This is a genomic window from Massilia sp. R2A-15 (genome assembly GCF_030704305.1).
In the GTDB taxonomy this organism is placed as follows: Bacteria; Pseudomonadota; Gammaproteobacteria; order Burkholderiales; family Burkholderiaceae_D; genus JAFCUW01.
Genome location: NZ_CP131935.1, coordinates 4484902 through 4540947, shown reverse-complemented (window position 1 = coordinate 4540947; position 56046 = coordinate 4484902). Strand labels below are relative to the sequence as shown.

The following is a 56046-nucleotide window of genomic DNA, read 5'->3' as shown; positions in this document are numbered from 1 at the left end:
GGTGTTGGAAAACGGTTCCGGCCTGTCGCGCCTGGAGCGCATCAGCCCGGCGCAGATGGGCGGCCTGCTGAAGGCCGGGCTGCGCAGCGACTGGGCGCCGGAGTTCCAGGCCAGCATGCCGATCGTCGCGGTGGACGGGACCATGCGCAAGCGCTTGAAGGACAGTCCCGCGGCGGGCCACGCGCGCATGAAGACCGGCACCTTGTCGAACGTGACGGCGGTGGCCGGCTACGTGCGCGACGCGCTGGGCCAGCAGTGCGTGGTGGTGGCGATGATCAACAGCGACCAGGTCAGCAATGGCAAGGGCCGCGCGGTGCTCGATACGCTGGTGGACTGGGTGGCGCGGCTGGGCGCGCAATGATCTCGCGGCGTGGCTTCCTGCTGACTGCGGCGGCGGCGCCGCTGGTTGGCTGCGCGTTCGCCGCGCCACGCGAAAATGGTTTCGCGTCCGCGATCCAGCAGATTGAAAAGGCCTCCGGCGGCCGGCTTGGCGTCGCCACGTTCGACACCGGACGCAAGATTCGCCTGAACTATCGCGGCGCCGAACGCTTCCCAATGTGCAGCACCTTCAAAGTACTTGCGTCGTCAAGTATATTGGCGCGCGGGCCGGAATGGCTGGGCAAGCGCATCCACTACAGCAAGGACGACCTCGTCACGTATTCGCCGGTGACGGAGAAGCACGTCGCCGACGGCATGACCAACGCCGAACTGTGCGCGGCGACACTGCAGCTGAGCGACAACACTGCTGCCAACCTGCTGATGAAGCAGATCGGCGGACCGGCCGCGGTGACGGCGTTTGCGCGTTCGCTGGGCGACACCGAGTTCCGCCTCGACCGCTGGGAAACCGAATTGAACAGCGCCATTCCGGGCGACGTGCGCGACACCACGACGCCGGTGGCGATGATGGAAACGCTGGAGAAAATCGCGCTGGGCGACGCCTTGCCGCCGGCCCAGCGCGCGCAATTAGTCGACTGGATGGCGACCAGCACCACCGGCTTTGAACGCATCCGCGCGGGCGTGCCGGCCGGCTGGAAAGTGGCCGACAAGACCGGATCGGGCAGCTACGGCACCACCAATACGATCGCCGTCGTGTGGCCGCCGAACGCGGCGCCGATCGTCATCGTCGTCTTCTTCACGCAGCCGGAAAAGCACGCCGACAACCGCAGCGATGTGGTGGCGGCGGCAACGCGCGCTGTGGTCGCCGCACTGGCCGCGGCATGAATCGAAGTACTGGTTTCACCGCCTACTTGAGATGGCGCTCGAAGAATTCGGCGGTGCGGCCGTTGGCCAGGGCGGCGGCGTCAGCGTCGTAGTGCGTGCCGCGATGGCGCGCGAACGCGTGGTTAGCGCCCGGATAGGTGAACACATGGGCCAGCGGATTGTCCGCGAGCGCCGCGGTAATCGCCTCCTGCGCAGGTTTCGGAATGTACTCGTCGTCCTCGCCAAGGTGCACCATCAGCGGCGTCGTGATGTCGTCCGCCTCATCGAGATACTTGTCCATCCGTCCGCCGTAATACACCACCGCGGCATCGGCGCCAACCCGCGCGGCGGTGAGAAAGGTCATCAGGCCGCCCATGCAAAAACCCATCACACCGATTTTTCCGCTGGCGCCCGGCAGCGCGCGCGCGGCTGCCATGGTCGCCGCGATGTCGCCAACGCCGGCATCGCGGTCGAAGGCGCTTAACAGTGCAAAGGCTTTCTTCCTTTCATCCGGGCTATGGTCGGACAATTCCACGCCCGGTTCCTGGCGCCAGAACAGATCGGGGCTCACCGCCAGATAACCTTGCGCGGCGAGCGCGTCGCAGGTGTCGCGCAGGTCGAGGTTGACGCCAAAAATCTCCTGGATGACGACGACGGAAGGCGCCGGCAGCGACTCCGGACGCGCCAGGTATGCCTGGAAACTGCCGTCGGGGGTGTCGATGGTGATGTATTCGCTCATTCGGTTTTTCCCTTAAAGTTTTCCATAAACTACTGCGTTCCCCACCCTGGAATGGCCAGATAGTACCGGGTTGAACGGCCACTTCCGGCGCGCAGCAAGATTCCCTTGTCTTCGAGTTCGGTCAGGTCGCGCGACGACGTCGCCCGGGAAGCGCCCGTCAGGCTCTCGTACTTCCTTGTGCTCATGCCTCCTTCGAAACCATCGGGGCCGGCATCCAGCAATACATTGAGCATCTTGCGTTGGCGGGGCGATAGTTCCTTTTCCCGATGCGCCTGCCAGAATCGCGCTTTCTCCAACGATTCGTCGATAGCCACCGATGCCTCCTCGCACGCGATGCGCACTTGTGTGACAAACCACACGACCCACTGCGTCACATCGAGCGCTCCGTGCTGGGCGCGTTCCAGCTCGCTATAGTAATCGTCTCGCCGCTCCAGCAGGCGTTGAGAAATGCGCATCAAGCGACTTGTTTCGCCGCTGTCCCGCGCGAGAATCAGGTCGATAATGGCGCGGCCAACCCGCCCATTCCCGTCTTCAAATGGATGGATAGTCTCAAACCACAGGTGGGCGATTGCTGCTTGCACCAGGGTGTCCGGTTCGGTTCGGGCATTGAACCAGGCAAGCAGTGCATCCATTTCGGCCGCCATATGAGAAGACGGAGGGGCTTCGAAGTGCACTTTCTCGCCGCCTATCCGGCCACTGACAATCTGCATTGGCTCTGCATGCTCGCGATAGGCGCCCACAACGATCCTGGACATGCCTGAAAAACCTGTGGGAAACATAGCGGCCTGCCAGCCTTGCAGCCGCGCATGGCTTAGCGCGTCAGTTGCATTCCGGACAGCGTCGTCCATGATGTCGAGCAAGCCATCGATGTGCCGGGGCACATTGGAACCCTTTTCGCTGCCGACACCAAGGCGCCGGGCCACCGAAGACCGCACTGCCAACAAGTCGAGCCGCTCGCCTTCGATGGCCGCCGTCGCGACCGCTTCCTGGCTCCAGGCTTCGGCGGCGAGTGTCGTTCGTTGGGCGAAACCGAGCGCGGCAAGCTTTCCTTCAACCACGCCCTGAGCGCGCCGGGCGCGTGCAATCTCGGCAGCGACCAGTGTGGCGTCGTAGCGAAATTCCGGCCAATCCGGTTCTTGCCAGATGAGGGGGCGGTTATCCATAGCAGTGGAAAAAACAGGCGATGAGCCGAATATAGCACGCAATCGACTCATTTTTTGAGTCGATTACGAGAGATTATCGACTCACCCCCCCAAGGTTGGCGAAATCACCTACAGCACGCGGCGGAACGTATGGCGCACCGCCAGCAAATCGACGCGGTGAAGTATTTAGATGAGTCCGATTTGTTGGCGCTTTTTTGAGTGCGCGAGACAATTGGTGAGACTTTTCATCAAACACGATGTCAGACTACTCATTCGATTCACTTATGGGAAGTTGTGATGATGCCATTCTTGCGCATATCCTCGCATGCCGCCGTCGCCTTGCTTGCCGCGTGCGCAGTCTTTCCTGCCGCGGCGGGACAGTTCTTCATTGATAACCGGCCTGTCGAGATCTCGGAACTGTCCAAGAATGATGTCCGCCAGTTCCTGGCCGAAGACTGGGCAAAATTCGATAAGTACGTCAAGGATGCTCGGCACTTCATGACAGGAAAGATGGAGCGCATCGAGTGGGATCTTCAGCTGACCCCTCCTTTTCCCACGACCTGGCCGCCGCAGCAGCATCGCAGCGTCACGTACTATGCGTACGCGGAATATCAGGAGGCCACCATGCACGGAATAGTGGCGAGCCGCTCCGCGCCATGGGCCAAAGTCCAGTTGAATGAAGGAATGCCTGCAACCAAAACGATGCTTGCAACCGCAATCGGCCCGGTAGTGCACGGCGAAGGGGGCTTTCTGGGGATAAGTATCGAGTCGGCTGCCCGCATCAAGCAGATTGACACGGATGGGGCGGCGCTCCTGCCTGACTTTGTGAGCTGGCAGGCGATCCCGGACAACAAGGATCAGGTGCAAGCGATCCGGGAATACTACTGCCAATGGGCGCTGAGAAATCTCACGGCAAAATTAATCAAGGATAATCACCGCGCCTTCTTCGATTGGCTGTCGTGCCCGGCACGCACCATCGCGCCGGGTCTTCTCTACCCGCTCAAATAGCGCATTGCAGTTGGATCTTAGAGCACGCGGCGGAAGGTCTCGCGCACCACGGCGCGGTCGCCGCAGTCGAAATGCCACCACTCGGTATTGATGCCGTGGAAGCCGGCCTGGAACATGGCGTCGCGCAGCAGCTGGCGGTTGGCGATGTGCTGCTCGGTGATCTCGCCGCGCGCGAGCAACTCCGGCTCGAGCTTCGGATGCGAGCGCTCGGTCAGGTCGTCGAAGCCTGTGCCCATGTCGAGCTCGCGCCCTTCTTCATCGAGGATCGTGATGTCGAGCGCCATGCCGAACGAGTGGATCGAGCCGCGCTCCGGATTGGCCAAATACATCTGCAAGTCGGTGCCGTCGAGCGCGTCCCACAGCTGCTGCTGCACCCGCTGCGGCCGCAACGCATCCAACACCAGCGCCTTCGCGCCCGGCCGGCGTTCGGCCAGGTAAGCCACCACTTTCTCCAACGCCAGCGCCGCGTCGCGGTGCAACCACGCGCAGTCGAACGGGGAGTACAGGTCGCGCCCGACGAAGTTGTCGGCGGTCGCGTAACGCAAATCGACCGCGATGCCTTCGATGGTCGACAGATGACGGAATTCTTCGCTGCCGGCGATCTCTTCGCTGGCCACTGTGTACTTCATTGATTTATACCTTTTGAATACAGGCGCGCGCGGTCGCGCCGATGCTGTTGGCCAGTTCGCGCGCGCCGTGCGACAGCGGCGAATGGCTCGCGGTAAGCAGGAACAACTGCACGGGAATGGCGGGCGCCCACGGACGCCGCTGCACTTTGTCGCCGCCCGACGCCGCCGTGAACGGATCGACCACCGCCATGCCGGCGCCGGCCTCGACCAGCGAACGGGCGATCTGGTAGGTCTGCACCACCGTGTGGAACACCGGCGACACGTCCACGTCCTCGCAGGCGGCCACCACCTGCTCACCCAGCGGGTCGTTCTCGGCGTGGCCGATCAGTTCGCCGGACAGGCCCGCGGGCGTGATCGGCAATTTCAGGTCGGCGTCGCTCCAGGTGCCCGCCGGCGCGATCACGGTCATCACGCCTTGCGCCAGCGGCTCGGCGACGATGCCGGGATGGCGCGGGTCCTGCAGCGACAAGGCGAGGTCGGCTTCGCCCAGGCGCAGCGCGTTGACGATTTCGCTGGTGTGGAAGGTGGCCAGTTCGCAGCGCGTCTGCGGGAAGTCGCGGCGCCAGGCCGACATCGCCGCCGGCAGCACGCTGATCGCAATGGTCGGCGTGGACACCAGGCGGATGGTCTCGACCGCGCGGCCCTTGAGGCTGGCGGCGAGGCGGCGGATGCCCTGCAGGTCGCGGTTGAGCTTTTCGGTCTCGACGAACAGGCGGTGCGCTTCCGGCTTCGGATACAGCTTGCCGCGCACGCGCTCGAACAGCGGCATGCCCAGCTGCAGCTCGGCGTGCTGCAGCACCTTGGTCACCGCCGGCTGCGAGATGTGCAGCACCTGGGCGGCGCCGCTGATGGTGCCAACCTGCATGATGGCGTGGAATACTTCGATGTGGCGGAGGCGCATGTCCTATCCTTCCTTTTTTCGCAGCATATAGGAAAAATTCCTCCGCCGCGTTCAATCAGGGCGCTTTCGGCGCCGGGGTTGTCAGCACGTCAAGCAGCGCCGCGGTCTCGGCGTCCGGCGTGCCGTCGATGATGGCCGGACGGTATTTCATCTGGAACGAGGTCAGCACGTTGCGCGTCGCCTGGTCGAGCTCGCCGGTCTGCGGCGTCGCGTAGCCCCACTGCGCCAGGCGCTTCTGGAACCATGCCACATCCGGCAGCGCGGCGTCGAACTGCGGCCGCACCGCCGTCACGCGCGCCGCGTCGGGCCACACGATCAGGCCGGCCTGCGCCAGCTGGAACCACGGGAACATCGGTCCCGGATCCTGCTTGCGGCCCGGCGCGATGTCGCTGTGGCCGAGGATGTTCTCGGGCGGCACGTGGTGCTTGGCGACGAGGTCCTTGAGCAGCAGGATCAGCTGGTCCATCTGCGCCTGCGGGAACGGGTACCAGGTGCGCACGCCGTTGGCGTCGGTGGTGAAGCCGGGATTGACGATCTCGATGCCGATCGAGCTGCTGTTGAGCAGCGTGTAGTTCTTCCAGTTCGACACGCCGGCGTGGTTCGCCTGGCGCGTCTCGTCCACCAGCGCGTACGCGCGCGGCGCGGCCTCGTCGGTCAGCAGGTAGTGGGCGCTGACGCCTTCCTGGGTGAGGGTCCGGATCGATCCCGGCAGGTTGCTCACCGTGTAGTGCACGATGATGAACTTGACACGGCTGCTCTGCGCCTTGGCGGTCAGCGAGTGGTCGATGCGCGGCCCCGGCGCGGCGCAGCCGGCGAGCAGAGCGATCATGAGCGTGGCGAGCAGTGTTTTTTTCATCGGCTTCAGTCAGGTTGGTGTGGAAGGTTTTCTTTCGCGGCGATGCGCGCCGCCGCATAGTGCGCTTGTCCCACGGCTTGCGTGAGATCGGTATCGGCCGGCATCGCGGCGCGCATCGTCTGCAGGATGATCGGATGCAGCGCAGACGCGCGCCCCGCCAGCACCACCGGCCGCGGACCAAAGCGCGAGATCAGCGCCTTGCCCAGCCGCGCCAGCTCTTCACCGGCGCTGTGCAGGATGGCCGCGGCGGCCGGATCGGTGTCGGCGGTCGCGGCGACGGCCAGCGCCAGCTTGCCCACTTCGCCGCGTTCCTGGCCGTAGATGAACTGGCGCGATTGCGACCAGTCTTCGCCGCCAATGTGCGCGAACACGGCGCGCGCCATCGGCGAGTCCTGCCAGGCGCCGGGGCGCTCGTCCTCGTTGCGCCAGATCAGGCGCAAGGCTTCGCGCGCGATCCAGAAACCGCCGCCACCGTCGTCGAGCATGACGCCGCGCCCGCCCGCGCGATGGAACACGTGGTGCTCATCGATCCAGGCGCCGATCGAGCCGGTGCCGGCGTACACCAGGTAGCCTTCGCCCGGCGCAAAGCTGCCGAGGTAAGCGATTTCGATATCGTTGGACAGCGTGATGGCGCGCGTGCGGATCTGCAGCAGTTCCGACAGCCAGCGCTGCAATTGCTCGCCGTCGCCGCCGAAGCCGGTCAGGCCGGCGCGCACCCGGCTGGGGCGGCCGTGCTGCAGCACCGCCTGCGCCAGCATGGCGAAGTTGGCGTACACGGCCTGGCGTCCCGAGCCGCTGCTCATCTGCAGTGCCGACAGGCCGGCGACCTGGCCTTCCGCGACGATGCGGCCGTCCGGCTCGGCCAGCGCCCAGCGCGTCTGCGTGCCGCCGGCGTCGATGCCGAGGCCAAGCGTGCTATCGGGTTCCAGTTCCAGATTCCACATGACTTCTTACTTCCCCAGCACCGCGACCGGCGCGCTTTCGTTACCCAAGCGGTCGACCGCGTTGACGAACACCGCGGCCGGCTCGCCCGCCAGGCGCACTTCCGCCTGCGAGGCCGGCGCCACGGTAAAGCGCCACTCGCTGCCGTAGCGCGACCAGATAGCGTACTGCGCATCGCCCTTGCCCGGCGCGAGTTTCAGGCTGACCGCGCCCGCTTCGCGTTTCGCGGTAACGACTGGCGCACCCGGCTTCGCGCCGGCCAGCCACGGCGTCGCAGGCACCAGCGCCGGCGAGGCGTAGTGCGCGGCCTTCAGCTGGTCGCTGATGCCCTTGCGGTTTTCCATCAGCGCGGCCATGCTGAAATGCACGTGGCCGGTCGCGCCAGGACGCGCGTGGGTCACCTTGATCTGATCGATGATCTCCGCCGGCGGATAATCCTTGCTCGGCGCGCCGATCCGGCTGGTGAACAGGCCCGGCCAGATGTGGCGGCCCTTGCGGTTCTGCGCGATCCAGTAATCGAGCAGCACGTCATAGGCCTGCGGCTTCTGGTCGATCGCCCAGTACAGCTGCGGCGACAGGTAGTCGAGCCAGCCCGATTCGAGCCACAGCTCGGCGTCGGCGTACAGCTTGTCGTACTGGGAAAAGCCCATGATGCCGGCCGGACGGCGATCCGGCTTGCCCAGGCCAAACGGGCTGATGCCGAACAGCACCCAGTTCTTCTCCTTGTGGATACCGGTGTACAGCGCCTCGATCAAGTGGTTGACGTTCTGGCGCCGCCACGATGCGCGGTCGAGCTTGCCGCCGGAAGCGAGGTAACGCTGCCAGGCCGGCTGGTCGGGAAAGTCCAGTTCGGCCTTCGCCGCGCCGTTGCCGTCCAGCGCGGCCGCGCCGCCCTCGGCGTTCGGCGCCTCGATCGGGTACGGGTAGAAATAGTCGTCGATGTGCACGCCGTCGATGTCGTAGCGGCGCACCACGTCGAGCACCACGTCCAGGGTCTGCTTCGACGCCGAATCCTCGGCCGGGTCCATCCACAAGTGCTTGCCGTAGGTTTTCACCGCGGCCGGATTGGTCTTCGCGATGTGATTGGCGGCCAGCGGCGACTTCGCGCCAGGGTGGCGCGCGCGGTAGGGATTGAACCAGGCGTGCAGCTGCAGCCCGCGCGCATGCGCCTGCGCGACCCAGAACGCCAGCGGATCGTACATCGGCTGCGGCGGCGTGCCTTGCGCGCCGGTCAGGTACTCGGTCCACGGCTCCAGCTTCGACGGATAGATCGCGTCGGCGGAAGGGCGCACCTGCAGCACCACCGCGTTCATGTTCAGCGCCTTGGCGCGATCCAGGATCGCGATCGCTTCGGCCTGCTGCTGCGCGGCGTTCAGGTTCTGCTTTGTCGGCCAGTCGATGTTGGCGACGGTCGAGACCCAGGCGGCGCGGAATTCATGCGGCGACGCCGGCGGCAATTCGGTTGGCGCGGACACCACCGGCGCGGATGGCTTCTTGATGGTGGTGCAGCTGGCCAGCAGGGCGGCCATGGCGGCCAGCACGAGTGCGCGTTTTTTCAAATGAGGCAAATCGACTCCCGGGAATCTAGACTTTGACGAACCATTTCTTGCGCCACATGAGCCAGGCGATGCTGAACATGAAGGCGTTGAACAGCAGGGCGTACAGCAGCGAGGTGTTGACCGGCGCGATCGGCAGCGCCTTGACCGGCGCGTACAGCAGCTTGCCGAGCGAGACCTTGCTGCCGTCCGGCTGGGCGAATTCGATAAAGCCGAGCATCTTGGCGATCAGGCCCGACAGCGCGAAAATGAACAGCGCGTTCATGCCGTAGATGACGAAGGGCTTGCTCCAGCGGCCGGCCGCTTCGCGCACCGCGGCGCTCGGGTTCACATCCAGCAGCCAGTAGAACGCCGAAAACGCCACCAGCGCCCAGCCGCTCATGAACAGGCAGAACGACGGCGTCCACAGGCTCTTGTTGATCGGCATGAGGATCGCGTCGAGGATGGAGCCCAGCGCCAGCAGCAAGAGGCCGATCAGGAGCATCCAGACGGTCTGCTCGGTGCGCGGCGCACTGCTCAACAGCCAGCGGCCCGCCAGCACGCCGATCAGCTGGCTGCCCAATGCCGGCAGGGTGGAGACGAAGCCTTCCGGGTCCCACGTCTTCGACTGGATCCACAGGTGCTTGCCGAGCAGCAGGCGGTCGAGATAAGCGCCGATGTCCTTGCCCGGCTCGAGCACGCCGGCGCCGAACTCCGGCACCGGCACGTAAAGCATCAACACCGAGTACGCGGCCAGGAGGCCCACAATCCACGCCAGCTGCTGGCGCCAGCTGCAATACACCACGATCGGCGCGGCCAGCAGCGTGCAGATCGCGATGCGCTGCAGCACGCCGGGAATGCGCACGATCGGCCAGTTGAAATACGGGACTACGTTCAGCGCGAAGCCGATCGCGAAGATCAGCAGGGCGCGCAGGGCCAGCTTGCGCAGCAGGCGCGGCTTGTCGGCGCCGGCGGCCGCCAGGCGCCCCAGCGACAGTGCCATCGACACGCCGCCGATGAACAGGAAGAACGGGAAGATGGTGTCGGTGAAGGTCCAGCCGTTCCACTTCGCGTGTTCCAGCTGGGGATACAGGTTGTTCCAGTCGCCCGGGTTGTTCACCAGCAGCATGGCGGCGATGGTGAAGCCGCGGAAGGCGTCGAGCGAGTTCAGCCGTCCGAAGTTCATTTCTTGCCGAATTCCGGGTCGATCTTCACCAGCGCGGCCATGATGAAGGCCGGGATCGTCATCAGGCAGACGTAGATGAAGAAGTGCTGGTAGCCGAGGATTTCCTGGATCTTGCCGCTGACCATGCCGGGCACCATCATGCCGAGCGCCATCAGGCCGGTGCAGATCGCGTAGTGCGCGGTCTTGTGCTCGCCTTCCGCGACCATGATCATGTACATCATCATGGCGGTGAAGCCGAAGCCGTAGCCGAACTGCTCCAGCGCCAGCGAGGTGCAGATCAGGTAGAAATTCTGCGGCTGCGCGCTGGCCAGGTACACGAACACGAGGTCGGGGATGTGCACGGCCAGCACCATCAGCCACAGGCAGCGCTTCAGGCCCAGGCGCGAAATCACGTAGCCGCCGAGCAGGCCGCCCAGGGTCAGCGCGATCACGCCGACGGTGCTGTAGGCCACGCCCACCTGCGAAGTAGTCAGGCCCAGGCCGCCCTTGGCGACCGGGTCCATCAGGAAGGGCGCGGCCAGTTTCAGCAGCTGCGACTCGCCCAGGCGGAAGGTCAGGATGAAACCAAGGATCAGCCAGATTTCGCGTTTCCTGAAGAAGGCGCCGAAGGTGGCGAAGAATTCGCCCAGCGGGTTGCCGCCCTTCGTTACCGCGTGGTCCTCCGCCGGGCGCGGCAGCATGAAGTGGTGATAGACGCACAGCGCCAGGAACATCGCGGCCAGCACGAAGAACACCACCGACCAGGCGAAGCGCACGTCGCCGGTGCGTTCGGTCAGCTGGCCGGCGAGGAAGACCAGCGCACCCTGGCCGGCCAGCATGCCAAGCCGGTAAAAGGTGCTGCGCACGCCGACGAACGCGGCCTGGTGCTGCTGGCGCAGGCCCAGCATGTAGAAGCCGTCGGCGGCGATGTCATGGGTGGCCGAGCTGAACGCCATCAGCCACAGCACGGCCAGGCTCATCTGGAAGAAGGTGGGCAGGTGCATGGTCAGCGCGACCAGGCCGAGCGCGGCGCCGATCAGCAGCTGCAGGCCGACGATCCAGAAGCGCTTGGTGCGGAACATGTCGACGAAGGGCGACCACAGCGGCTTGATCACCCACGGCAGGTACAGCCAGCTGGTGTACAGCGCGATGTCGGTGTTGGAAATGCCGTTGGCCTTGTACATGATCACAGACAGCATCATGACGACCACGTACGGAATGGCCTGGCCGAAATACAGCGACGGCACCCACAGCCACGGACTCTTCACTTGCGATGTTTGCATAAAACTTTCGTGATCGCGCGGCACAGGGCGCCGGGCGCCGCCCGGTTACGCGGCGAGCGCCTGGCGCACGCTGCCGCGCGCCGCCTCGAGCAATGCCCGGGCCTGATCGATACTGGTTTGTTTGGACAGGGCCACGATGGCGACCTTGACGTGGAAATCGCACTGCTCCAGCGCGGCGCGGGCTGCGGGCTCGTCGGCGCCCGTCGCAATCATCGTCAGGGTCACTGCGCGCTTCACCAGCTTGGCGTTGGTCGGCTTCAAGTCTACCATCAGGTTGCCATAAACCTTGTTCAAACGCACCATTAATGCGCTGGAGAACGTATTCAGGGCGATTTTCTGCGAGGTGCCTGCCTTCAGGCGCGTGCTGCCCGAGATCAGCTCGGATCCGGTGTCCAGGGTGACGCCGATCTCGGCTTCGTTGGCGACTGGCGCATCGACGTTGTTGGCGAAGCCCACCGTCAGCGCGCCGATTTCACGCGCGGCGCGCAGCGCGCCCAGCACGTACGGGGTGCCGCCGGATGCGGCCAGCAGCAGCACCACGTCGTTCGGGGTCGGGTTGGTGGCGCGCAGATCGGCCGCGCCTTGCTCGAGGTCATCCTCGGCGCCTTCGACGGCGACGTACAGCGCCTTGCTGCCGCCGGCCAGCAGCGCCAGCGCGCGCTCTTGCGGCCACGAGAAGGTCGGATACAGTTCCACGCTGTCGAGCAGGCCCAGGCGGCCCGAGGTGCCGGCGCCGACGTAGATCAGGCGACCGCCCGCTTCGATGCGCGGCACGGCGGCGGTGACGGCGGCGGCGATGCGCGGCGACGCGGCGCGCACGGCGCGCACGGCGTTCTGCTGGTCGTCCACCAGCGCGTTGATCAGCTCCGTGGTCGGATACTGGTCCAGCTGCGCGTGGTCCTGGGAAGGGGTTTCAGTTTTTAACATCGCCGTCTGACATTGGGTTCGATGCTACCAGTGTAATACCAACCTCCCGGGCAATCCCATGAAAGGATCGGGTCAAGGCATTCCGCAGGGTTATGAAGCGCGTCGCATTTCCGCCACAAAGTCATAATGGTCGCTGCGGCAATACGAATGCGTCAGCTCCACCGCCTGGCCCGATTCGAGGTAGCCGATGCGGGTGATGAACAGCACCGCCTGGCCTTCCGGGATGCCGAGCTGAGACGCCAGCAGCGCCGGTGCGTTCATCGCGCGGATGTGCTGCAGCGCGCGCACCGGCAGGTGGCCGGACCGGCCCAGGTGCTCGTACAGCGAACCGCCGACCATTTCCGGGCGCGGCAGCACGGCGGCCGGGATCACGCTGATTTCGTAGGCCATTACCACGTCGTCGGCCAGGCGCAGGCGCTCGAGGCGCGCGACGCGGGTGTGCGGCGACAGGCCCAGGCTGAGCTGCTCGTCGGCGGCGGCCACCACGATGGCGCGCTTCAGCCACTGCGAGCTGGGGCGGTAGCCGCGCTGCATCAGCTGCTCGGAAAAGCTCGACAGGTTCGACAGCGGCTGCTCGATGCGCGGCGCGATGTAATTGCCGGAGCCGCGGCGGCGCACCACCAGTCCCTGGCCGACCAGCTGGTCGATCGCCTTGCGCGCGGTCACGCGCGAGACGTCGAGCTGCTCGGACAGCAGGCGCTCGGACGGCAGCGCCTGGTCCACCTGGTAGCGGCCTTCGCGCACATCGGCGATGAGCTTGCGCGCCACCTGCATGTACAGCGGCGAATTGTCGTTCGAATCGGCGCGGAAATCGGTACTGGTATTACTCATTGAATGTCTTTCGATCGGTCGGCGTCATTGGCAGGCGCGCATTTTGCCGCATATTTTAGCCGCATTGGTCTGATCGGGCGGCAAGCATTGCAAGCATATCAAAAGGTTATGCTGCATTTACTTCAATTCATTGGATCGGAGCGAATCGAGCCCGTATCCTGCAAGAAAAAACCTCGTCTGTTGCAGACGGGATACAGGGACAAGCCAGAATGAAACACACCAGGCGCACTTTGCTGGGACTCGCCCTGATGGGCGGGATGAGCCACCTCCTGCGCGCCGCGCCGCTCGCCGGCAATCCGATCGCCGGCAATCCGTTCGGCGCGCTCGACCGCGAGTTATCGGACATCGCCGGCGACCCGGCCTGCCAGATGGCCAGCCTGTCGGTGCTGGCGATCCGCGCCGGCAAGCCGGTCTACCAGCGCCAGTTCGGCCATCGCTTCCTCGCCACCGCCGCCGCGCCAAGCCGCCCGGCCGACGAGCGCACCATGTACCGCATCGCTTCGATCTCGAAGATGATGACCACGCTCGGCCTGATGCGGCTGGTCGAAGACGGCAAGGTCGCGCTGGACGCCGATGTGAGCGCTCACTTAGGCTTCACCCTCCGCAATCCGAACTTCCCGGACCAGCCGGTGACCCTGCGCACGCTGCTGACCCACACCTCCTCGCTGCGCGACGAGGCCGGCTATTTCTGGCCGCTGGACACCGCGCTGTCGTCCGCCATTACGCCGGGCGCGTGGGCGAAAAATGCCGGACCGGGACAGTACTTCAACTACTGCAACCTGAACTGGGGCGTAATCGGCACCCTGATGGAGCGCGTCACAGGCGAGCGTTTCGACCGCCTGATGAAGCGCCTGCTGCTCGATCCGATGGGCCTGCACGGCGGCTACAACCCGTCGGAATTTTCGCCGGAAGACCTGGCCAACGTCGCCACTATCTACCGCAAGCGCACTACCGACACCGAAGTGTGGGACAGCGCCGGTCCATGGATCGCCCAGGTGGACGACTACAGCACCCGCGCGCCCACGCCGCCGGCCGGCATCGAGCGCTACGTCCCGGGCACCAACGCGACGTCGTTCAGCCCCACCGGCGGCTTGCGCATCTCGGCCCGCGACATGGGCCGCGTGATGCAGATGATGATGAACGGCGGCGCCATCGACGGCCGCCGGATCCTCAAGCCGGCCACGCTGTCAGCCATGTTCGAGCGCCAGTGGACCTTCGACGGCAAGAACGGCGACACCTACCGCGGCCTGTTCAACTGCTGGGGCCTGGGCAACCAGCAGTTCCCCGACCAGGCCGGCATCGCGCTGGTGGACGGCGGCGGCTTTGCCGGACTCGGCCACCATGGCGACGCCTACGGCCTGGTATCGACCTTCGTGTTCGATCCGGCCACCAAAAACGGCATGGTGGTTCTGGTCGGCGGCACCTCGGCCGACCCGGAAACCCGGCGCGGCGCCCACTCGTCGATGGCGCGCTTCGAGGAACGCGTCCTCACCGCACTTTACCGTGGTGCAATATTGGGTTTAAGCAACTAGAATTGATGATCCCGACATTACATAAATGTTAGTTATAACCGGGCGATGCACATTCATTAGCCCGATGGTTGACCAGCACCTAAGCTGGCCAGCTATCTCCCAATAAGAATCGTGAAACGGCATGCAGGAAGTAATCGTAATTGGCGGCGGCGTAATTGGACTGACATCGGCCTGGTGGCTGCTGGAGGCCGGCTATGGCGTGACCCTGCTCGAACGCGAAGCTGACGTCGGCAGCGGCGCGAGCTACCGCAATGGCGGGCAGCTCAGCTACCGCTACGTCTCGCCGCTGGCCGACCAGGGCGTGCCGCTCAAGGCGCTCGAATGGATGATCCAGGGCGACGGGCCGCTGCGCTTCAAGCCCGAGGCCGACCTGCGCCAGTGGTGCTGGCTGGCCAAGTTCCTCGCCAACTGCAACGCCGCCGACAACCGCAAGACCACCTCCAAGCTGCTCGAGCTGGGCGAACTGTCGCGCCGCGCGATGGGCGAACTCGAGCTGGCCGTGCCGCTCGACCAGTTCGCGTGGCGCAACGCCGGCAAGCTGGTGGTGTACCGCTCGAAGAAAGCCTTTGACGCCGCCGTCGCCAAGACCAGCGGCGCCGGCGAGGTGCTGTCGGCGGCCGAATGCGTCGCGCGCGAGCCGGCGCTGTCCGCCGCGCTGCCGGTGCTGGCCGGCGGCATCTTCAACGAAGGCGAAGCGGTGGCCGACTGCCACGCGTTCTGCGAAGTGCTGGCCGCGCGGCTCAAGGAGCATCCGCGTTTTCGCGGCGTGATGCACGGCGAAGCGCGCCGCATCGCCGTCAACAACGGCCGCGTGACCGGTCTCGACACGACCGCCGGCATGCTGTGGGCAGACAATTATGTGCTGGCCGCCGGCATCCAGAGCCGCGACCTGGCCGCCACCGCCGAGATCGCGCTGCCGCTGTATCCGCTCAAGGGCTACAGCCTGACCGTGCCGATCCGCGCGACCGACGTGGCGCCGGAGATCTCGGTGACCGACTTCGAGCGCAAGGTGCTGTACGCGCGCATCGGCGACTCGCTGCGCGTGGCCGCGATGGTGGACATGGTTGGCGAGGACGCCTCGCTCGATCCGAAGCGCGTGGCCGCGCTGACGCGCCAGGTGCGCGAGACCATGCCGAACGCGGCCGACTACGACCGCATCTCGCCGTGGGCCGGCTTGCGTCCGGCCACGCCGGACAGTGCCCCGATCATCGGCGCGACCAAGTATCCGAACCTGTGGCTCAACGTCGGCCAGGGCCCGCTCGGCTTCACCTTCGCCTGCGGCTCGGCCAAGCTGCTGGCCGGCGCCATCAAGGGCGACGCGCCGCCGTTTCCGCTCGACGGCCTGACGCTGCGCTAGCCACGGCCGGGGTCTGGTCCTGCAGCGACGGGGACGCCGTGTCCCCATCCGCTGCGTCCCCATCCGCTGCGTCCCCATCCGCTGCGTCCCCATCGGAGTTGTTCGTCAATTCACCTGCAGTTGCTGTCAGGTTAATATATCGGCGCAGTCAACCCGGCAATCTTCACTCCACGCTTCCCCGATGACAGAGACAGCAGCGATGAACCAGGACTATTCCGCACACAATGAAATCCCGGCGGTCGACGACTACCTTCGTCTTCGCCGCATTGCAGGTTTGACTCCCCGCACTAGCGCGGCGGCGCAGGCTGGATTGCCGAACACGATTGCAGGCGTGGTGATTCGAAACGATGGTATGGCCGTGGGGATGGGTCGTGTGATTGGGGACGGCCTGTTCTATCAAGTGGTTGATATCGCAGTCGACCCGAAACATCAAAAAAAGGGCCTCGGGAAAGCCATCATGGCGTCCTTGATGGCACAATTGGAGCGGCTGGTGCCTTCGGAGGCGTATGTCAGCCTGATTGCCGATGGCGAAGCCCATCGCCTGTACGCCCAATTCGGATTCAAGCCTACCGCCCCGGCTTCGATCGGAATGGCCCAGTGGATCGCACGCGAACAATGACCTGCTTCGCGGTGCGGCGGGCCCCATCGGCGCGGCAGGGTCCGGCCCCGCGCACCTGACTCCATTGCCGCGCACCTGCGGCAAAATGGCGGATAATGCACGATTACCTCGCAGCGAATCACCATGCAATCACCATCGTGCCCTTGCGGCGGCCCCAGTTTCGACACCTGCTGCGGCCCCTACCTGGCCGGCGACGCCATCGCGCAAACGGCCGAACAGCTGATGCGCTCGCGCTATACGGCCTTCACCCGCGCCGACGAAGCGTATCTGCGCGCCACCTGGCACCCGACGACCCTGCCGGCCGGCCCCCTGGTCGAGCCCGACGAAAGATGCCAGTGGCTCGGACTTGAGGTAAAATCTGCTTTACGTTTACGTCAACGTAAAGCAGATTTGCCAGAAACGCCAGACCGCGATACCGTGGAATTTGTCGCCCGCTACAAGATCGCCGGGCGCGCGCACCGCCTCCACGAAGTCAGCCGCTTCGTGCGCGAGGACGGTCGCTGGTTCTACCTGGACGGCAGCTTCCCCGACTAAGACCCGCAAACAAGAAGGACAGGAATGCCTCTCATCGACAGCAAGCTCAATTCCCGCAGCGACGACTTCAAGGCCAACGCGGCCGCCATGCAAGCGATCGTCGACGACCTGCACGCCAAAGTCACCGCCGTCGCGGCCGGCGGAGGCGCCGCGGCATCGGCCAAGCACGTCGCCCGCGGCAAGCTGCTGCCGCGCGACCGCGTCCAGATGCTGCTCGACCCCGGCACGCCCTTCCTCGAACTGTCCCAGCTCGCCGCCTACGAGATGTACGACGGCGCCGCGCCGGCCGCCGGCATCATCACCGGCATTGGCCGCGTCTCGGGCCAGGAATGCGTCATCGTCTGTAACGACGCCACCGTCAAGGGCGGCACCTACTATCCGATGACGGTCAAGAAGCACCTGCGCGCGCAGGAGATCGCCGACCAGAACAACCTGCCGTGCATCTACCTGGTCGATTCGGGCGGCGCCAACCTGCCGAACCAGGACGACGTGTTCCCCGACCGCGACCATTTCGGCCGCATTTTCTTCAACCAGGCCAACCTGTCCGCCAAGGGCATCCCGCAGATCGCCGTCGTCATGGGTTCATGCACCGCCGGCGGCGCCTACGTGCCGGCCATGAGCGACGAGTCGATCATCGTCAAGGAGCAGGGCACGATTTTCCTCGGCGGCCCGCCGCTCGTGAAAGCGGCCACCGGTGAAGTCGTCAGCGCTGAAGACCTCGGCGGCGGCGACGTCCACACCCGCCTGTCCGGCGTGGTCGACCACCTGGCGCAGAACGACCTGCACGCGCTGTCGCTGGCGCGCACCATCGTGTCGAACCTGAACCGCACCAAGCCGCAGCAGATGGACCTGCGCGAGTCGGTCGAGCCTAAGTACCCGGCGAAAGAGCTGTACGGCGTGATCCCGGTCGATACCCGCAAGCCCTTCGACGTGCGCGAAGTGATCGCGCGCGTGGTCGACGGCAGCGAATTCGACGAGTTCAAGGCGCGCTACGGCACCACCCTGATTTGCGGCTTCGCCCACATCTACGGCGTCAAGGTCGGCATCATCGCCAACAACGGCATCCTGTTCTCGGAGTCGGCGTTGAAGGGCACCCACTTCATCGAACTGTGCTGCCAGCGCAAGATCCCGCTGGTGTTCCTGCAAAATATCACCGGCTTCATGGTCGGGCGCAAATACGAAAACGAAGGCATCGCCCGCAACGGCGCCAAGATGGTCACCGCGGTCGCTACCGCCTCGGTTCCGAAGTTCACCGTCATCATCGGCGGCAGCTTCGGCGCCGGCAACTACGGCATGTGCGGCCGCGCCTTCTCGCCGCGCTTCCTGTGGATGTGGCCGAACGCGCGCATCTCGGTGATGGGCGGCGACCAGGCCGCGAGCGTGCTGGCCACGGTCAAGCGCGACGGCATCGAGGGCAAGGGCGGCCAGTGGAGCGCCGACGAGGAAGCCGCGTTCAAGCAGCCGATCAAGGAGCAGTACGAGCATCAGGGCCACCCGTACTACGCCACCGCGCGCCTGTGGGACGACGGCGTGATCGACCCGGCCGACACCCGCATGGTGCTGGGCCTGGGCCTGTCGGCCGCGCTCAACGCCGAAATCGGCGAGACGAAGTTCGGCGTCTTCCGGATGTAAGGAGCGGACATGAGCTATCAGACTATCGAGATCTCCATCGCGTCGCGTGTCGCCACGGTCACCCTGAACCGTCCTGACGTGCGCAACGCGTTCAACGAAACCGCCATCAATGAACTGGCGCTGGCCTTCGATGAACTGGGCCGCAACGACGACGTGCGCGCCATCGTGCTGGCCGCGAACGGCCCCGCTTTCTGCGCCGGCGGCGACCTGAACTGGATGAAGAAAATGGCGGGCTACTCCGACGCCGAGAACCTTGACGACGCAAGTAAATTGGCCGACATGCTGCGCACGATCTACCTGTGCCCGAAGCCGGTGGTGGCGAAGATCCAGGGCGACTGCTACGCTGGCGGCATGGGCCTGGTCGCCGCTTGCGACGTGGCGGTATGCGTCGACGAAGCGAACTTCTGCCTGAGCGAAGTGAAGCTCGGCCTGATCCCGGCCACCATCTCGCCGTACGTGATCAAGGCGATGGGCGAGAACGCCGCCCGCCGCTACTTCCTGACCGCTGAACGCTTTTCGGCGAAGGAGGCGCACCGCATCGGTTTCGTGCACGAACTGGTGGCCGCCGATGCGCTGGACGCCACTGTCGCCGCCATCGTCAAGGCGCTGGTGACGAACAGCCCGAACGCCGTGCGCGAAGCCAAAGTGCTGGTGCGCGACATCGCCGGCCGCCCGGTCGACGACGCGCTGCTGGCCGACAGCGCGCAGCGCATCGCCGCCATCCGCGCATCGAGCGAAGGGCGCGAGGGCGTCGCGTCCTTCCTCGAAAAACGCAAGCCGTCATGGCTGAACTGAGGCGCCGTGCAAGCCGATAAATCCTCCGCCGACTGGGTCGCGCGCAGCCTGCGCAGCGTCTGGCACCCATGCACGCAAATGCAGCACCACGAGACCGTGCCGCTGATCCCGGTCAGCCACGGCCGCGGCGCCTGGCTGTTCGACCATGACAACAAGCGCTATCTCGATGCGATCAGCTCGTGGTGGGTCAACCTGTTCGGCCACGCCAATCCGCGCATCAACGCCGAACTGCGCGACCAGCTCGACCAGCTGGAGCACGCGATGCTGGCCGGCTTCACGCACGAACCGGTGATCCGCCTGTCGGAACAGCTGTCCGATATGACCGGCAATGTGCTCGGCCACGCGTTCTACGCATCGGACGGCGCATCGGCGGTCGAGATCGCGCTGAAAATGAGCTTCCACGCCTGGCGCAACGCAGGCCAGTCGGACAAGCAGGAATTCGTCTGCCTCAAGGGCAGCTATCACGGCGAAACCATCGGCGCGCTGGCCGTAACCGACGTCGCGCTGTTCAAGGACGCCTACGGCCCGCTGCTGCGCGCCGCCCGCGTAGTGGCCTCGCCCGACGCACGCAATGCGCTGGAAGGCGAGACCGCCGCCGATGTCGCGCGCCGCGCCGCTGCTGACGTGGAGGCGCTGTTCGCCGAGCGCGCCGGCCACATCGCCGCCATCATCATCGAGCCGCTGGTGCAGTGCGCGACCGGCATGGCGATGCACGATCCGTTGTACCTGAAGCTGGTGCGCGAACTGTGCGACCGCTACCAGGTCCACATGATCGTGGACGAAATCGCGGTCGGCTGCGGGCGCACCGGCACCTTCTTCGCCTGCGAGCAGGCCGGCATCTGGCCCGACTTCCTGTGCCTGTCCAAGGGCATCAGCGGAGGCTACCTGCCGCTGTCGCTGGTGCTCACGCGCGACGAGATCTACCAGGCGTTCTACAGCGCCGACGTCACGCGCGGCTTCCTGCATTCGCACTCGTACACCGGCAATCCGCTGGCCTGCCGCGCCGCGCTGGCGACGCTGGCGATCTTCCGCGAGGACGATGTGCTGAACAAGAACCGCGTGCGCGCCGAGCGCCTGACCGCGGCGCTGTCGCCGCTGGCCGGGGATGAGCGCGTGCGCCACTTCCGCCAGCGCGGCATGATCTGGGCCTTCGATGCGATCGAGCCTGATCCCGCCCGTGCCGCCACCTTCTCGCGCCGCTTCTTTACTGCCGCGCTGGACAACGAACTGCTGCTGCGCCCGATCGGCACCACCGTCTACCTGATGCCGCCGTACGTGCTGAGCGACGAGGAAGCCGTGCTGCTGGCGGCCCGCACCCGCAAGGTGTTCGACCAGGTGATGGCCTCCTGATGGACATGATCGCCAACATCGACCGCCAGCTGCGCGACCTCGACGAGCGCAGCCTGACCCGGCGCCGCCGCACGGTCGACACGCCGTGCGCGCCGCGGCTGGTGATCGAAGGCCGGCCGATGCTGGCGTTCTGCAGCAACGACTACCTGGGCCTGGCCGCGCATCCGGCGGTCGTTGCGGCGCTGCGCGAAGGCGCCGATATCTACGGCGCCGGCAGCGGCGCCTCGCACCTGATCAGCGGCCATAGCCGCGCCCACGTGCGGCTGGAAGACCGCCTGGCCGAATTCGAAAGCCCGCACCTCGACAACGCGCGCGCGCTGAGCTTCTGCACCGGCTACATGGCCAACCTCGCGATCCTCACCGCGCTGGGCGCCGACGCCGGCGCCGAGATTTTCTCGGAGCAGCTGAATCACGCCTCGCTGATTGACGGCGCCCGCCTCGCCCGCGCGCAGGTGAAGCTGTATCCGCATGCCGACGCGGCCGCCTTGGCGTCGCTGCTTGATGCGAGCACCGCACAAACGAAGATCGTCGTCACCGACAGCGTGTTCAGCATGGACGGCGACCTCGCGCCTTTGCCGGAACTGCTGGCCGCGTGCGAACGCCACGGCGCCTGGCTGGTGATCGACGACGCCCACGGCTTCGGCACGCTGGGCGCACATGGCCGCGGCGCGCTCGAGCACTTCGGCCTGCGCTCGCCCAACATCGTCTATATGGGAACGCTGGGCAAGGCCGCCGGCGTCGGCGGCGCCTTCGTGGCGGCGCACGCCAGCGTGATCGAACTGATGATCCAGCGCGCCCGCCCATACATCTACACCACCGCCGCGCCGCCGGCGCTGGCGCATGCGCTGCTGGCCAGCCTCGACATCATCGGCGGCGAAGAGGGCGCGTCGCGCCGCGCGCACCTGCAGGCGCTGATTGCGCAGTTCCGCGATGGCTTGCGCCTGCAACGCTGGCAGTTGCCTGCGTCGGCCACCGCGATCCAGCCGATCATCATCGGCGCCAACGACGAAGCGTTGCGCGTGGGCGCCGGGCTGTATGGCCAGGGCCTGTGGGTACCGGCGATCCGCCCGCCGACCGTCCCTGCCGGAACAGCGCGCCTGCGCGTGACCTTGTCGGCCGCGCACACTCATGAAGACGTATCGCAGCTTGTCGCTGCGCTCAACCAACTGGAAAGGACTTGAGATGAGCCTCAACGATCCGATCGATCCCGTGCTGGCCCCGGCAACCGCCGCCGCGCCCGTGCGTGAAACCGAACCGAAGGCGCAAGCCATTGGCGGCCTGCCGTCGCGCTTTTCCTGCTTCGTCACCGGCACCGACACCGAGATCGGCAAGACGCTGGTGTCGTCGGCGATCCTGCACAAGCTCGTGGCCGGCGGAGCGCGCGCCTGCGGCATGAAGCCGATCGCCGCCGGCGCCGAAATGCGCGACGGGCAGTTGCACAACGAAGACGCCGACATGCTGATCGAAGCCGGCAATGTGCACCTGCCGGCCGACCTGACCACGCCGTACATGCTGCGCGCCGCGGCCGCGCCGCACATCGCCGCCGCGCTGGAAGGCGTGGCTATCCAGCCGGTGCCGATCATCGCGGCTTACGCCGAAATCGCCGCCGCCTCGGACGCGGTGGTGGTCGAAGGCGTGGGCGGCTTCCGCGTTCCGCTGTCGGACGATTTCGACACCGCCGACCTGGCCGCGCAACTGAACCTGCCGGTGATCCTGGTGGTCGGCCTGCGCCTCGGCTGCATCAGCCACAGCCTGCTGACGATCGAAGCCATCGTCGCGCGCAACCTGGTGCTGGCCGGCTGGGTCGTCAACGAAATCGACCCGGACATGCAGTTCGCCGACGAGAACGTCGAAGCGCTGCTGCAGCGGATCCCGGCGCCGCTGCTGGGCCGCGTGCCTTTCATGAACAACCCGACCGCCGCCAAGGCGGCCGAATACATCGACCTCGACGGACTGCCTGGATGGCCGCCGGCGCGGGACTGAATCAAATAGTAAAAGGAATCACAATGTCGAACATCACCGAAGTTTCGTTCCACAAGCCAGCCGCCGCGATCACGCTGCCGGAAGCGGCTACCTGGCCGCTGGCCGATGTCATGGCGCTGTTCGAGCTGCCGTTCAACGACCTGATGTTCCAGGCGCAGTCCGCGCACCGCGCCAACTTCCCCGACGGCGACGTCGAACTGGCGACCCTGCTGTCGATCAAGACCGGCGGCTGCGAGGAAGACTGCGGCTACTGCCCGCAGGCCGCGCGCTACGACACCGGCGTCGAAGCCAAGAAAATCCTCGACATCGACACTGTGCTCGACGCCGCCCGCCAGGCCAAGGCCAACGGCGCCACCCGCTTCTGCATGGGCGCCGCATGGCGCAGCCCGAAGGACCGCGACATGGACAAGGTCGAAGAGATGGTGCGCGAGGTGAAGGCGCTCGGCATGGAAACCTGCGCCACGCTCGGCATGCTCGAAGAAGGCCAGGCCGACCGCCTGAAGAACGCCGGCCTCGATTACTACAACCACAACCTCGACACCGCGCCCGAGTTCTACAACAACGTGATCTCGACCCGCGAATACCAGGACCGCCTGGACACCCTCGGCAAGGTGCGCAACGCCGGCCTGAAGGTCTGCTGCGGCGGCATCGTGGGCATGGGCGAATCGCGCCTGCAGCGCGCCGGCCTGATCGCGCAGCTGGCAAACCTGAATCCGTATCCGGAATCGGTGCCTGTGAACCACCTGGTGCAGGTCGAAGGCACGCCGCTGCACGGCATCGACCCGCTCGACCCGCTCGAATTCGTGCGCACCATCGCGGTCGCGCGTATCACCATGCCGAAGGCGCGCGTGCGTCTGTCGGCGGGCCGCCGCCAGATGGGCGAAGCGGTGCAGGCGATGTGCTTCCTGGCTGGCGCCAACTCGATCTTCTACGGCGACAAGCTGCTCACGACCGACAACCCGGAAGCGAACGACGACCGCGCGCTGCTGGAAAAGCTCGGCCTGAAGACGCGCGCTTCGACGCTCGACTCGGCGCCGAAAGAGCGCTGCGGCTGCTAATTCTTTATTCACCGATCAACCACCGTTTCGGAACTCACGCATGTTCAAGAAAATCCTCATCGCCAACCGTGGCGAAATCGCTTGCCGTGTCGCCGCCACTGCGCGCCGTATGGGCATCAAGACCGTCGCCGTGTATTCCGAAGCGGACGCCGGTTCAAAGCATGTGGCGGTGTGCGATGAGGCGGTGCTGATCGGGCCCGCGCCAGCCAAGGAAAGCTACCTGTGCGGCGAGCGCATCATCGCCGTGGCGCTGGCCACCGGCGCCCAGGCGATCCACCCTGGCTACGGCTTCCTGTCCGAGAACGCCGACTTCGCCGACGCCTGCGAGCAGGCCGGCCTGGTGTTCATCGGCCCGCCGGCGTCGTCGATGCGCGCGATGGGCTCCAAGTCCGCCGCCAAATCGCTGATGGAAAGTGCCGACGTGCCGCTGGTGCCCGGCTACCACGGCGACAACCAGGATCCTGACTTCCTGCAGCAGCAGGGTGACCGCATCGGCTACCCGGTGCTGCTGAAGGCTTCGGCCGGCGGCGGCGGCAAGGGCATGCGCGTGATCGAGAAGTCGGAAGACTTCAAGGCCGCGCTGGAGTCGTGCAAGCGCGAGGCGATCAGCTCCTTCGGCGACGACAAGGTGCTGGCCGAAAAATACCTGCAGCGTCCGCGCCACATCGAGATCCAGGTGTTCGCCGACACCCACGGCAACTGCGTCTACCTGCACGAGCGCGACTGCTCGGTGCAGCGGCGCCACCAGAAAGTGCTGGAAGAAGCGCCGGCGCCGGGCATGCCTCCAGAGCGCCGCGCCGCGATGGGCACGGCTGCTGTCAACGCGGCCAAGGCGGTCGGCTACGTCGGCGCCGGCACGGTGGAGTTCATCGCCAACCAGGACGGCTCGTTCTACTTCATGGAGATGAACACCCGCCTGCAGGTCGAGCATCCGGTTACCGAAATGATCACCGGGACCGATCTGGTCGAATGGCAGCTGCGCGTCGCGTTTGGCGAGCCGCTGCCGAAGAAGCAGGAAGAACTGGCGATCCACGGCCACTCGATCGAGGCGCGCATCTACGCCGAGAATCCGGAGAAGGGCTTCCTGCCATCGATCGGCACGCTGCGCCACATGGATACGCCGGGCGCGGTTAGCTTCGAGCTGGGTGCTGGCAGTAACGGCGATCCGGCGCCGGTGCGCATCGACTCGGGCGTGCGCGAGGGCGACGCGATTTCGCCGTTCTACGACCCGATGATCGCCAAGCTGATCGTCTGGGGCGCGGACCGCACGCAGGCGCTGGCGCGCATGTCGCAGGCGCTGGCCGAGTTCCGCATCGTCGGCCTGGCCACCAACATCGCCTTCCTCAAGCGCCTGGTCGAAGGCGGCGCGTTTTCGCAGGCAGACCTCGATACGGGCCTGATCGAGCGCAATTCCGACACCCTGTTCCCGGCGCCGCGCGCGGTACCGGCCGGCGCGCTGGCGTTCGCGGTGGTAGCGCTGATCGAAGCGGAGAAGGATGCCTCGGCGGCGGTGTCGAAAAATAGCGCCGACCCGTTCGGCAATGCGCTCGGCTGGCGCCTGAACGGCGCCTACAAGCGCCAGTTCTCGTTCGCCGACGACTACAGCGCCGGCACCGACACCAAGGCCTACCAGGTTGGCGTGACCTACCATCCGCACGGCTGGGAGCTCGACTTCGGCGGCATGGAGGCCGAGGCGTCGCTGCTCAAGCGCGACGGCGCCGAACTGTCGATTAACCTGGGCGCCACGTCGATGCACGGCGCGGTGCGGCGCGACGGCGACAACTTCCACGTGTTCACCGGCGGTCGCCATTTCGTCCTGGCCTACAACGACCCGATGGCGCATGCCGGCGAAGCGGAAGCGGCGGGCGGGCGCCTGACCGCGCCGATGCCGGGCAAGGTAGTCGCGGTGCTCGCGTCGAAGGGCCAGCAGGTCAAGAAGGGCGACGCGCTGGTCATCATGGAAGCGATGAAGATGGAACACACGATCGCCGCGCCGAGCGATGGCCTGGTCGAGGAGATTCTGTATCAGGTCGGCGACCAGGTGACGGACGGCGCGCCGCTGCTCGCATTCGCGGCCGCGTAAGAAGGAGCCACGCATGCGAATCCTCCTGCACCGCGCCGATGGCAACACCGAACCCTGGGTGCGCGATTTCACCGAAGTGCTGCCCGGCGCCGAGATGGTGGTGTGGCAGGAGGGTGCGCAGGAAGCGCCTTGCGACTACGCGGTGCTGTGGGGCCCTCCCGCCGCGCTGCTCGGCCAGCTGGCGCAGGTGAAAGCGATTTTTCTCGCCGGCGCCGGCGTCGATGCGATCCTCAAATTCGGCGACGCGCTGCCGAACGTGCCGATCGTTCGCCTCGGCGACGCCGGCATGGCGGTGCAGATGGCCGAATACGTGGCGCACGCGGTGCTGCGCTACTTCCGCCGCTTCGACGAATACGAAAAGCAGGCGCGGCGTGGCGTCTGGTCGCCGCTGGCGCTGCCCAAAAAGAGCGAGTTCACCATCGGCGTGCTGGGAATGGGGAAGCTGGGACTGCGCGTCATCGACACGATGGCGCATTTCGGCTTTCCGCTGCGCGGCTGGAGCCGCACGCCGAAGCAGCTGGCCGGCGTAGCCTGCTATTCGGGCGTCGAGTCGCTTGGCGATTTTTTGGCCGGCACGCGGGTGCTGGTGTGCATGCTGCCGCTGACGCCCGAAACCTCGAACCTGCTCGACCGCGCGCGGCTGTCGCTGCTGCCGCAAGGCGCCTACCTGATCAACGTCGCGCGCGGCGCGCACGTGGCCGAGCCGGACCTGCTCACGCTGATCCGCTCGGGCCACCTGGCCGGCGCCACGCTCGACGTGTTCCGCAACGAGCCGCTGCCTGCGCCCCATCCTTTCTGGGACGAGCCGCGCATCACCATGACGCCGCATATTTCGGCGCTTACCGTCCGGCGCGACAGCGTTTGCCAGATCGCCGGGAAGATCAACGCATTGGAAAACGGCGAGCCGGTGGCTGATGTCGTCGACCGCACACTGGGGTACTGATATGAACACGCAACCGGATTTGCCGCGCAAGGTCAAGATCGTCGAAGTGGGGCCGCGCGACGGCCTGCAGAACGAGAAGGAGTCGGTGCCGGCTTCGGTCAAGATCGAACTGGTCGACCGCCTGTCGCAGGCGGGCTTCCTCAACATCGAAGCGGCGTCGTTCGTGTCGCCGAAATGGGTGCCGCAGATGGCCACCAGCGCCGAGGTGATGGCGCAGATCGCGCGCCGCGCCGGCACCATCTACTCGGCGCTCACGCCCAACATGCAGGGTTTCGACGCCGCGCTGGCGGCGAAGGCCGATGAAGTGGTGATCTTCGGCTCGGCGTCGGAGGCGTTCTCGCAGAAGAACATCAACTGCTCGATCGCCGAATCGATCGCGCGCTTCGAGCCGGTGGCAAAAGCCGCCAAGGCGGCCGGCCTGCGCCTGCGCGCATCGATCAGCTGCGCATTCGGCTGCCCGTATCAGGGCGAGGTGCCGCTCGACGCGGTGGCCGAGGTGGTGGGCCGCATGCGCGACTTGGGCTGCGACGAGATCGACATCGCCGACACCATCGGCGTGGCGACGCCGCGCAAGACCCAGGCGGTGATGCTGCGCGCTGCGGGCGAGTTCCGCATCGAGAGCATCGCCGGCCACTTCCACGATACCTACGGGCAGGCCCTGGCGAACATCTACGCGAGCCTGGAAGTGGGCGTGGCGATTTTCCATTCGTCGGTGGCGGGGCTGGGCGGCTGCCCGTACGCCAAGGGCGCGACGGGCAATATCGCGACCGAAGACGTGGTGTACATGATGAATGGACTGGGCATCGAGACCGGCATCGACCTCGACCTGGTGGTCGACGCGGGCCAGTTCATCTCGCAGCATCTGGGCCGCAAGGCGGTCAGCCGCGCCGGCAACGCGATTGCCGCGAAACGCGCCGGCTAGTTGGCCTGGCGGCTGCGGTTTTCGGCGTGGTGCGCGGCGCGGGAAATTTGTGCGTACGGGATGCGAACGATCTGCGGCAATAGTATGATATGTTCATACAACCGAATCGACCGAGGAGAAACCGCCATGACAACGATTCGCAAGACGATCACCGTAACCGAGCAGCAAGACAAATACATTAAGGCGCAGGTTGAAGCTGGCCACTATACAAATGACAGCGAATATTTTCGCGACCTGATACGTCGCGATCAATACGGCGACCTGGCTGCAATCCGCGCTGCCTTGAGCGAGGGAGAGTCGAGCGGTGAGCCGCGGCCATTTGATCTCGCTGCTTTCAAAAAGCGGATGAAGAGCACGGCGCAGAAAACCGCTGACCGGCTCGCTCATGGCTGAGTATCGACTAGCGCCAAAAGCAGAGAGGGACCTTGAAGATATTTGGTCGTACTCCTACGACAATTGGGGCGAACAGCAAGCCAACGATTACACTGACGGTTTAGTAGAGACTTTCGACGCGTTGGCGATGTCGCCGGCCTCAGCTCCGGCGTGTGACGACATCAAGCCAGGATATCGCCGCCAAGTTTTTGAACGCCATGTCATCTATTTTCGAATCACTGGCTATGGCATCGAGATCATTCGAGTTCTTCATGGGCGAATGCACGCCGCAAACCACCTTAAACCATAGGGCGCTGGCCAAACGTCGAACGGGCTGAGTAACTCGTTGATCCTGAACGTTATGGTCAACTACTACAGATGACCGCTGAAAATGAAAAAGCCGACGAACGAATTCGTCGGCTTTTTCATTTAATGCTGGTCGGAGTACAAGGATTCGAACCTTGGACCCCCTGGTCCCAAACCAGGTGCGCTACCGGACTGCGCCACACTCCGAGGACAAGAAGTATGACGGCTGGGACTGAAATGGTCAAGGGCCAGCGCGCATTTTTTATGAATCTCCGGAACTGTGTCTTGCAAATCTCCCAAGTCATGCGACCATGGGCGCCTTCATGAACGCAACCCTGACAATTGAGCAGCGGCCCTCGCGCCTGATGACGGGCCTTGCCGTCTCGCTGGCGCTGCATGCGGCGCTGCTGCTGGCGTGGCGCCTGCCGGCGCATGCGCCCGAGGCGCCTGCGCCGTCGTCGATCGCGGTCTGGCTGCGTCCACCGCCGCCGCCGAAAGTCGGACCGGCGCCGGCCACTCCGGCCTCGTCGTCGAAACCTGCGCGGGCGATGCCGAAGCGGCGCGCGCCAGCCAATGTGATCGCGCTGCCGGCCGGGGAGGCGGTCCGCCTCGATGCTTTCACCGTCGAGGCGCCGCGGCCGGAAGCGCCGCGTTTCGACCTCGATGCCGCGCGCAGGACCGCGCGCCAGGCGGCCAATGAGCCCGATCCCGCGAAAGCCGGCACGCCGCTGGCGCAATTTCCCGCCAGGCCGCTGGAAACCGAAACCCGCGCGGCGCGCGCGATTTCCCAGGCGAAGAGGCGCGATTGCAAGGATGGCATTCCAGGCGGGCTGCTGGCGCCTCTCATCCTCATGATGGACAAGAAGGACAGCGGCTGCAAATGGTAGATGGGGTCAGGTCCGCAGGACCAGACCCCTGACGACGGCATTCGGGGTCTGGTCCTGCGGACCTGACCCCATTTTCAGCCCTTGATTGCAAGCGCCCGTTCGTACAGCGCATTCTTCTTGCGCCCCGTGATCTGCGCCGCCAGACTGGCCGCCTGCTTGACCGAGCACTCCGCCAGCAGGATGTTGAGGATGCGTTCGGCCTCGGCTTCATCGGCATCGGCGCCTTCCGCCGCGCCTTCGACCAGCACCACGAACTCGCCTTTCTCCCGGTGCGGATCGGCCTTCACCCACGCCAGCGCTTCGCCGAGCGGGCAGCGGTGAATCTCTTCGAACAGCTTGGTCAGCTCGCGCGCGAACACCACCTGGCGCTGCGGTTCGAACACGCCGGCCAGCGCTTCCACGCAGTCCACGATCCGGTGCGGCGCCTCGTAGAACACCAGCGTGGCCGGCACCGCCGCCAGTTCCCGCAGCGCGCTCTCGCGCTGCTTCGCCTTCGCCGGCAGGAAGCCGACAAAGTAGAACCGGTCGTTGACCAGCCCACTGGCCGACAGCGCCGTCACCGCCGCCGAGGCGCCGGGCAGCGGCAGCACGCGGATGCCGGCTGCGCGCACCGCGTCGACGATCCGCGCGCCGGGGTCGGAAACGCCCGGCGTGCCGGCGTCCGACACCAGCGCGATGCGTTCGCCGGCCAGCAGGCGCGTAATCAGCTTCTCGGCCACCTCGCGCTCGTTGTGCTGGTGCGCCGCGATCATCGGCTTGGACAAGCCGAAGCGCGTCAGCAGGTTGCCGGTGTTGCGCGTGTCCTCGCACGCCACCGCGTCCGCCAGCGCCAGCACCTGAAGGGCGCGCAGCGTGATGTCGGTCACGTTGCCGATCGGAGTAGCGACAATGTACAGGGTTGCGGTAGGATAGGACTGGTGGGCCGTTTCTCCGACAACGGGGAGCTGCGCGATCTGGCTGGACTGGATTTCTGTCATAGGGAATGTGATGCCGATTAATAGTCTGAATGGCCTGCTTGCGGCATTGGCCGGCGCCGCGATGCTTGTGCTGGCCGGCTGCAGCACGCCGTGCGACGCGCCGGGGCGATTGTGCGCGCCTGACGATTCAAATACAAGCACGCTTCCGCAATGGTACACGCGCGGCCAGCCGCCGCCCCCGCCGCCGCCCGAACGGCCCGTGGAACCGGGTCCCGCGCGGACCGAGCCACCTTCCGAAATGCAGACCGTCCCGATCGATGCCGCCGGCGCCGAGCCGCGCAAGCCCATCACCCGCATCGGCCTGATGCTGCCGCTGCGCTCGGAAACGCTGGGGGCGCCGGCCGAGGCCTTGCGCGCCGGCTTCATGGCCGCCTATGAGCGCGACCGCGACGGCTTCACCGTCAACCTGATCGAAACCGGCGACAGCCCGCAGGATACGCTCGACGCCTACGCCGCCGCGCAGGACCAGAACGACATCATCGTCGGCCCCCTCGCGCGTTCCGCGGTCGGCGCGCTGGCCGCCAGCAGCCTGGTACAGAAGCCGACCATCGCGCTGAACCATCCGGAATCGCGCGGCCGCGCGGCCCTTCCGGCGCAGATGCTGGCGATCGGCCTGTCGATCGAGGACGAGGCGCGCCAGGTCGCCGACTGGGCCGGCGCCGAGCATCCCGGCGGCGCGGCGATGATCGTCTCCGGCTCGAGCGCCTGGCAGCGCCGCATCGCCAGCAGCTTCGCCGCGCGCTGGAAGCAGCTCGGGCGCGAGTCGCAGATGCTGGAGCTGTCCGATTCGAACGGCTACCTGAGCGAAGCGGCGCTGGGCCAGCTGCGCTCCCAGGTCGACGGCGCCCAGCCGGCGCTGGTATTCACGGCGCTCGACCCCGCCCAGGCCGGCCAGGTGCGCGGCGCGGTCGGCGCGGCCCTGCCGTTCTATGGCACCTCGTCGGTCAATCCGGGCGCCGATCCGGGCGCGGCGATCGCCGACCTCGATGGCGTGCGCATGCTCGACATGCCATGGGAAATGCAGCCGGCGCACCAGGCGGTGATGGTCTACCCGCGCTGGGCCTCGGCCAGCCGCACGCTCGACATGGATCGCCTGTACGCGCTCGGCATCGACGCCTTCCGCGTCGCGCGCGAGATCACGCTGCACCCAGGCGCCGACGTCGAGGTCGATGGGGTCACCGGCAAACTGTCGATCGGCTTCGGCAAAGGGCCGGCGCGCTTCGAGCGTGTCCAGCCGGCGGCGGTGTACAACGGCGGGGTGTTTACGCTGGTGCCGGCCGGGCGCTGACCATGTGGGGCAAGCGCCTCAGCGAGAAGCAGAAACAGGGCCAGCTGGGCGAGCACGCCGCGCTGGCCCACCTGCAGCGTCACGGCCTGGCGCTGGTCGAGGCCAACTTCAGCTGCAAGGGCGGGGAAATCGACCTGGTCATGCGCGACGGCCCGACGCTGGTGTTCGTCGAGGTGCGCAAGCGCCAGGACATGGCGCACGGCGGCGCGGCCGCGAGCATCGGGCCGGCCAAGATCCGGCGCCTGGTGCGCGCCGCCCAGGTCTACCTGCTGCGCTTCGACGCCCTGCCGGAGTGCCGTTTCGACGTGGTCGCGATCGACGCCGGGCAGCTCGAATGGCTGCGCAACGTGATCGAAGTGTAAGCATTTTTAACACCGCTTGCCCGGTCCCGGCGGCGCCTGCACTATAATCGCCACACTATGAATACTCAACGCATCCTCGCTCATTTCCAGGAAAGCGCCGACCTGAAGCTCAAGTCGGCCTCCGTCCTGTCCCAACCCATCTCCGAAGCCATCGACCTGATGTTCGGCGCGCTCTCGAACGGCAACAAGATTCTCGCCTGCGGCAACGGCGGTTCGGCCGCCGATTGCCAGCATTTCGCCGCCGAGCTGGTCGGCCGTTTCGAGCGCGAGCGCTTCCCGCTGCCGGCGCTGGCGCTGACCACCGACACGTCCATCATGACCGCGGTGGGCAACGACTATAGCTACCGCGAGATCTTCTCGAAGCAGGTGCAGGCCTTCGGCCAGGCCGGCGACGTGCTGCTGGCGCTGTCCACGTCCGGTAACTCCGCCAACGTGCTGGCCGCCGTCGAAGCGGCGCTCGAGCGCGAGATGCGCGTCGTCGCGCTGACCGGCAAGGACGGCGGAGAACTCGGCAAGATGCTGACCGACGCCGACGTGCATATCTGCGTCCCGCACACCCGTACCGCCCGCATCCAGGAAGTTCACCTGGTGACGATCCACTGTATTTGCGACGGCATCGACGTCGCCCTGTTTGGAGGAGATGTGAATGAATAAAAATGGCCAGCCCCTCATGCGCCCGCTCGCGAAGGCGATCCTGTGCGCAGCCCTGCTGACCAGTCTTTCCGGTTGCGTCGAAATGGTTGTCGGGGGCGCCGTGATGGGCGCTGTCGCCGGCGCCGACCGCCGCACCCTGGGCGCGCAGACCGAGGACAAGACGATCACCGTCAAGGCCGAGCTGCGCGTGCCGAAGATCGCAGGTCCCGACGCGCACGTGAACATCGCCAGCTTCAACCGCAAGGTGCTGCTGACCGGTGAAGTGCGCGACGAGGCAGCCAAGGCCGCGGTCGAGCGCGAAGTACGCTCCATCGAAGGCGTGCAGACGATCGCCAACGAGATCCAGGTTTCGGGCCCGTCGAGCTACACCTCGCGTTCGTCCGATGCGCTGATCACCACCAAGGTCAAGGCCAGCCTGGTGGATATGAAGACCATTTCGGCCACTTCGTTCAAGATCGTCACAGAAAACGGCACCGTCTACATGATGGGCCGCGTGACCCAGCGCGAAGGCCAGGTCGCCGCCGATGTGGCGCGCGGCGTGTCCGGCGTGCAGCGCGTGGTGAAAATCTTCGAATACATCACCGAGGACGAACTGCGCGCCTTGGAGCCGCCGAAGCCGGGTCTGTAAGAAAATGGGGGTCATGTCCTCCGGGCCGGACCCCGCTATAATCCCATCATGACTTCTTCCTGGATCAAACCCGCTGCAATCTGCGCGCTGGTGCTGGCGCTGGCCGGCGCCGGCTATGCGATGCTCGGCCGTAGCACGCCCGCGCCCGACGTCACCTTCATCAGCCTCGCCGGCGACAAGATCAGTACGCAAAGCCTGCGCGGCAAGGTCGTGATGGTCAACTTCTGGGCCACCTCCTGCGCCACCTGCGTCAAGGAGATGCCGCAGATGGTCGAGACGTACAACAAGTTCAAGGGTCAGGGGCTGGAATTCGTCGCGGTGGCGATGAAGTACGATCCGCCCAACTACGTCGTCAACTACACCGAGACGCGCAAGCTGCCGTTCAAGGTGGCGCTCGATTCGGGCGGCGACCTGGCCAAATCCTTCGGCGACGTCGCGCTGACGCCGACCACCTTCGTGATCGGGAAGGACGGCAAGATCCTCAAGCGCTATGTGGGGGAGCCGGAGTTCGGCGAACTGCACGCGCTGCTGCAGAAGGCCCTCTCGGCCACCTGAACCTCTTGGTGTCGTTCCTGCGCAGGCAGGAACCTATACTGAAGGTGCTCACACCGGCATGGGTTCCTGCCTCCGCAGGAACGACAGCTTTAGAACCCCGCTTGCACCGACAGGTACGCGCCGCGCTGCTTCGTCGGATTGAACACCGTGATATCCCCCAGCACCGCGTACGCCGCCGTCACCGACAAGTTCTTGGTCGGGAACCACGCGACGAACGCATCGTAGTAGTCCTTCTCGTTGTCCACACCCAGGTTGCGCGGCTTCATGCGGTACTCCACGCCGGCCACCAGCTTGCGGTTGATCAGGTACGCAGCCGACACTTCCAGCTTTGCCTTGTAGCTGTCGCCCTTGTCGCCGCCGAATCCGAGCAGGCCCATTTGGTTGGCCCTGGTCGCGCGCACGGTCCCATTAAGCAGCAGGCTCTGATCCAGCAGGATCTTGGTCGCGGCGACGTAGTAGTCGACGCCGTTTTCGTCCTTCGCGCCCAGTTGCGTCACTTTGGTCACGCCCAGCGCGCCAAGGCCGCCGATGCCCTTGTTCCGCTTTGCCATGACGCCGACGGCGATCTGCGGCAGGGCGCGGTCCTGGTCGTACACGGCGTCGCCCACCAGCTTGACCTTCACGCCCACGATGTCCTGCTTGATGCGCAAGTCGTTCAGCGGCGCCAGACTGCCGCGAAAGTCCTGGGTCGCCAGCGATACTTCGACGCGGTCGGCCACGCCCACCGCAACGCCGTAGGTGTCGAGCGAATAGTCCTGGGTCGCCACGCGGGTGACATGGGCGTTGGCGCCCCAGCTGTCGCGCGTGCCGTAACCGCTGATCAGCGCCCACGGCGCCAGGCCGCCGCCTCCAGCGCCTTCGACCGTGCTGACGCCGCCGGTGGCGGTCAGCTTGCCCATGTCGGGAATTTGCGCCAGCACGGCGCCGCTGCACATGGCGGATGCCAGCAGCAGCACGAGGCGTCCGCTTGCGTGACTAATACTGAATTGCATAATTCGTTCTCTTGTGTTGTGTTTTTATGTGAGCAGCGAAGGGGTCTGGTCCTGCGGACCTGACCCCATTTGGAGCGAAATGGGAAGATGGGGCCAGGTCCTCGAACCCCGTCTCGCGGATTACTTCGTCACGATCTCGCGCTGCATCGGCGCCAGCTTGGCCACCAGCTTGTTCTGCACGTGCGACGGCACGCCGTTGCGCTCCATCGCGACCTGCAGGTCTTCGGCCAGCGCGTTGAACTGCGCATTGGTGACCTTCAGGCCGCCGTGGACCTCCTTCATCGGCTCGCCCTTGTACTCGCACGGGCCGCCGGACAGCATGCAGAACTGCTCCTCCAGCCGCATGCCGATGTGCTTCATGTCCGAGTCCGCGAACGACTCCTTGATGCGCGGGTCGGCCTGGATCAGCGGAATCAGGGTAGCGACGATGTTCCTGATGCCCTGCTGGCCGCCAAGGCCGGCGTAGGTGGCGTCGTCGGCCGCGTGGACGGGAGCGATGACGGCAAGCGCCAGCAATGCGGCGGCGATGGATTTCATGGTCATGGCTTCAGTTCGTTTTCGGATACAGGATCATCTGCGTGCAGCGGAAGATGGCGATGGTCTTGCCGTTGGCCGCATTGGTGACGACCGCGTCCCAGACCTGCGTGGTGCGGCCCAGGTGCGCAGGCTTTGCGACGACCTCGATGGCGCCTTCGCGCGCGGTGCCGAGATGGTTCGATTTGAGCTCGATCGTCGTGAAATTCTCGGCGCCGTCGGGAAGGTTGACGCGGCAGGCGTAGCCGCACGCGGTATCGGCCAGCGTCACCACGCTGCCGGCGTGCAGGAAGCCGTTCGGCGCCAGGTGGTGCGGCTGCACGGCCATGCGCGCCGACACTTCGCCGTTTTCCACGCGCGTGATTTCAATGCCCAGGTAACCGGGAAAATGGCCAACGCCGATGCTGTTCAACTGTTCGGCCGTCGTTTCTCTTGCGCTCATGATGCAAATCCCTTCTGTGTTCCGTTTTCTCAGCCTGCCATCTTAGGGGAATTCGCGCGCCGGCGTGAAAACTTCCGTTCCGCGATTCGATAGTTCTTGCCAAACATTTGTTTTAAGCTAATTATTTAGTGGAAACAAAATCCTCCCTTTTTCCGCGCCTCTCGGGACACGACCATGGCCTCCAATTACCCCTCCGCGCCACTCGCAAAACTGCGTGCAGCCTGGCTGACGCTGGTGTGGCGGCCGCTGGCCTGGCTGTTCCCGCGGATGTTCGGACGGTTCGACTGGCAGGCGCCGCCCTGGTGCCGCGGGATCGCCGATGCCGGCCGTCGCGGCGGCGCAACAGTGCGCGCCAATCCGCGCGCCGCGGCGTCGGGCGTGCTGCTCGTGGCGGTGCTCGCCGCCGGCGGCTGGTACGGCTACCGCTGGTGGCAGGCCTTGCCCAGGCCGGTCGAAGCGACCTTCAAGGTGACCGCGCCGGCGCGCACGCAAATCGAGGCCGAAGACGCTGAGGCGCGCAAGCCCAGGCCGGCCGTGATCGCGTTCAATCAGTCGGTCGCGCCGCTGTCGCTGGTCGGCAAGGACGTCGCCGCGGGCGTCACGCTGTCGCCGGCGCTCGCCGGCACCTGGCACTGGGACGACGACAAGACGCTCGCCTTCACGCCGAAAGACGACTGGCCCGCCGGCGCGCAGTACAAGGCTCGCTTCCACAAAGGCCTCTTCAAGCCGGAGACGCGCCTGGCCGACGATGAAGCCGTGTTCGCAACCGCGCCGTTCGCCGCTTCCATCACCAGGGCCGAGTTCTACCAGGACCCGGTCAACCCCACCGTCAAGAAGGTCGTCGTCGACCTCAATTTCACCTATCCGGTCAATCCCGCCGAACTGGAAAAGCGCATCGAGCTGCGCCAGGAACAGCAGTCCGGCGGCATCCTCGGCCTCGGCAAGGAAACCAGCAAATTCACCGTCACCTACGACAAGCTGAAACTGAACGCCTACGTCCAGTCGGACAGCATTCCGATCCCGAAGGACAGCGGCGCGATGCGCTTCACGCTCGCCAAGGGCTTGTCCGCGGCGCGCGGCAGCCCCGCCCTCGATGCGGAGCTGTCGAAGGAGGTGGCCATTCCCGGCCTGTACAGCCTTGCCGTGACCGACATCGCGCCGAAGGTCGTCACCAACGACAAGAACGAGCCGGAGCAGGTGCTGGTGCTTCAAACATCGGCCACCGTGCACGAGCGCGAGCTGCAGAAGGCGATGGCGGTGTGGGTCCTGCCGAAGCTCAACCCCGACGCCAAGCTCAATCCGCCGAATGGCGATCCGTTCGACTGGAGCAGCGCAACGGTCAGCGAGGCGGCGCTCAAGCTGGCCACCCGGCTGGCGCCGGAAGCGATTCCCGCCGAGCGCGAATACACCCAGCTGCACAGTTTCAAATACCGCGCCGACGTCGGCGCCTACCTGTACGTCCAGGTGGCGAAGGACATCAAGTCGTTCGGCGGCTACGTGCTTGGCAAGACCGAGGCGCGCGTGCTGCAGGTGCCGCCGTATCCGTCCGAGCTGAAAATCCTCAGCCAGGGCGCGCTGCTCGCGCTGTCCGGCGAAAAGAAGGTCGCGGTGCTGGTGCGCGACCTGCTCGGCGTGAAGGTCGAAATCGGCCGCGTGCTGCCGTCCCAGCTGCAGCACCTGGTGTCGCAGTCGAACGGCGGTTTCGCCAACCCGGAGTTCTACGACCGCTTCGGCCCGGACAACCTGACCGAGCGCTTCGAGCGCAAGGTGCCGCTGCCGGCCCTGGAGCGGGGCCGCGCGCATTACGAGGCGGTCGACATGGGCGAGTACCTGAAGGGCGACGGCGCCGAGCGCCGCGGCGTGTTCCTGCTGACGGTCAGCGGCTACGATCCGAAGGCGGAGGAGCGCGCGGCGAGGGACGCGAAAGCGGCGGAGCGCCGGCCCGGCGAAGCGCCGCCGGAAGCGGATGCCGAGGACGAATGCGCTGATTGCGCAGAGGCGCCCGACCGCGCTGCCGCCGCCGCAATCAACAAGGTCGACAAGCGGCTGGTGCTGGTGACGGACCTCGGCATCGTCGTCAAGAAGTCGCAGGACGGCTCTCAGGACGTGTACATCCAGTCGATCTACACCGGCAAGCCGGTCGACGGCGCCAGCGTGGAGATCGTCGGCGTCAACGGCCAGGTGCTGTTCACCCAGGCCACCGACGCCGCCGGCCATGCGCGCTTCGCCCGCATCGCGGGGCTGGCGCGCGAACGCGCTCCCCTGATGATCCTGGCGCGCAAGGGCGGCGACCTCAGTTTCATGCCCCTCAACCGCTACGACCGCGGGCTGGACATGTCGCGTTTCGACACCGGCGGCGCGCGCAACGCGGCCGTCGCCGACCAGCTGTCGGCCTACCTGTTCAGCGACCGCGGCATGTACCGGCCGGGCGACACCTTCCACATCGGGATGATCGCCAAGCCGGCCAGCTGGTCCACCAGCATCGCCGGCCTGCCGCTCGAAGCCGAGATCCTCGATCCGCGCGGCCTGACGGTCAAGCGTGAAAAGCTCACGCTGCCGCCGGGCGGCTTCATCGAAACCGCGTACACCACCCAGGAAAGCGCGCCGACCGGCAGCTACACGGTCAACCTGCACCTGGTGCGCGACGGCCAGACTGGCGCGCAGATCGGCAGCACCACCGTCAAGGTCCAGGAGTTCCAGCCCGACCGCCTGAAGGTGAGCGCCCGTTTCTCGGACGGTCCGTCCGAGGGCTGGCTCAATCCGAAGGAGCTCAAGGCCGCCGTCAGCGCGCTAAACCTGTTCGGCACGCCGGCCCAGAATCGCCGGGTGTCGGCCGAGATCACGCTCAGCCCGGCCTTCCCGGCGTTTTCCCGCTACCCGGATTACAAGTTCTACGATCCGCTGCGCGCCAAGGAAGGCTACAGCGCGAAGCTGAACGACCAGGCCACCGACGACAAGGGCGAAACCACCTTCGAGCTGGGACTGAACAAGTATGCGAAGGCCACCTACCGCGTCAATTTCGTCGCCCGCGTGTTCGAGGCGCAGGGCGGGCGCGGCGTCGCCGCGGAAACGGCGGCGCTGGTGTCCGAGCTGCCCTACCTGGTCGGCTTCAAGGCCGACGGCGCGCTCGATTTCGTCACCCGCGCGTCCAAGCGCGACGTGGCCCTCATCGCGATCGATCCGAAGGCGCAGAAGACCGCGGTGGCCGGACTGACCCTGCAGCTGGTCGAGCGCAAGTTCGTGTCGGTGCTGACCAAACAGGGCAACAACACCTTCAAGTACGAGTCGCGCAAGAAGGAGGTGACGCTCAAGGAGACGCCGCTGGCGATCGCCGCCGCCGGCCAGAACCTCGCGCTGGAGACCGGAACGCCGGGGAACTTCGCCTATGTGATACGGAATTCCGAGGGTGTCGAGCTAAACCGTATCGAATACGCGGTGGCCGGGCGCGGCAACGTCACGCGCAGCCTGGAACGCAACGCCGAGCTGCAGCTGACCCTCAACAAGAAGGACTACGTGCCGGGCGAGGACATCGAAGTGAGCATCAAGGCGCCGTATGCCGGCGCGGGGCTGATCACGATCGAGCGCGACAAGGTGTTCGTGCACCAGTGGTTCAAGACCGACACGCTGGCCTCGGTGCAGAAGATCAAAGTGCCGAAAGACTTCGAGGGCAACGGCTACGTCAGCGTGCAGTTCATCCGCGACCCGGGTTCGGATGAAATCTTCATGAGTCCCCTGAGCTACGGCGCCGCGCCGTTCGCCACCAGCCTGGCCGCGCGCACCAACACGCTGTCGCTCACCGTGCCGGAACTGGTCAAGCCGGGCCAGCGCATGACGATGAAACTGAAGTCGGCGAAGCCGGCGCGCGTGGTGGTGTTCGCGGTCGACGAGGGCATTCTGCAGGTCGCGCGCTACCAGGCGCCCGATCCGCTGTCGCTGTTCTTCCAGAAGCGCATGCTGGAAGTGCGCACCTCGCAGATCCTCGACCTGATCCTGCCCGAGTTCAAAAAACTGATGCAGGCCAGCGCGCCCGGCGGCGACGGCGATGGCGCGCTGGGGCGCCACCTCAATCCGTTCAAGCGCAAGCACGACAAGCCGGCTGTGTACTGGTCGGGCATCGTGGACGTCAACGGCGAGAAGGAATTCAGCTACGACGTGCCGGAGACCTTCAACGGCAGCATGCGCGTGTTCGCGGTGGCGGTGAACGACGCCACCATCGGCACCGCCCAGGCGAAAACCACCGTGCGCGGCGACTTCGTGCTGTCTCCGAACCTGCCGCTGGCGGTGACGCCGGGCGACGAATTCGATGTCAGCGTCGGCGTGGCCAATAACGTCGCCGGCTCCGGTAAGGAGGCGCCGGTGGCGCTGACGCTGAAGACGTCGGCGCACCTCGAAGTAATCGGCAGCGCCGCGCAGACGCTGAAGATCGGCGAGATGCGCGAATCGGTCGCGACCTTCCGGATCAGGGCAGTGGACGGCGCGCGCGCGCAGCTTGGATCGGCGACGATGACTTTCGCCGCCGCCCTGGGCGCCAAGGGCGCGAGGCTGTCGACCGATGTATCGGTGCGCCCGCCGGCGCCGCGCTACGCCGTCACGGCGATGGGAAGCTTCAAGGGTTCGGCCGAAGCGCCCGTCACGCGCAATATGTACAGCGAATTCCGCCAGCTCGAAGCAGGCGTGTCGACGCTGCCCCTGGTGATGGCCAGCGGCGTATCGAACTACCTGGCCAACTTCACCCACCTGTGCACCGAGCAGGTCGTCAGCCAGGCGGTGCCGGCGCTGATCCTCGACAAGCGTCCGGAATTCGGCAAGTCCGGCGCGAAGGCGCAGGTCGCGCGTTCTTTCGAGGACGCGCTGCGGGTGCTGCGCACGCGCCAGAACGCCGAGGGCGGCTTCGGCATGTGGAACGCCGACGTGCAGGCCGACGAATTCGCCTCGGTGTACGCGGTGCACCTGCTGCTCGAAGCGCGCGACCGCGGCGACAGCGTCCCGGCCGACATGCTGCAGCTGGGCCTCGCCTACATCCGCCAGCTTGCCGCCAGCCCCGCCAGCGACCTGCCCGCACTACGCGTGCGCGCCTACGCCGCCTACCTGCTGACGCGGCAGATGACGGTGACGACGCCAATCCTTGCATCAATCCGCGAAAGCCTCGACAAGCTGTATCCGAAGCAGTGGCAGTCCGACCCGGCCGCTGCGTATCTCGCCGCCGCCTACCTGATCCAGAAGCAGGACCGCCAGGCCAGCGAATTGATGGACCAGCAGGTGGCGCGGCTCGTCAAGCGGCCGGCGCGCGCGAAGGGCGAGACGCCGCCTTACTACGTCGATCCGCTGGTCGAGGACGCGCAGACGCTGTACATCCTGTCGCGCCATTTCCCGGCGCGCGCCAAGGCGCTGCCGCCGGAAGCCATGGCCGCGCTGGTCAAGCCGCTGGCCGAGAATCGCTACAACACGCTGTCCGGCGCGTATTCGATCCTGGCCTTCGACGCCTACGCGACCGCGGTGGGCGCCGAGGGGGCAGGCAAGCTGGCGATCGTCGAAATCGACGCGAAGGGTGGCAAGAAAGCGCTGGCGCTGCCGAACAACCTGGTGCCGCGCGTGCCGTTCACGCCTGGCACGGCAAAACTGCGCTTCGCCAACGACAGCGGCGTGGCAGGCTATTACTCGGTGACGGAAGCGGGCTTCGACAGGGAAGTGCCGAAGGCTGAAGTGCGCGCCGGCATGGAAGTGCTGCGCGAATTCGTCGACGCCGCGGGCAAGCCGGTCACCACGATCATGGTCGGCGACGAAGTGACGGTGCGCCTGAAGTTCCGCGCCGTCGGCCGCGCCTGGGTAGGCAATGTGGCGCTGGTCGACCTGATGCCGGGCGGTTTCGAACCGGTGCTCGAGACGCCGGCGCCGCCGGCGCCTCCGGGCGAAACCGCGCCGGCGCCGACCACCAGCCTGCCCGGACTGGCCGGCGGCAAGGCGACCTGGAAGATTCATTACGCCGACGTGCGCGAAGACCGCGTGGTGTTCTATGGGCACGTGACCAGCGACTTCAGCGAACTGTCGTACCGCATCAAGGCGACCAACAGCGGACGCTTCGTGCTGCCGCCGGCGTATGCGGAATCGATGTACGAGCGGGCCGTGCAGGCCAGGTCGGCCGGCGGCCAGGTGATCATTGTGGAGACGCCCGGGAAGAAATGATGAAGTGGATGAAGCGCCTGCTGGCGCTGGCCGTCCTGGTGCTGCTGGGCGTTCGGTTTTGGCCGCACCCGCCGCTGCGAGAGGCGGCGCAGCTGTCGACGGCGCTGTATGCGCGCGACGGGCAACTGCTGCGCCTCGCGCTGGCGCCCGACGACCAGTACCGGCTATGGGTGCCGCTCGCCGATATCGACCCGCGCCTGGTGCAGGCCGTGCAGCTGTATGAAGACCGCTGGTACTGGTGGCACCCCGGCGTCAACCCGGCGGCGCTGGCGCGGGCCGCGGGCGCCACCTGGAGCGGCGGCTCGCGGCGCGGCGCCTCCACCATCAGCATGCAGCTGGCGCGCCGGCTGTACCGCATCGACAGCCGCACCCCGGCGGGCAAATTGCGCCAGGTGGCGGCGGCGCTGTGGCTGGAGGCGCGCTACGGCAAGCGCGACCTGCTCGAAGCCTACCTGAACCTCGCGCCCTACGGCGGCAACATTGAAGGGGTGGGCGCGGCAAGCCTGATCTATTTTCACAAGCGCGCGCACAACCTGACCCTGGCGGAAGCGTTGACGCTGGCGGTCATCCCGCAAAATCCGCGCAAGCGCGGCGTGATTGGCCAGCCGCGGGAATTGGCGCAGGCGCGCGAACGGCTCTGGCGGCTCTGGCGCGAGCGCCATCCGGATGCTGCCGACGTCGCGGCGCCCGCGCTGGCGACGGCGCGCGAGCTGCCCTTCCTGGCCCCGCACCTGACCGACCGCCTGCTGCGCGAGACGCATGCGGGCGAGGTGTGGTCCGGCGTCGACCTGCGCGCGCAGGCCACGCTGGAGCGCATGATCGCCCAGTTCGTCGAGAACAATCGCGGCCAGGGCATCGTCAACGCCAGCGCAATGCTGCTGGACCGCGACAGCGGCGAAGTACGCGCGCTGGTCGGGTCGAGCGATTACTTCGATCGCGCCATCGATGGCCAGGTCAACGGCACCGAGGCGAAGCGCTCGCCGGGATCGACGCTCAAGCCCTTCATCTACGGACTGGCGCTGGACCAGGGCCTGCTCCATCCCGCCACCATGCTGAAGGATGCGCCGACAGCCTTCGGCCCGTTCAGTCCCGAGAACTTCGACGGCCGTTTCGTCGGCCCGATCAGCGCCCAGGAAGCGCTGGTCCGCAGCCGCAACGTGCCCGCCGTGGCGGTGGCGTCGAAACTGGCCAACCCGGGCCTCTACGATTTTCTCAAGAGCGCCGGCGTGACGCGGCTGTCCACCGAACGGCATTACGGACTGGCCCTGGCGCTGGGCGGCGGCGAGGTGACGATGGAGGAACTGGGCCGCATGTACCTGATGCTGGCCAACCGCGGCGTGATGATCCCGGTACGCCATCAGCGCACCGCGCCGGGCCAGCACACGGCCGCGCCGCGGCTGCTGTCCGAGGAAGCGGCCTTCATCACGCTGCAGATGCTGCGCACGAACCAGCGCCCCGATACCGGCGAGCCCGCGGCGCCCCCGGTAGCGTGGAAGACCGGCACCTCGTGGGGCTTTCACGACGCCTGGACGGCCGGCGTGTTCGGCCGCCACGTCCTGTTGGTCTGGGTGGGCAATTTCGACGGCGCCGGCAACCCAGCCTTCGTCGGCATCAAGACGGCTGCGCCGCTGTTCTTCCGGATTGTCGACAGCCTGCGCGGCCAGGGACTGGTTCCTGCCGAAGCGGAGCCGCCGGCGCCGGCCAATGCCGCCATCATGGAAGTGTGCACCGCCAGCGGCGACCTGCCGAACGACTTGTGCCCCGCGCGTTCGCAAACCTGGTTCATACCGGGGAAATCGCCGATCCGCATCAGCCAGCTGCACCGCGCGGTGACAGTCGATGCGGCATCCGGGCGGCCGACCTGCGCGCGCGGGCCGGGCACTCGCAGCGAGGTGTACGAATTCTGGCCGACCGACATGCAGCGCCTGTTCCGCGAGGCCGGCATGCCGCGCCGCCAGCCGCCAACGCTGGCCGACTGCGGCGCGAGCCCGGACCGGCCTGATGACGGGCCCTCGATCGCATCGCCGAACAAATCGACCACCTACACGGTGCGGCTGTCGAAGCCGGCGCCGCTCGCGCTGCGCGCCAATTCGCTGGCGGCGCAGGACACGCTGTTCTGGTTCGCGAACGGAGGCCTGGTCGGGAAAGCGCGCGCAGCCGACAGCGTGGCGTGGACGCCGCCGGCGCCTGGCCATTTCGAACTGCGCGTGGTCGACCAGCGCGGACGCGCCGACGCGCGCGAGGTGGACGTCGAATTTGCCCCGTGACCGCGGGCATGAGTAAATGTTATTATTTATTAAAAGCAATAAATAACAAGGAAGCACGATGAACCTGGAACTTGAATCCGTCGCCGAACTGGCCACCGCGTCGCTCGCGGCGAACGAAATCGAGCGCGAGACGGGCCGGCGCGAGGCCCACCACGGCGACTGCGCCAACTGCCACACGCCGCTGGCGGGCAGCTTCTGTCATGCCTGCGGCCAGCGCGCGCACGTGCACCGATCGCTGCTGCACTTCGGCGAAGAACTGGCGCACGGCTTGCTGCACTTCGACGCCAAGGGCTGGCGCACCTTGCCGCTGCTGGTGGCCAGGCCCGGCAAGCTGACGCGCGATTACATCGACGGCAAGCGCACGCGCTACGTCTCGCCGCTGGCGCTGTTCCTGTTCATGGTGTTCTTCATGTTCTTCGTCGTGTCGAGCGTGAGCAAATCGAATATCGACGGCGCAAAGATCAAGGGCTCGGTCTCCGCGCCGGCCAGCCGCATCGAAAGCGAAATCGTCAAGATGAAGAAGGATCTGGCCGACGCCGAAACGCAGCTGGTGGCGGCGCGCGCAAGCGGTCAAGGTGTCGACGACGCCGAAAGCGGTATCGAAGCGGCGCGCGCCAGCCTGAAGGAAGAAGAGGACGCGCTGCGGCTCGTGCGCACGGGCGCCGGCAAGGCCGGGAAAGTCGTCGAACAGGCCGGCAAGGACGAATTCAGCGCCGATACCGGTTTCCCAAGGCTGGACGAAGCGATCAGGCACGCCGTGCAGAATCCCGAGCTCACGCTCTACAAGCTGAAAAACGCGGCGTCGAAATATTCGTTCCTGCTGGTGCCGATCTCGCTGCCATTCTTGTGGCTGATGTTCTTCTGGAAGCGCGGTGTGACGATGTACGATCACGCCGTGTTCTCGCTGTACTCGCTGTCGTTCATGGCGCTGCTGGTGGTGGTGCTGGCGCTCTTGAAGATGGCCGGCATGAAGCCGCTGGTGGTGGCGATGATATTTTTCGTCCCGCCCATCCACATGTTCCTCCAGCTGCGCGGGGCGTATGGACTCGGACTGGCCGGCACGTTGTGGCGCACGGCCTTCCTCCTGTTTGCGTCGGCCACGGTGTTCATCCTGTACCTGTTGCTGATCCTGATGCTCAGCATGGCCTGAGCGTGTGCTGACCATCTGCGCGGAAGATCCGGGTACGCCGGACGCCATCGCCCTGCTGGACGAACTGTCCGGCGCGCTGGCCGCGATCACGGGCGACAGCGGCAGGTCGTCGTTCGACGCGGGAGAAATGCGCATGGCGGGGGCGCTGTTCGCGGTCGCGCGCAATGCGCAGGGACGCGCCATCGGCTGCGGAGCGCTGCGGCCACTCGACCCCGGCGTCGCCGAATTGAAACGCATGTTCGCCAAAGAACGCGGCGTCGGCGGCGCAGTGCTTGCCTTCCTCGAAGCGCAAGCGGCGGCGATGGGCTACCGCGCGGTCTGGCTGTCGACGCGCGTAGTCAATCGACGCGCAGTCGAGTTTTACCTGTCGCGCGATTATGCGCCGGTTCCCGGCTACGGCAAGTATGCCGGCAACGCCGACTCGATCTGCCTCGGCAAGCAATTGCCCTAGCGGCGCTTGCCGCCGCCGCGCTGGCGCGCCGCCGCATTCTGCTGCTGCAAGATCGAATCGACCCGCTCGGACGCCTCGCGCGACAGTTCCTGCGCCAGTTCCACGCTGGGGAAGATGTCCGGATCGCGGTAGGCGATCCAGGCGTATGCCGAATAGCGCCGGCAGGCGTCTTCCACTTCCTGAAGGTTCAGCCAGCGCAGCGAGCGGCCTTCCGGTTCTAGCTTGCAGACCTTCTTCTTCGCCAGGCACATCGCCCAGTATTCCCAGGCGTTCTGCAGCGACGGCACCTTGCTCGAAATGGGCACCAGCGACAGCATGAATTTCTCCGCCACCGTCAGCGTCAGGGTGTCGAGCCAGATCGCGCGCTCGGACTGGTCCTCGGTGATGCGCGGGTAGAAGAACCCGTCCGGCACGTCGATATTGTGCACGAAGCGTTTGAGCAGCTTGACCAGCGAAGTCTCGTGGGTGACCGCGGCGATGCGGTGCAGCTGCTCGATCGACGGCGCGACGGCGAAGCCGCTGGACGGAATCGCCGCCAGCTTTTCCTTCAGCAGCGCGCGCATGACCTCATGGGTGTCGTCATCGTAACCGGCCACCCAGCCTTCCTCGTGCACGCCGTAGCGGCCGGCACGGCCGGCGATCTGCCGCGCCAGCGCCGCCGATATTTCTTCTTCCTCGACGCCGTTGTACTTGACCGCCGTTGTCATCACGATGCGCGAAATTGGCATGTTCAGGCCCATCGCCAGCGCATCGGTGCCGACCACGATGTCGGCCGAGCCGTCGCGGAAGCGCTCGGCCTGCGCGCGCCGCACCTCCGGCGACAGGTTGCCGTACACGGTGGCGACCGACAGGCCGGTTTCGGTAATCATGTCGCGCCATTTCAGCACTTCGCGGCGGGAGAACGCGATGACGGCGTCGCCGCGGCGCAGGCCGCGCAGCTTGCGCACCGGAGACGGTTCCATCGCCAGCGGCGCCATGCGCTTGAGCACGTGCACTTCGAGCGGACACTCGAGCCGCTCGGCCAGCGCCTCGATTGCGCGCCGCGCTTCCGGGGCGCCGACCAGATAGACCACCGACGCCGGCGCACCGCACACCGCGGCGGTCCAGGCGGAGCCGCGGTCGCGGTCGGACAGCATCTGGATCTCGTCGATCACCGCGACGTCCACGCGCGTGCGCGTGTCGAGCATTTCGACCGTGCTGGCGACGTGGGTGGCGCCTTCGGCCAGCCGGCGTTCCTCGCCGGTGACCAGGCTGACCTTGAGCTGCTTGCCGTGCGGGCGCGCCGCCTGCATGCGCTCGAAGTTCTCCAGCGCCAGCAGGCGCAGCGGAGCCAAGTAGATGCCGCTCGGCGCCTTCATCAGCGCTTCCATCGCGCGGTGCGTCTTGCCGGAGTTGGTCGGCCCGAGCAACGCGATGAATTTGCGCGGCATGCGCGCCGCCTCGAACGACTGCGGATACTCGGCCAGGTTGATGCTTTCCTTGGTGCGCGCGGCGTAGCGCTCCTCCTGCTCGCGCTCCACAGCGTGAATGATGCGCTGGCGGATGCGGTCGAATACATATTCGGCCGGCTCCGACGTTTCGAGGTCGGCCAGCGTGCCGAGGAACGTCATCGCATCGAATTCGCAATCGTCGGCAAGCTCCGAAATCTCCTGGACGAATTTGTCGACGCTTGCGCTCAGTTCCTCCGCAGCCTCCGGACTGGCGCGCTCCAGCACAAGCGCGCGCTGCGCATCCGGGTCCATCTTGCGCCACTTGCTCGGCTTGGCCAGCACGCCCTGCGCCGGTACCAGCTGCCAGGGCACGCGCAGGTCTTCGTACCGCGCCACGCCCGAAAAACGCAGGAACACGCGGCCCTCCATCTTGACCAGTCGCGCGCCGGTCTTGGCCAGTTCAGCGGAAAGGAGGGTGTCGTCGCTGTCGTCGGGTGTCGATTGCATGGTTAGCTTAGGTGATTGGTGAAAGCGATGCGGCTAGGCCGGCATACACAGAATGATGCATGATGCCTTGAACATCGCAGTCGCGGCAATGCCGGGCGCCAGTCCCATCTCCGTGCAGCTTTCGTTGGTGATGATCGCCACCACCGAGGCGCCGCCGGGAAGATCGAGGATCACTTCCGTATTGACCGCGCCGGGCGAGACGCGCGACACGGTGCCAGCGAGTTGATTGCGCGCCGAGAATCTGGCGCCGCCAGGCTCGGTCACCAGCAGCACCGACGACGCCTTCACCAGCGCGAACGTTTCGGCGCCGGGTGCGAGCCCCAGCGTTTCGGTGCTTTCGTGGGTGACGATGGCGGCGAGCTTGTGGCCGCCGGCCATTTCGAGGTCGATCTCGTCGTTGACGGCGCCGGGCCGCACCTGGATGACGCGGGCGAAGAACTGGTTGCGTGCGCTGGTCTTCATGCCGATTCTCCTGATCAGTAACAGATCGTCGGCCATGCTGCCGGCCTGCTGGTTCAGCTGTTCTATGAACTGGCGGTGCTCGCGTTCGATCACGCGAAAATTATCCACCAGTTTCTGGCCGCGCGCGGTGAGCCGGGTCCCGCCGCCGCCCTTGCCGCCGGCCAGGCGTTCGACCAGCGGCTCGCCCGACAGGTTGTTCATCGCGTCGATCGCGTCCCACGCCGCCTTGTAGCTCATGCCGGCCGCCTTCGCCGCCGCGGTGATCGAGCCGCATTCTGCGATCTTTGCGAGCAGGGCGATGCGCGCGGGGCTGCCGAAATTCTGCTCGCGCAGCGTCAGCCATACCTGGCCGTGCAGCTCCAGCGAATCGCTCATGCCGGCTCCTTCACGACGGAACCCTCGTCCAGACGCAGCACGATATCGCCGAACATCGCGGCGTCGGCCGGGTCGTGCGTGATCAGGATCATCGGGATGTTCAGGCGACGCTGCAGGGCATCGAGTTCGACGCGCATGGCCGCGCGCAGCGTGTGATCGAGCGCGCTGAACGGCTCGTCGAGCAGCAGCGCGGACGGCTGCGACACCAGCGCGCGCGCCATCGCCGTGCGCTGGCGCTGGCCGCCCGACAGCTCGGACGGCAGCTGGTGCGCCATGGGCGTGAGCTCCAGCGCGTCGAGCCAGTAATCGACCGCCTCGCTGGCCGCGCTGCGCGAGGGATTGAGCCAGCCGCGGCGCAGGCCGAAGCCCACGTTCTGGCGCACGTTCAGGTGCGGGAACAGCGCATATTCCTGGAACACGTAGGCGACGTTGCGGTCCTGCGGGGCGATGTCGATGCCGGCCTGCGCGTCGAACAGGGTGCGGCCGTTCAACCGGATAAAGCCGCTGTCAGGCTTGATCAGCCCCGCGATCGCCTTGAGCGTAATGCTCTTGCCGGCGCCGGAAGGCCCGAGCAGGACGATGCGCTGGCCGCTGGCGCGCATGGCGACGTCCAGTTCAAAGGTGCGCTTGCCGGAGCGGAGCGTCTTGCGGATGTCGAATTCGAGTTCCATTGTCGTCACTCCCGGCCCGCGCGGGCGGGCGCCAGCCGGCCGGCGATCAGCAGGACGGCGATGCAGACCATCGAAGTGAGCACCACCAGCGCATTCGCCGTGTCGTCCTGGCCGGCCTGCACCGCCTCGTACACCGCGATCGACAGGGTCTGGGTCTTGCCGGGGATGCTGCCGGCGACCATCAGCGTTGCCCCGAATTCGCCCATCGCGCGGGCGAAGGCCAGCAGCAGGCCGGCCAGCACGCCGCGCCATGCCAGCGGCAGCGTCACGCGCAGGAACATCGCGATGCCGGACACGCCGAGCACGCGCGCGGCCTGTTCCAGCTGGCTGTCCACCGCCTCGAAGGCGGCGCGGGCCGGCCTGAACACCAGCGGGAAGGACGCGATGGCCGATGCGATCACTGCGCCCTGCCAGGTGAAGATGAAGGAGAAGCCGAAGGTATCCTGCAGCCACGCGCCGATCGCGCCGCGCCGCCCCAGCAGCACCAGAAGGTAGTAGCCAAGGACCGTGGGCGGCATCACCATCGGCAGGGTCAGCACGCTGGCCAGCAGGTCGCGTCCGGGAAAGCGCAGGCGCGCCAGCGCGAAGCCGGTGCCGACGCCGAAGAACAGATTGATCAGCGTGGCGCAGCCGGCCACTTTCAGCGACAGCAGGAGGGCGGTCCAGGCGGGCGTCATGTCAGGGCTTGAGGAAGCCGTATTTGGCGAGGATCGCCTGGCCGGCCGGCGAGAGCACGTAGTCGACGAAGCGCTGCGCCTCGGCCGCGTTGGCGCCGCCCCTGGTGCGCGCGATCGGGTAGGCGATCGGCACATCGAGCGGCACGCTGAAGGCGACCTTCACTTTGTCCTTCATGATGGCGGCATCGGTGCCGTAGACGAAGCCGGCGTCCACTTCGCCGCGCGCGACGTAATCGAGCGACTGGCGCACGTTCTGGGTATAGATGGCTTTCGGCTCGACGCCCGGCCACAGCCTGGCGGCTTCGAGCGCGTGTTTGGTGTAGCGCCCGACCGGGACGCTGGCCGGCATGCCGATGGCGACGCGCTTGACCGGGGCGGCGGCGAGGTCTGACATCCGGGCGACGCGCACCTTTGCGTCCATCGGCACCACGACTACCAGCGCGTTCTGCGCGAAGTTGCGGCGGTCGGTGGCCTGCACCAGATTCTGCGCGACGGCCCGGTCCATGGTTTCCTGGTCGGCCGATGCGAAAACGTCGGCCGGCGCGCCCTTGGCGATCTGCTGCAGCAGCGCGCCGGACGCGCCGTAATTCAGCAGGACCTTGGTGCCCGCGTGCTGCGCTTCGTAGCCGCGTGCGACGTCGTTGAAAGCGTTGGTCAGGCTGGAGGCGGCGGAGACGACGAGGTCGGCGGCGCTGGCCGTGGCGCTCGCAGCGATCAAGGCGACAGCGGTGGCTATGTGGCGGGCAAACGGACGCACGACGATCTCCTGGAATTTGGCGACTAGTGATCGCTATATACTAACCTATATAGCGATTTTCGCGTGGAAGACAATGCAATTTACACATCGCTTGGTCAGTCGCAGGTGCTAATCTGGAACCTGTAGGATCGAAAAAGGCGAGGTCATGGATCGCATATTTGCGCCAAGGTCAGTCGACATTAGCGAACTCAAAGCGGACCCAGCTGCTGTTCTGGAATCGGCCGGCGACGATCTCATCGCGGTTCTGGACGCGCAAAAGGCAATTGGATATCTTCTGTCGCCAAAAGCGTGGGAAAGAATCTGCGCATTGTTGGAGGATGCGGAATTGCTGGAGATCGTCGAGACTCGACTGTCCGACGGCAAAACGCCTATCAGAATCAATTTGGATGATTTGTGAGTCGCTGTTACGGGGCGAGTGGATATTCAAGATGGGGTCTGGTCCGCAGGACCAGACCCCAAAATGCATGCTTACTCAACGCCGGCGCTGTGCGCCTGTTCGTCGGCATGGTACGAGCTGCGCACCATCGCGCCGACCGCCGCGTGCACGAAGCCCATCTTGTATGCCTCTTCTTCGAACATCTTGAAGACGTCCGGGTGCACGTAACGGCGCACCGGCAGGTGCGAATTCGACGGCGCCAGGTACTGGCCGATCGTCAGCATCTCGACGTTATGCTCGCGCATGTCGCGCATGACCTGCAGGATCTCTTCGTCGGTCTCGCCCAGGCCGACCATGATGCCGGACTTGGTCACCGCGTTCGGGTACAGCGCCTTGAAGTCGCGCAGCAGCTGCAGCGAGTGCATGTAGTCGGCGCCGGGACGCGCTTCCTTGTACAGGCGCGGCACGGTTTCCAGGTTGTGGTTCATCACGTCCGGCAGGCCGTCCTTGAAGATGGCCAGCGCCTTTTCGAGGCGGCCGCGGAAGTCCGGCACCAGCACTTCGATACGCGTGTTCGGCGACAGCGCGCGGGTCTGCTGGATGCATTCGACGAAGTGGCCGGCGCCGCCGTCGCGCAGGTCGTCGCGGTCCACCGAAGTGATGACCACATACGACAGGCGCAGGTCGGCGATGGTCTTCGACAGGTTGCGCGGCTCGTTGACGTCGAGCGGGTCAGGACGGCCGTGGCCGACGTCGCAGAACGGGCAGCGGCGCGTGCACTTGTCGCCCATGATCATGAAGGTCGCGGTGCCCTTGCCGAAGCATTCGCCGATGTTCGGGCAGCTCGCTTCTTCGCACACCGTCACCAAGTTGTTGGCGCGCAGGATGTCCTTGATCTCGTAGAAGCGGGTCGATGCCGACGCCGCCTTGACGCGGATCCAGTCCGGCTTTTTGAGGCGCTCGACCTCGGCGATCGGCACGATCTTGATCGGGATGCGCGAGGTCTTGCTGGCGCCTTTTTGCTTGTCGCTGGCGTTGTAGGCGGGGGCGATGCTGGTATCGGTGTCAGAAGTCATTTGGCTGCGAGCCCGGTGGGGCTGTGGTTTGGTTGTTCGGTTGTTGCGGCGAGGTCCATCGTGGCCAGCTGGCGCACCAGTTCGAGCGCCAGCGCCTGCTGGACATCGGCCAGCGGTGCAAGGACGCCCATGGTGCGCATGTCGACCGTCTCGAGGCCGGAGTAGCCGCACGGATTAATCCAGGAAAACGGCGCCAGGTCCATCGCGACGTTGAGCGACACGCCGTGGTAAGTGCAGCCGTTGCCGCGCACTTTCAGGCCCAGCGCGGCGATTTTCGCGCCTTTTTTGGCTCCGTCGGCGATGTAGATGCCCGGCGCGCCGGCGATGCGCTCACCGCCGAGATTATACGCCGCCAGCACTTCGATGATCGCCTGCTCGATTTTTGTCACGAACTGGCGCGCATACAGTTTGCCGCCCGGCTTGTTGCGGCGCAGGTCGATCAGCAGATAGATCACCACCTGGCCGGGGCCGTGGTAGGTCACTTCGCCGCCGCGGTCGGTCTGGATCACCGGGATGCCGTGCGGCGCCAGCACGTGGCCGCGGTCGGCGCCCAGGCCCAGCGTGTACACCGGCGGATGCTCGACGATCCACAGTTCGTCGCGCGTATCGGCGTTACGCGCGTCGGTAAACGCACGCATCGCGGCAAAAACGGTGTCGTACTCGGCGCGGCCGAGATCGCGGATGATGGCCGGCTCGGGGCGCTTGGAGGACATTGAGATGGTCGCTGACGGGGTTATGGAGCCCCGTCATTATAAGTCAGCGCCGATCCGGGTGCTTGGCGAGGGCCCTGGCCCGGCCGGCGCGCGCCCATTTTTTACATCACGATCTTGACCATGTGGTGTCCGGACAACGCGCGGTACAGGTCGTCGAGCTGGGCGCGGCTGGTGGCGCGCACCATCACGGTCAGGCCGGTGTAGTTGCCCTTGGCCGAGGGACGCACTTCCATGCGGCCGATGTGGAAGGTCGGATCGTGCTCCAGCACCACGTCGACGATGGTCGCGGCAAAATCCTCGTGCGTGGGACCCATCACCTTGATCGGGAAGTCGCTCGGATATTCGATCAGGGAGTCAACGGGTGGGGTCGGTTGCATGGCAAATCCAGTCAGTAGTGAACATGAAACGGCACAGCCGGTCAGGCTTGCCTGTTCTCATTGTAGTCAAAGTTGGAGTTTTGAACAGCGCGCACAAAAAAAGAGGCCGGCGCTGGGCCGGCCAAAACTATTTCCATTCAGAGGAAGTAGCGGGACAAAACGGAGAGGATCACCCTCCTGCACGACTGCGTGTGCGGGAGTGATATCACTGTACCGTTGTCCCCTCTTGCAGGCCATCGGGATGCGACGAACTGCACAATTCGCGGGCTGGCCGACTGAAATGACGGGGCGAGCGGCTTTGAGGAGATGCTGCCGGATGACGGGGTCTTCCCCGCGTGCCTCAGCAGATGGGGTCAGGTCCGCCGGACCAGACCCCGATATGCTGACGCCGGCGGTCCGGGGTCTGGTCCTGCGGACCTGACCCCATTTTCAGCGTTCGCGCTGCTCGCCTTCGCCGCCACGTTTTCGCTCGCCAGGAGGAGGCGGGGCCGGACGTTCACGGGCCGGCGATGGAGCGGCAGGCGTTGGCGCAGGAGCCGGGCGTTCCCGTGCCGCTGGCGGAGCAGCTGGCGCCGCGGTCGGCGCGCTCTGCTGCTGGAACACCGGCGGCTGCGCCATCTGGCGCGGCTGCTGGGCGGCTTCCGGCTCGCGATGGCGCCGTTCTTCCTGGCGCGATCCATGCAGCACCTGGTCCACCGCCTGCTGCGCCGCCGCCTGCGGTGCCGGCGCGGGCGTCGGCGCGGCTACGGGCGCGGGCGCCTGCGGACGCTGGCGCTGCTCTTCGAAGCCTGGCCGGCCGTCGCGGCGCCAGAATGGCGAAGGAGCCGGCGCCTGCTGCTGTGCCGGCGCCGCCTGCGGCGCGGGCATGCCGACCATCTCCGGGCGATGCTGACGATTGCGTTCCATGTCGTCACGGTCCATCCGCTCGCGCCCGCGATGCTCTTCCTGGCGCGCGGCCGGCGGATTCCACTGCCGGTCGCGCAGCGTGATCTGCGGTACCGCCGTGCCGGGCGCGTTGTGCACCGAAATCGTGCCGCGGCGGCCGGCGCCTTCATGCGGCAGCACCGTCAGACCGCTGCGCTGGTCGCGCCATTCCTGGCGCCGCTCGTCCGGATGCGCATAGCGGTTCAGGTGCTGCAGCCGCTGCTGCGACAGGCGATACACCGGCGTGTACGATTCGCGCGGCGACAGCGGATACCAGCTGCGCGACGGCAGCGCGCTGCGGCCGACGCCGAAATTCCAGCCCGAGCCGCCGACCCAGCCCACCAGCGCCGGCGACCACACCGGGCGATCGATATGGCGGCCCGGCGCCCACGACCAGCGCGAGCCGACCTGCACCCAGCGGCCGTAATGGAAGGGCGCATAACCCCACGGCGCGTTGTCCACCCAGGTCCAGCCCCACGGCGCGATCCAGGTCCAGCTGCCGTCGCGGTACGGCGCCCAGTCGACACCGACCACGGTCGGCGTCCACAGCGGGCCGTACTCCGGATCGTCGCGCCAGACGCCATTGCGGTCCAGGTCTTCATAGCCGGTCATCTCGCTCGTCACGTAGCGCGCCGAGGTGGAGCGGTCTTCGTACTGGTCGCGCTGGAAGGCCCAGTCGTCGAAGCCATCGCGGCGCGCGGTATCGGTGCGCACCGAGTCGTCGCCCACTTCGGCGCGCTTGCCGGCGCGGACGATCAGCTGCGAGCCGCGCTCGTTGACCAGCGCGACGCCGTCGAACACGTTCACCACGGTCAGCGATGCGGCGTCCACGCGCATGCGGCCCGGCTCCTGCATGCGCACGACGCCGTTCGGCGTGCCCAGCTCGAAGCCGGCCAGCGCCTCGGCGTTGCGGATGCGGACGTTCACGCTGCCGTAGTCGAGCCGCAGGCGCAGGCTGTCGTCGTCGAGTTCATCGACCTCCAGCGAGGTATCCCCGTCAAGGCGCAGCGAGGTCGAGCCGATGCGGATCTCGGTGCGCGCGCCGCGCGCGGTGGTGATGCGGTTGCGCGAGGTCACCGGCCAGTTGACCAGCGCGGCGTTGACTTCCCCGCCTTGCTCGCCGCTGATGCTGACCTGGCCCTGGGCCAGCGACACGCGGCCCACGCGCGCCGGCGGATCGGCGAGATCGGCTTGCGCAAGCGCCAGCGTCGAGAACATCGCGCACGCCACCAGCGTCGCGGCCTTGATGAAGCGAGTAGTCATTTGAAACTCCAAAAAAGTGGACGAGGTGCGTCGTTAGAATTAAACGCGCGTGCACCCAAATTGTGCACGGGGGTTACAAAGCGTTGCAATTACGTCAGCTCGCGCTACGTTTGACGAAGAACAGCGCGGCGCCGACCAGCACCAGCACGGCGCCGAAAAAACGGTTCTGCTTCTTCACCGCGCGCGCATCGTGAAAGTAGCGCTGCATGGCGGCGGCCAGGCCGGCGTAGCCGTGCATGACCAGCGTGTCGATGGTGACCATGGTGGCGCCCAGGATCGCCAGCTGCGGCACCAGCGGCGCTTGCTGCGAAATGAACTGGGGCAGCACGGCGACCATGAAGATGATGCCCTTCGGGTTGGTAGCGTTGGTCAGGAAGCCAGTGAGTACGCGCCGGGCGAAGGGCGGATGGCCCGCCGCGGCGGC

The 56046-nt window shown here is 66.2% G+C and carries 54 protein-coding genes and 1 tRNA gene (2 of these 55 cut by a window edge); 29 read left to right on the top strand and 26 right to left on the bottom strand.

What is annotated here, in order from left to right:
• Positions 1-361, top strand: the 3' portion of a protein-coding gene (gene dacB / locus Q4S45_RS20975) for a D-alanyl-D-alanine carboxypeptidase/D-alanyl-D-alanine-endopeptidase (protein ID WP_305507336.1). The gene continues 1091 nt to the left of window position 1, outside the view; the window shows 361 of its 1452 coding nt (coding positions 1092-1452); its start codon lies beyond the left edge, outside the window; it ends in the stop codon at positions 359-361.
• Positions 358-1221, top strand: a complete 864-nt coding sequence (bla, locus tag Q4S45_RS20970; protein WP_305507335.1) for a class A beta-lactamase — start codon at positions 358-360, stop codon at positions 1219-1221. The genes dacB and bla overlap by 4 nt, the downstream gene beginning before the upstream one ends.
• 22 nt (positions 1222-1243) lie before the next feature.
• Here bla and Q4S45_RS20965 read toward each other — a convergent pair whose 3' ends face one another.
• Both Q4S45_RS20965 and Q4S45_RS20960 read right to left on the bottom strand, forming a co-directional pair.
• Positions 1244-1939: a dienelactone hydrolase family protein gene (locus Q4S45_RS20965; RefSeq protein WP_305507334.1), complete on the bottom strand. Its 696-nt coding sequence runs from the start codon at positions 1937-1939 to the stop codon at positions 1244-1246.
• A gap of 29 nt (positions 1940-1968) precedes the next feature.
• Positions 1969-3153 carry a Fic family protein gene (locus Q4S45_RS20960; protein ID WP_305507333.1) on the bottom strand — a complete coding sequence of 395 codons (1185 nt, stop codon included), beginning with the start codon at positions 3151-3153 and terminating at the stop codon, positions 1969-1971.
• Positions 3154-3378: 225 nt separating this feature from the next.
• Here Q4S45_RS20960 and Q4S45_RS20955 point away from each other — a divergent pair, with 225 nt between their 5' ends.
• On the top strand, positions 3379-4089 hold the full coding sequence (locus Q4S45_RS20955) for a hypothetical protein (protein ID WP_305507332.1): 711 nt from the start codon (positions 3379-3381) through the stop codon (positions 4087-4089).
• Positions 4090-4106: 17 nt separating this feature from the next.
• Here the strand turns inward: Q4S45_RS20955 and Q4S45_RS20950 are convergent, their stop codons facing one another.
• The 9 genes from Q4S45_RS20950 to Q4S45_RS20910 all read right to left on the bottom strand — a co-directional run bounded on the left by Q4S45_RS20950 (position 4107) and on the right by Q4S45_RS20910 (position 13158).
• Positions 4107-4718: a M15 family metallopeptidase gene (locus tag Q4S45_RS20950; protein WP_305507331.1), complete on the bottom strand. Its 612-nt coding sequence runs from the start codon at positions 4716-4718 to the stop codon at positions 4107-4109.
• Positions 4719-4722: 4 nt separating this feature from the next.
• Complete coding sequence (locus Q4S45_RS20945; RefSeq protein WP_305507330.1) at positions 4723-5619, bottom strand: LysR family transcriptional regulator; 897 nt, start codon at positions 5617-5619, stop codon at positions 4723-4725.
• A 55-nt stretch (positions 5620-5674) separates the two neighbouring features.
• The gene (locus Q4S45_RS20940) at positions 5675-6475 is read right to left on the bottom strand and encodes an N-acetylmuramoyl-L-alanine amidase (protein WP_305507329.1); all 801 of its coding nucleotides are present in this window, start codon (positions 6473-6475) and stop codon (positions 5675-5677) included.
• A 5-nt stretch (positions 6476-6480) separates the two neighbouring features.
• Positions 6481-7419, bottom strand: a complete 939-nt coding sequence (locus tag Q4S45_RS20935; RefSeq protein ID WP_305507328.1) for an N-acetylglucosamine kinase — start codon at positions 7417-7419, stop codon at positions 6481-6483.
• Between the two features lie 6 nt (positions 7420-7425).
• A complete protein-coding gene (locus Q4S45_RS20930; protein WP_305512168.1) occupies positions 7426-8946 on the bottom strand; it encodes a glycoside hydrolase family 10 protein in 1521 nt (506 codons plus the stop codon).
• A 55-nt stretch (positions 8947-9001) separates the two neighbouring features.
• Positions 9002-10138 (bottom strand): acyltransferase family protein, encoded by a 1137-nt coding sequence (locus Q4S45_RS20925; protein WP_305507327.1) that lies wholly within the window; start codon positions 10136-10138, stop codon positions 9002-9004.
• A complete protein-coding gene (locus tag Q4S45_RS20920) occupies positions 10135-11400 on the bottom strand; it encodes an MFS transporter (protein WP_305507326.1) in 1266 nt (421 codons plus the stop codon). The genes Q4S45_RS20925 and Q4S45_RS20920 overlap by 4 nt, the downstream gene beginning before the upstream one ends.
• A gap of 45 nt (positions 11401-11445) precedes the next feature.
• Positions 11446-12327 carry an N-acetylmuramic acid 6-phosphate etherase gene (locus Q4S45_RS20915; protein ID WP_305507325.1) on the bottom strand — a complete coding sequence of 294 codons (882 nt, stop codon included), beginning with the start codon at positions 12325-12327 and terminating at the stop codon, positions 11446-11448.
• A 90-nt stretch (positions 12328-12417) separates the two neighbouring features.
• Positions 12418-13158 (bottom strand): GntR family transcriptional regulator, encoded by a 741-nt coding sequence (locus tag Q4S45_RS20910; RefSeq protein ID WP_305507324.1) that lies wholly within the window; start codon positions 13156-13158, stop codon positions 12418-12420.
• Positions 13159-13367: 209 nt separating this feature from the next.
• Here Q4S45_RS20910 and Q4S45_RS20905 point away from each other — a divergent pair, with 209 nt between their 5' ends.
• The 15 genes from Q4S45_RS20905 (at position 13368) to Q4S45_RS20830 (ending at position 28648) form a co-directional block, all read left to right on the top strand.
• A complete protein-coding gene (locus tag Q4S45_RS20905) occupies positions 13368-14690 on the top strand; it encodes a serine hydrolase (RefSeq protein WP_305507323.1) in 1323 nt (440 codons plus the stop codon).
• A 121-nt stretch (positions 14691-14811) separates the two neighbouring features.
• Entirely contained in the window at positions 14812-16047 is a 1236-nt protein-coding gene (locus tag Q4S45_RS20900; protein ID WP_305507322.1) for a D-amino acid dehydrogenase, read from the top strand.
• A gap of 199 nt (positions 16048-16246) precedes the next feature.
• Positions 16247-16666, top strand: coding sequence for a GNAT family N-acetyltransferase (locus Q4S45_RS20895; RefSeq protein ID WP_305507321.1), 420 nt, complete (start codon positions 16247-16249; stop codon positions 16664-16666).
• Between the two features lie 123 nt (positions 16667-16789).
• The gene (locus Q4S45_RS20890; protein ID WP_305507320.1) at positions 16790-17200 is read left to right on the top strand and encodes a YchJ family protein; all 411 of its coding nucleotides are present in this window, start codon (positions 16790-16792) and stop codon (positions 17198-17200) included.
• Between the two features lie 24 nt (positions 17201-17224).
• The gene (locus Q4S45_RS20885; RefSeq protein WP_305507319.1) at positions 17225-18832 is read left to right on the top strand and encodes a carboxyl transferase domain-containing protein; all 1608 of its coding nucleotides are present in this window, start codon (positions 17225-17227) and stop codon (positions 18830-18832) included.
• A gap of 9 nt (positions 18833-18841) precedes the next feature.
• Positions 18842-19627 carry an enoyl-CoA hydratase/isomerase family protein gene (locus Q4S45_RS20880; RefSeq protein WP_305507318.1) on the top strand — a complete coding sequence of 262 codons (786 nt, stop codon included), beginning with the start codon at positions 18842-18844 and terminating at the stop codon, positions 19625-19627.
• Positions 19628-19633: 6 nt separating this feature from the next.
• Complete coding sequence (gene bioA, locus Q4S45_RS20875; RefSeq protein WP_374046064.1) at positions 19634-20977, top strand: adenosylmethionine--8-amino-7-oxononanoate transaminase; 1344 nt, start codon at positions 19634-19636, stop codon at positions 20975-20977.
• Positions 20977-22158, top strand: coding sequence for an 8-amino-7-oxononanoate synthase (gene bioF, locus Q4S45_RS20870; RefSeq protein ID WP_305507317.1), 1182 nt, complete (start codon positions 20977-20979; stop codon positions 22156-22158). Before bioA ends, bioF begins: the two co-directional genes overlap by 1 nt.
• A 1-nt stretch (position 22159) precedes the next feature.
• A complete protein-coding gene (gene bioD, locus Q4S45_RS20865) occupies positions 22160-22960 on the top strand; it encodes a dethiobiotin synthase (RefSeq protein WP_305507316.1) in 801 nt (266 codons plus the stop codon).
• A gap of 23 nt (positions 22961-22983) precedes the next feature.
• Positions 22984-24018, top strand: a complete 1035-nt coding sequence (gene bioB, locus Q4S45_RS20860; RefSeq protein WP_305507315.1) for a biotin synthase BioB — start codon at positions 22984-22986, stop codon at positions 24016-24018.
• Positions 24019-24058: 40 nt separating this feature from the next.
• On the top strand, positions 24059-26101 hold the full coding sequence (locus tag Q4S45_RS20855) for an acetyl-CoA carboxylase biotin carboxylase subunit (protein ID WP_374046063.1): 2043 nt from the start codon (positions 24059-24061) through the stop codon (positions 26099-26101).
• A gap of 13 nt (positions 26102-26114) precedes the next feature.
• Positions 26115-27044 (top strand): 2-hydroxyacid dehydrogenase, encoded by a 930-nt coding sequence (locus Q4S45_RS20845; RefSeq protein WP_374046062.1) that lies wholly within the window; start codon positions 26115-26117, stop codon positions 27042-27044.
• Between the two features lies 1 nt (position 27045).
• Positions 27046-27966, top strand: a complete 921-nt coding sequence (locus tag Q4S45_RS20840) for a hydroxymethylglutaryl-CoA lyase (protein WP_305507314.1) — start codon at positions 27046-27048, stop codon at positions 27964-27966.
• A 126-nt stretch (positions 27967-28092) separates the two neighbouring features.
• A complete protein-coding gene (locus Q4S45_RS20835; RefSeq protein ID WP_305507313.1) occupies positions 28093-28359 on the top strand; it encodes a type II toxin-antitoxin system ParD family antitoxin in 267 nt (88 codons plus the stop codon).
• Positions 28352-28648, top strand: a complete 297-nt coding sequence (locus tag Q4S45_RS20830; RefSeq protein ID WP_305507312.1) for a type II toxin-antitoxin system RelE/ParE family toxin — start codon at positions 28352-28354, stop codon at positions 28646-28648. Before Q4S45_RS20835 ends, Q4S45_RS20830 begins: the two co-directional genes overlap by 8 nt.
• Positions 28649-28774: 126 nt before the next feature.
• Here the strand turns inward: Q4S45_RS20830 and Q4S45_RS20825 are convergent.
• A tRNA-Pro gene (locus tag Q4S45_RS20825) sits at positions 28775-28851 on the bottom strand.
• A 116-nt stretch (positions 28852-28967) separates the two neighbouring features.
• Here Q4S45_RS20825 and Q4S45_RS20820 point away from each other — a divergent pair.
• Positions 28968-29531: a hypothetical protein gene (locus Q4S45_RS20820; protein WP_305507311.1), complete on the top strand. Its 564-nt coding sequence runs from the start codon at positions 28968-28970 to the stop codon at positions 29529-29531.
• Between the two features lie 74 nt (positions 29532-29605).
• Here Q4S45_RS20820 and rsmI read toward each other — a convergent pair whose 3' ends face one another.
• Positions 29606-30508, bottom strand: coding sequence for a 16S rRNA (cytidine(1402)-2'-O)-methyltransferase (rsmI, locus tag Q4S45_RS20815; RefSeq protein ID WP_305507310.1), 903 nt, complete (start codon positions 30506-30508; stop codon positions 29606-29608).
• A 10-nt stretch (positions 30509-30518) separates the two neighbouring features.
• Here rsmI and Q4S45_RS20810 point away from each other — a divergent pair, with 10 nt between their 5' ends.
• From Q4S45_RS20810 to Q4S45_RS20790, 5 genes are read left to right on the top strand one after another with little or no spacing between them, the layout of a single operon-like run.
• Positions 30519-31796: a penicillin-binding protein activator gene (locus Q4S45_RS20810; protein ID WP_305507309.1), complete on the top strand. Its 1278-nt coding sequence runs from the start codon at positions 30519-30521 to the stop codon at positions 31794-31796.
• Between the two features lie 2 nt (positions 31797-31798).
• Entirely contained in the window at positions 31799-32158 is a 360-nt protein-coding gene (locus tag Q4S45_RS20805; RefSeq protein ID WP_305507308.1) for a YraN family protein, read from the top strand.
• Positions 32159-32215: 57 nt separating this feature from the next.
• Positions 32216-32812 carry a phosphoheptose isomerase gene (locus Q4S45_RS20800; protein WP_305507307.1) on the top strand — a complete coding sequence of 199 codons (597 nt, stop codon included), beginning with the start codon at positions 32216-32218 and terminating at the stop codon, positions 32810-32812.
• On the top strand, positions 32805-33440 hold the full coding sequence (locus tag Q4S45_RS20795) for a BON domain-containing protein (protein WP_305507306.1): 636 nt from the start codon (positions 32805-32807) through the stop codon (positions 33438-33440). Before Q4S45_RS20800 ends, Q4S45_RS20795 begins: the two co-directional genes overlap by 8 nt.
• A gap of 48 nt (positions 33441-33488) precedes the next feature.
• On the top strand, positions 33489-33995 hold the full coding sequence (locus tag Q4S45_RS20790; protein WP_305507305.1) for a TlpA disulfide reductase family protein: 507 nt from the start codon (positions 33489-33491) through the stop codon (positions 33993-33995).
• 89 nt (positions 33996-34084) lie between these two features.
• On the opposite strand, the gene Q4S45_RS20785 is transcribed toward Q4S45_RS20790, so the two are convergent.
• The 3 genes from Q4S45_RS20785 to Q4S45_RS20775 form a co-directional block, all read right to left on the bottom strand.
• Positions 34085-34930: a DUF3034 family protein gene (locus Q4S45_RS20785; RefSeq protein ID WP_305512165.1), complete on the bottom strand. Its 846-nt coding sequence runs from the start codon at positions 34928-34930 to the stop codon at positions 34085-34087.
• A 177-nt stretch (positions 34931-35107) separates the two neighbouring features.
• The gene (locus Q4S45_RS20780; protein WP_308633158.1) at positions 35108-35530 is read right to left on the bottom strand and encodes a group 1 truncated hemoglobin; all 423 of its coding nucleotides are present in this window, start codon (positions 35528-35530) and stop codon (positions 35108-35110) included.
• A 4-nt stretch (positions 35531-35534) separates the two neighbouring features.
• On the bottom strand, positions 35535-35963 hold the full coding sequence (locus Q4S45_RS20775) for a PaaI family thioesterase (RefSeq protein ID WP_305507304.1): 429 nt from the start codon (positions 35961-35963) through the stop codon (positions 35535-35537).
• 174 nt (positions 35964-36137) lie between these two features.
• Here Q4S45_RS20775 and Q4S45_RS20770 point away from each other — a divergent pair, with 174 nt between their 5' ends.
• Genes Q4S45_RS20770 through Q4S45_RS20755 form a run of 4 tightly spaced genes read left to right on the top strand, consistent with a single transcriptional unit; the run spans position 36138 to position 46014 of the window.
• Complete coding sequence (locus tag Q4S45_RS20770; protein ID WP_305507303.1) at positions 36138-42146, top strand: alpha-2-macroglobulin; 6009 nt, start codon at positions 36138-36140, stop codon at positions 42144-42146.
• Entirely contained in the window at positions 42143-44413 is a 2271-nt protein-coding gene (gene pbpC, locus Q4S45_RS20765; protein WP_305507302.1) for a penicillin-binding protein 1C, read from the top strand. The genes Q4S45_RS20770 and pbpC overlap by 4 nt, the downstream gene beginning before the upstream one ends.
• Positions 44414-44471: 58 nt before the next feature.
• Positions 44472-45563, top strand: coding sequence for a DUF3667 domain-containing protein (locus tag Q4S45_RS20760; protein ID WP_305507301.1), 1092 nt, complete (start codon positions 44472-44474; stop codon positions 45561-45563).
• 4 nt (positions 45564-45567) lie between these two features.
• Entirely contained in the window at positions 45568-46014 is a 447-nt protein-coding gene (locus Q4S45_RS20755) for a GNAT family N-acetyltransferase (protein ID WP_305507300.1), read from the top strand.
• Here the strand turns inward: Q4S45_RS20755 and Q4S45_RS20750 are convergent.
• Genes Q4S45_RS20750 through modA form a run of 5 tightly spaced genes read right to left on the bottom strand, consistent with a single transcriptional unit; the run spans position 46011 to position 50893 of the window.
• On the bottom strand, positions 46011-47951 hold the full coding sequence (locus Q4S45_RS20750; protein ID WP_374046061.1) for a helicase-related protein: 1941 nt from the start codon (positions 47949-47951) through the stop codon (positions 46011-46013). The two genes, Q4S45_RS20755 and Q4S45_RS20750, sit on opposite strands and share 4 nt — an antisense overlap.
• Positions 47952-47984: 33 nt before the next feature.
• A complete protein-coding gene (locus Q4S45_RS20745; protein WP_305507299.1) occupies positions 47985-48788 on the bottom strand; it encodes a TOBE domain-containing protein in 804 nt (267 codons plus the stop codon).
• Complete coding sequence (locus Q4S45_RS20740; protein WP_305507298.1) at positions 48785-49459, bottom strand: sulfate/molybdate ABC transporter ATP-binding protein; 675 nt, start codon at positions 49457-49459, stop codon at positions 48785-48787. The genes Q4S45_RS20745 and Q4S45_RS20740 overlap by 4 nt, the downstream gene beginning before the upstream one ends.
• A gap of 5 nt (positions 49460-49464) precedes the next feature.
• On the bottom strand, positions 49465-50136 hold the full coding sequence (modB, locus tag Q4S45_RS20735; protein ID WP_305507297.1) for a molybdate ABC transporter permease subunit: 672 nt from the start codon (positions 50134-50136) through the stop codon (positions 49465-49467).
• 1 nt (position 50137) lies between these two features.
• Positions 50138-50893 carry a molybdate ABC transporter substrate-binding protein gene (gene modA, locus Q4S45_RS20730; protein ID WP_305507296.1) on the bottom strand — a complete coding sequence of 252 codons (756 nt, stop codon included), beginning with the start codon at positions 50891-50893 and terminating at the stop codon, positions 50138-50140.
• A 145-nt stretch (positions 50894-51038) separates the two neighbouring features.
• Between modA and Q4S45_RS20725 the strand changes: the two genes are divergently transcribed.
• Positions 51039-51290, top strand: a complete 252-nt coding sequence (locus tag Q4S45_RS20725) for a prevent-host-death protein (RefSeq protein ID WP_305507295.1) — start codon at positions 51039-51041, stop codon at positions 51288-51290.
• Positions 51291-51361: 71 nt separating this feature from the next.
• Here the strand turns inward: Q4S45_RS20725 and lipA are convergent, their stop codons facing one another.
• The 5 genes from lipA to Q4S45_RS20700 all read right to left on the bottom strand — a co-directional run.
• Positions 51362-52345: a lipoyl synthase gene (gene lipA / locus Q4S45_RS20720; RefSeq protein WP_305507294.1), complete on the bottom strand. Its 984-nt coding sequence runs from the start codon at positions 52343-52345 to the stop codon at positions 51362-51364.
• A complete protein-coding gene (lipB, locus tag Q4S45_RS20715; RefSeq protein ID WP_305507293.1) occupies positions 52342-53058 on the bottom strand; it encodes a lipoyl(octanoyl) transferase LipB in 717 nt (238 codons plus the stop codon). Before lipB ends, lipA begins: the two co-directional genes overlap by 4 nt.
• Positions 53059-53159: 101 nt before the next feature.
• Positions 53160-53435 carry a DUF493 family protein gene (locus Q4S45_RS20710; RefSeq protein WP_305507292.1) on the bottom strand — a complete coding sequence of 92 codons (276 nt, stop codon included), beginning with the start codon at positions 53433-53435 and terminating at the stop codon, positions 53160-53162.
• 429 nt (positions 53436-53864) lie between these two features.
• Complete coding sequence (locus tag Q4S45_RS20705) at positions 53865-55622, bottom strand: DUF6600 domain-containing protein (RefSeq protein ID WP_305507291.1); 1758 nt, start codon at positions 55620-55622, stop codon at positions 53865-53867.
• 94 nt (positions 55623-55716) lie between these two features.
• Positions 55717-56046, bottom strand: the 3' portion of a protein-coding gene (locus Q4S45_RS20700) for a LysE family transporter (RefSeq protein WP_305507290.1). 300 nt of this gene lie beyond the right edge of the window; the window shows 330 of its 630 coding nt (coding positions 301-630); its start codon lies off the right edge, out of view — the gene reads right to left on this strand; the stop codon is at positions 55717-55719.

Excerpts from the sequence above, each read along its gene's own strand:
- bla (WP_305507335.1), top strand. The coding sequence starts at position 358 with ATGATCTCGCGGCGTGGCTTCCTGCTGACTGCGGCGGCGGCGCCGCTG.
- Q4S45_RS20965 (WP_305507334.1), bottom strand. The coding sequence starts at position 1,939 with ATGAGCGAATACATCACCATCGACACCCCCGACGGCAGTTTCCAGGCA.
- Q4S45_RS20960 (WP_305507333.1), bottom strand. The coding sequence starts at position 3,153 with ATGAGTCGATTGCGTGCTATATTCGGCTCATCGCCTGTTTTTTCCACT.
- Q4S45_RS20955 (WP_305507332.1), top strand. The coding sequence starts at position 3,379 with ATGATGCCATTCTTGCGCATATCCTCGCATGCCGCCGTCGCCTTGCTT.
- Q4S45_RS20950 (WP_305507331.1), bottom strand. The coding sequence starts at position 4,718 with ATGAAGTACACAGTGGCCAGCGAAGAGATCGCCGGCAGCGAAGAATTC.
- Q4S45_RS20945 (WP_305507330.1), bottom strand. The coding sequence starts at position 5,619 with ATGCGCCTCCGCCACATCGAAGTATTCCACGCCATCATGCAGGTTGGC.
- Q4S45_RS20940 (WP_305507329.1), bottom strand. The coding sequence starts at position 6,475 with ATGAAAAAAACACTGCTCGCCACGCTCATGATCGCTCTGCTCGCCGGC.
- Q4S45_RS20935 (WP_305507328.1), bottom strand. The coding sequence starts at position 7,419 with ATGTGGAATCTGGAACTGGAACCCGATAGCACGCTTGGCCTCGGCATC.
- Q4S45_RS20930 (WP_305512168.1), bottom strand. The coding sequence starts at position 8,946 with ATGGCCGCCCTGCTGGCCAGCTGCACCACCATCAAGAAGCCATCCGCG.
- Q4S45_RS20925 (WP_305507327.1), bottom strand. The coding sequence starts at position 10,138 with ATGAACTTCGGACGGCTGAACTCGCTCGACGCCTTCCGCGGCTTCACC.
- Q4S45_RS20920 (WP_305507326.1), bottom strand. The coding sequence starts at position 11,400 with ATGCAAACATCGCAAGTGAAGAGTCCGTGGCTGTGGGTGCCGTCGCTG.
- Q4S45_RS20915 (WP_305507325.1), bottom strand. The coding sequence starts at position 12,327 with ATGTTAAAAACTGAAACCCCTTCCCAGGACCACGCGCAGCTGGACCAG.
- Q4S45_RS20910 (WP_305507324.1), bottom strand. The coding sequence starts at position 13,158 with ATGAGTAATACCAGTACCGATTTCCGCGCCGATTCGAACGACAATTCG.
- Q4S45_RS20905 (WP_305507323.1), top strand. The coding sequence starts at position 13,368 with ATGAAACACACCAGGCGCACTTTGCTGGGACTCGCCCTGATGGGCGGG.
- Q4S45_RS20900 (WP_305507322.1), top strand. The coding sequence starts at position 14,812 with ATGCAGGAAGTAATCGTAATTGGCGGCGGCGTAATTGGACTGACATCG.
- Q4S45_RS20895 (WP_305507321.1), top strand. The coding sequence starts at position 16,247 with ATGAACCAGGACTATTCCGCACACAATGAAATCCCGGCGGTCGACGAC.
- Q4S45_RS20890 (WP_305507320.1), top strand. The coding sequence starts at position 16,790 with ATGCAATCACCATCGTGCCCTTGCGGCGGCCCCAGTTTCGACACCTGC.
- Q4S45_RS20885 (WP_305507319.1), top strand. The coding sequence starts at position 17,225 with ATGCCTCTCATCGACAGCAAGCTCAATTCCCGCAGCGACGACTTCAAG.
- Q4S45_RS20880 (WP_305507318.1), top strand. The coding sequence starts at position 18,842 with ATGAGCTATCAGACTATCGAGATCTCCATCGCGTCGCGTGTCGCCACG.
- bioF (WP_305507317.1), top strand. The coding sequence starts at position 20,977 with ATGGACATGATCGCCAACATCGACCGCCAGCTGCGCGACCTCGACGAG.
- bioD (WP_305507316.1), top strand. The coding sequence starts at position 22,160 with ATGAGCCTCAACGATCCGATCGATCCCGTGCTGGCCCCGGCAACCGCC.
- bioB (WP_305507315.1), top strand. The coding sequence starts at position 22,984 with ATGTCGAACATCACCGAAGTTTCGTTCCACAAGCCAGCCGCCGCGATC.
- Q4S45_RS20855 (WP_374046063.1), top strand. The coding sequence starts at position 24,059 with ATGTTCAAGAAAATCCTCATCGCCAACCGTGGCGAAATCGCTTGCCGT.
- Q4S45_RS20845 (WP_374046062.1), top strand. The coding sequence starts at position 26,115 with ATGCGAATCCTCCTGCACCGCGCCGATGGCAACACCGAACCCTGGGTG.
- Q4S45_RS20840 (WP_305507314.1), top strand. The coding sequence starts at position 27,046 with ATGAACACGCAACCGGATTTGCCGCGCAAGGTCAAGATCGTCGAAGTG.
- Q4S45_RS20835 (WP_305507313.1), top strand. The coding sequence starts at position 28,093 with ATGACAACGATTCGCAAGACGATCACCGTAACCGAGCAGCAAGACAAA.
- Q4S45_RS20830 (WP_305507312.1), top strand. The coding sequence starts at position 28,352 with ATGGCTGAGTATCGACTAGCGCCAAAAGCAGAGAGGGACCTTGAAGAT.
- Q4S45_RS20820 (WP_305507311.1), top strand. The coding sequence starts at position 28,968 with ATGAACGCAACCCTGACAATTGAGCAGCGGCCCTCGCGCCTGATGACG.
- rsmI (WP_305507310.1), bottom strand. The coding sequence starts at position 30,508 with ATGACAGAAATCCAGTCCAGCCAGATCGCGCAGCTCCCCGTTGTCGGA.
- Q4S45_RS20810 (WP_305507309.1), top strand. The coding sequence starts at position 30,519 with ATGCCGATTAATAGTCTGAATGGCCTGCTTGCGGCATTGGCCGGCGCC.
- Q4S45_RS20805 (WP_305507308.1), top strand. The coding sequence starts at position 31,799 with ATGTGGGGCAAGCGCCTCAGCGAGAAGCAGAAACAGGGCCAGCTGGGC.
- Q4S45_RS20800 (WP_305507307.1), top strand. The coding sequence starts at position 32,216 with ATGAATACTCAACGCATCCTCGCTCATTTCCAGGAAAGCGCCGACCTG.
- Q4S45_RS20795 (WP_305507306.1), top strand. The coding sequence starts at position 32,805 with ATGAATAAAAATGGCCAGCCCCTCATGCGCCCGCTCGCGAAGGCGATC.
- Q4S45_RS20790 (WP_305507305.1), top strand. The coding sequence starts at position 33,489 with ATGACTTCTTCCTGGATCAAACCCGCTGCAATCTGCGCGCTGGTGCTG.
- Q4S45_RS20785 (WP_305512165.1), bottom strand. The coding sequence starts at position 34,930 with ATGTGCAGCGGCGCCGTGCTGGCGCAAATTCCCGACATGGGCAAGCTG.
- Q4S45_RS20780 (WP_308633158.1), bottom strand. The coding sequence starts at position 35,530 with ATGACCATGAAATCCATCGCCGCCGCATTGCTGGCGCTTGCCGTCATC.
- Q4S45_RS20775 (WP_305507304.1), bottom strand. The coding sequence starts at position 35,963 with ATGAGCGCAAGAGAAACGACGGCCGAACAGTTGAACAGCATCGGCGTT.
- Q4S45_RS20770 (WP_305507303.1), top strand. The coding sequence starts at position 36,138 with ATGGCCTCCAATTACCCCTCCGCGCCACTCGCAAAACTGCGTGCAGCC.
- pbpC (WP_305507302.1), top strand. The coding sequence starts at position 42,143 with ATGATGAAGTGGATGAAGCGCCTGCTGGCGCTGGCCGTCCTGGTGCTG.
- Q4S45_RS20760 (WP_305507301.1), top strand. The coding sequence starts at position 44,472 with ATGAACCTGGAACTTGAATCCGTCGCCGAACTGGCCACCGCGTCGCTC.
- Q4S45_RS20750 (WP_374046061.1), bottom strand. The coding sequence starts at position 47,951 with ATGCAATCGACACCCGACGACAGCGACGACACCCTCCTTTCCGCTGAA.
- Q4S45_RS20745 (WP_305507299.1), bottom strand. The coding sequence starts at position 48,788 with ATGAGCGATTCGCTGGAGCTGCACGGCCAGGTATGGCTGACGCTGCGC.
- Q4S45_RS20740 (WP_305507298.1), bottom strand. The coding sequence starts at position 49,459 with ATGGAACTCGAATTCGACATCCGCAAGACGCTCCGCTCCGGCAAGCGC.
- modB (WP_305507297.1), bottom strand. The coding sequence starts at position 50,136 with ATGACGCCCGCCTGGACCGCCCTCCTGCTGTCGCTGAAAGTGGCCGGC.
- Q4S45_RS20725 (WP_305507295.1), top strand. The coding sequence starts at position 51,039 with ATGGATCGCATATTTGCGCCAAGGTCAGTCGACATTAGCGAACTCAAA.
- lipA (WP_305507294.1), bottom strand. The coding sequence starts at position 52,345 with ATGACTTCTGACACCGATACCAGCATCGCCCCCGCCTACAACGCCAGC.
- lipB (WP_305507293.1), bottom strand. The coding sequence starts at position 53,058 with ATGTCCTCCAAGCGCCCCGAGCCGGCCATCATCCGCGATCTCGGCCGC.
- Q4S45_RS20710 (WP_305507292.1), bottom strand. The coding sequence starts at position 53,435 with ATGCAACCGACCCCACCCGTTGACTCCCTGATCGAATATCCGAGCGAC.
- Q4S45_RS20705 (WP_305507291.1), bottom strand. The coding sequence starts at position 55,622 with ATGACTACTCGCTTCATCAAGGCCGCGACGCTGGTGGCGTGCGCGATG.